The organism is Arthrobacter sp. 2762, from assembly GCF_040548745.1.
GTDB lineage: Bacteria > Actinomycetota > Actinomycetes > Actinomycetales > Micrococcaceae > Arthrobacter.
In genome coordinates this window covers 1-56077 of record NZ_JBEPSI010000011.1, presented here as the reverse complement: position 1 = coordinate 56077, position 56077 = coordinate 1, and the positions used below count along the sequence as shown (strand labels likewise).

The 56077-nt window shown below is 63.3% G+C and carries 54 protein-coding genes; 20 read left to right on the top strand and 34 right to left on the bottom strand.

Annotation, left to right across the window (positions count from 1 at the left end):
- Positions 1-96: 96 nt before the first annotated feature.
- The 4 genes from ABIE18_RS18845 (at position 97) to ABIE18_RS18830 (ending at position 4759) form a co-directional block, all read left to right on the top strand.
- Positions 97-1425, top strand: coding sequence for an NtaA/DmoA family FMN-dependent monooxygenase (locus ABIE18_RS18845; RefSeq protein ID WP_499724124.1), 1329 nt, complete (start codon positions 97-99; stop codon positions 1423-1425).
- On the top strand, positions 1425-3053 hold the full coding sequence (locus tag ABIE18_RS18840; protein WP_499724123.1) for an aromatic amino acid ammonia-lyase: 1629 nt from the start codon (positions 1425-1427) through the stop codon (positions 3051-3053). The genes ABIE18_RS18845 and ABIE18_RS18840 overlap by 1 nt, the downstream gene beginning before the upstream one ends.
- Positions 3050-4102, top strand: a complete 1053-nt coding sequence (locus ABIE18_RS18835) for a PLP-dependent cysteine synthase family protein (protein WP_499724122.1) — start codon at positions 3050-3052, stop codon at positions 4100-4102. The genes ABIE18_RS18840 and ABIE18_RS18835 overlap by 4 nt, the downstream gene beginning before the upstream one ends.
- Before the next feature lie 168 nt (positions 4103-4270).
- Positions 4271-4759 carry a carboxymuconolactone decarboxylase family protein gene (locus tag ABIE18_RS18830; RefSeq protein ID WP_499724121.1) on the top strand — a complete coding sequence of 163 codons (489 nt, stop codon included), beginning with the start codon at positions 4271-4273 and terminating at the stop codon, positions 4757-4759.
- Between the two features lie 117 nt (positions 4760-4876).
- On the opposite strand, the gene ABIE18_RS18825 is transcribed toward ABIE18_RS18830, so the two are convergent.
- Both ABIE18_RS18825 and ABIE18_RS18820 read right to left on the bottom strand, forming a co-directional pair.
- Positions 4877-6331, bottom strand: a complete 1455-nt coding sequence (locus ABIE18_RS18825) for an amino acid permease (RefSeq protein WP_499724120.1) — start codon at positions 6329-6331, stop codon at positions 4877-4879.
- A 251-nt stretch (positions 6332-6582) separates the two neighbouring features.
- On the bottom strand, positions 6583-7524 hold the full coding sequence (locus ABIE18_RS18820; protein WP_499724119.1) for an aminodeoxychorismate lyase: 942 nt from the start codon (positions 7522-7524) through the stop codon (positions 6583-6585).
- A gap of 84 nt (positions 7525-7608) precedes the next feature.
- Here ABIE18_RS18820 and cls point away from each other — a divergent pair, with 84 nt between their 5' ends.
- A complete protein-coding gene (cls, locus tag ABIE18_RS18815) occupies positions 7609-9081 on the top strand; it encodes a cardiolipin synthase (protein ID WP_499724118.1) in 1473 nt (490 codons plus the stop codon).
- 49 nt (positions 9082-9130) lie between these two features.
- Here the strand turns inward: cls and pabB are convergent, their stop codons facing one another.
- From pabB to ABIE18_RS18800, 3 genes are all read right to left on the bottom strand, one after another.
- Complete coding sequence (gene pabB / locus ABIE18_RS18810) at positions 9131-11164, bottom strand: aminodeoxychorismate synthase component I (protein WP_499724117.1); 2034 nt, start codon at positions 11162-11164, stop codon at positions 9131-9133.
- A complete protein-coding gene (locus ABIE18_RS18805; protein ID WP_499724116.1) occupies positions 11161-11742 on the bottom strand; it encodes a low molecular weight protein-tyrosine-phosphatase in 582 nt (193 codons plus the stop codon). Before ABIE18_RS18805 ends, pabB begins: the two co-directional genes overlap by 4 nt.
- Before the next feature lie 110 nt (positions 11743-11852).
- A complete protein-coding gene (locus tag ABIE18_RS18800) occupies positions 11853-12491 on the bottom strand; it encodes a TetR/AcrR family transcriptional regulator (protein WP_499724115.1) in 639 nt (212 codons plus the stop codon).
- A gap of 100 nt (positions 12492-12591) precedes the next feature.
- Between ABIE18_RS18800 and ABIE18_RS18795 the strand changes: the two genes are divergently transcribed.
- Complete coding sequence (locus ABIE18_RS18795) at positions 12592-12894, top strand: hypothetical protein (protein ID WP_499724114.1); 303 nt, start codon at positions 12592-12594, stop codon at positions 12892-12894.
- Between the two features lie 57 nt (positions 12895-12951).
- Here ABIE18_RS18795 and ABIE18_RS18790 read toward each other — a convergent pair whose 3' ends face one another.
- The 3 genes from ABIE18_RS18790 to uriH are packed head-to-tail and all read right to left on the bottom strand — an operon-like array spanning position 12952 to position 16384.
- Positions 12952-13923: a ribokinase gene (locus ABIE18_RS18790; RefSeq protein ID WP_499724113.1), complete on the bottom strand. Its 972-nt coding sequence runs from the start codon at positions 13921-13923 to the stop codon at positions 12952-12954.
- Positions 13920-15377: a uridine transporter UriT gene (gene uriT, locus ABIE18_RS18785; RefSeq protein ID WP_499724112.1), complete on the bottom strand. Its 1458-nt coding sequence runs from the start codon at positions 15375-15377 to the stop codon at positions 13920-13922. Before uriT ends, ABIE18_RS18790 begins: the two co-directional genes overlap by 4 nt.
- Positions 15377-16384, bottom strand: a complete 1008-nt coding sequence (gene uriH / locus ABIE18_RS18780; RefSeq protein WP_499724178.1) for a uridine-preferring nucleoside hydrolase UriH — start codon at positions 16382-16384, stop codon at positions 15377-15379. Before uriH ends, uriT begins: the two co-directional genes overlap by 1 nt.
- Before the next feature lie 189 nt (positions 16385-16573).
- Here uriH and ABIE18_RS18775 point away from each other — a divergent pair, with 189 nt between their 5' ends.
- On the top strand, positions 16574-17608 hold the full coding sequence (locus tag ABIE18_RS18775) for a LacI family DNA-binding transcriptional regulator (RefSeq protein WP_499724111.1): 1035 nt from the start codon (positions 16574-16576) through the stop codon (positions 17606-17608).
- Here the strand turns inward: ABIE18_RS18775 and ABIE18_RS18770 are convergent.
- On the bottom strand, positions 17592-17957 hold the full coding sequence (locus ABIE18_RS18770) for a hypothetical protein (protein WP_499724110.1): 366 nt from the start codon (positions 17955-17957) through the stop codon (positions 17592-17594). The two genes, ABIE18_RS18775 and ABIE18_RS18770, sit on opposite strands and share 17 nt — an antisense overlap.
- Positions 17958-17992: 35 nt before the next feature.
- Positions 17993-18616 (bottom strand): LysE family transporter, encoded by a 624-nt coding sequence (locus ABIE18_RS18765; RefSeq protein WP_499724109.1) that lies wholly within the window; start codon positions 18614-18616, stop codon positions 17993-17995.
- A gap of 157 nt (positions 18617-18773) precedes the next feature.
- Between ABIE18_RS18765 and ABIE18_RS18760 the strand changes: the two genes are divergently transcribed.
- Positions 18774-19847: a DNA polymerase IV gene (locus tag ABIE18_RS18760; RefSeq protein ID WP_499724108.1), complete on the top strand. Its 1074-nt coding sequence runs from the start codon at positions 18774-18776 to the stop codon at positions 19845-19847.
- Between the two features lie 23 nt (positions 19848-19870).
- Here ABIE18_RS18760 and ABIE18_RS18755 read toward each other — a convergent pair whose 3' ends face one another.
- The 5 genes from ABIE18_RS18755 to ABIE18_RS18735 form a co-directional block, all read right to left on the bottom strand.
- Positions 19871-20854: an aldo/keto reductase gene (locus ABIE18_RS18755; RefSeq protein ID WP_499724107.1), complete on the bottom strand. Its 984-nt coding sequence runs from the start codon at positions 20852-20854 to the stop codon at positions 19871-19873.
- Positions 20855-20872: 18 nt separating this feature from the next.
- Positions 20873-22093 (bottom strand): RNA polymerase sigma factor, encoded by a 1221-nt coding sequence (locus ABIE18_RS18750; RefSeq protein ID WP_499724106.1) that lies wholly within the window; start codon positions 22091-22093, stop codon positions 20873-20875.
- Between the two features lies 1 nt (position 22094).
- Positions 22095-22454 carry a YciI family protein gene (locus ABIE18_RS18745; protein WP_216926769.1) on the bottom strand — a complete coding sequence of 120 codons (360 nt, stop codon included), beginning with the start codon at positions 22452-22454 and terminating at the stop codon, positions 22095-22097.
- Between the two features lie 132 nt (positions 22455-22586).
- A complete protein-coding gene (locus ABIE18_RS18740) occupies positions 22587-23402 on the bottom strand; it encodes a methyltransferase domain-containing protein (RefSeq protein WP_431116851.1) in 816 nt (271 codons plus the stop codon).
- A gap of 44 nt (positions 23403-23446) precedes the next feature.
- Positions 23447-23956, bottom strand: coding sequence for a MarR family winged helix-turn-helix transcriptional regulator (locus tag ABIE18_RS18735; RefSeq protein ID WP_499724105.1), 510 nt, complete (start codon positions 23954-23956; stop codon positions 23447-23449).
- A gap of 164 nt (positions 23957-24120) precedes the next feature.
- Between ABIE18_RS18735 and ABIE18_RS18730 the strand changes: the two genes are divergently transcribed.
- Entirely contained in the window at positions 24121-26292 is a 2172-nt protein-coding gene (locus tag ABIE18_RS18730; RefSeq protein WP_499724104.1) for an MMPL family transporter, read from the top strand.
- Positions 26293-26296: 4 nt separating this feature from the next.
- Here ABIE18_RS18730 and ABIE18_RS18725 read toward each other — a convergent pair whose 3' ends face one another.
- The 3 genes from ABIE18_RS18725 to ABIE18_RS18715 form a co-directional block, all read right to left on the bottom strand.
- Entirely contained in the window at positions 26297-28537 is a 2241-nt protein-coding gene (locus ABIE18_RS18725) for a PEP/pyruvate-binding domain-containing protein (protein ID WP_499724103.1), read from the bottom strand.
- Between the two features lie 30 nt (positions 28538-28567).
- Positions 28568-29050: a GNAT family N-acetyltransferase gene (locus ABIE18_RS18720; RefSeq protein ID WP_499724102.1), complete on the bottom strand. Its 483-nt coding sequence runs from the start codon at positions 29048-29050 to the stop codon at positions 28568-28570.
- Positions 29051-29127: 77 nt separating this feature from the next.
- Positions 29128-29520 (bottom strand): ArsR/SmtB family transcription factor, encoded by a 393-nt coding sequence (locus ABIE18_RS18715; protein ID WP_499724101.1) that lies wholly within the window; start codon positions 29518-29520, stop codon positions 29128-29130.
- Positions 29521-29630: 110 nt separating this feature from the next.
- On the opposite strand from ABIE18_RS18715, the gene arsB reads away from it, so the two are divergent.
- The 4 genes from arsB to ABIE18_RS18695 are packed head-to-tail and all read left to right on the top strand — an operon-like array spanning position 29631 to position 33589.
- Positions 29631-30758 (top strand): ACR3 family arsenite efflux transporter, encoded by a 1128-nt coding sequence (gene arsB / locus ABIE18_RS18710; protein WP_499724100.1) that lies wholly within the window; start codon positions 29631-29633, stop codon positions 30756-30758.
- Positions 30748-31170 carry an arsenate reductase/protein-tyrosine-phosphatase family protein gene (locus ABIE18_RS18705; RefSeq protein WP_431116844.1) on the top strand — a complete coding sequence of 141 codons (423 nt, stop codon included), beginning with the start codon at positions 30748-30750 and terminating at the stop codon, positions 31168-31170. The genes arsB and ABIE18_RS18705 overlap by 11 nt, the downstream gene beginning before the upstream one ends.
- Positions 31171-31198: 28 nt before the next feature.
- Positions 31199-32188, top strand: coding sequence for a thioredoxin-disulfide reductase (gene trxB / locus ABIE18_RS18700; RefSeq protein WP_499724099.1), 990 nt, complete (start codon positions 31199-31201; stop codon positions 32186-32188).
- A gap of 27 nt (positions 32189-32215) precedes the next feature.
- Positions 32216-33589, top strand: a complete 1374-nt coding sequence (locus ABIE18_RS18695) for an FAD-dependent oxidoreductase (RefSeq protein WP_499724098.1) — start codon at positions 32216-32218, stop codon at positions 33587-33589.
- Between the two features lie 3 nt (positions 33590-33592).
- Here the strand turns inward: ABIE18_RS18695 and ABIE18_RS18690 are convergent, their stop codons facing one another.
- Together ABIE18_RS18690 and ABIE18_RS18685 are read right to left on the bottom strand one after the other, a co-directional pair.
- Entirely contained in the window at positions 33593-34450 is an 858-nt protein-coding gene (locus tag ABIE18_RS18690; protein WP_377653338.1) for a prephenate dehydratase, read from the bottom strand.
- 114 nt (positions 34451-34564) lie between these two features.
- Positions 34565-35977, bottom strand: coding sequence for an aldehyde dehydrogenase family protein (locus ABIE18_RS18685; protein WP_499724177.1), 1413 nt, complete (start codon positions 35975-35977; stop codon positions 34565-34567).
- A gap of 162 nt (positions 35978-36139) precedes the next feature.
- On the opposite strand from ABIE18_RS18685, the gene ABIE18_RS18680 reads away from it, so the two are divergent.
- On the top strand, positions 36140-36790 hold the full coding sequence (locus tag ABIE18_RS18680) for a LysE family translocator (protein ID WP_499724097.1): 651 nt from the start codon (positions 36140-36142) through the stop codon (positions 36788-36790).
- A gap of 12 nt (positions 36791-36802) precedes the next feature.
- On the opposite strand, the gene ABIE18_RS18675 is transcribed toward ABIE18_RS18680, so the two are convergent.
- Both ABIE18_RS18675 and ABIE18_RS18670 read right to left on the bottom strand, forming a co-directional pair.
- On the bottom strand, positions 36803-37393 hold the full coding sequence (locus ABIE18_RS18675) for a TetR/AcrR family transcriptional regulator (protein ID WP_499724096.1): 591 nt from the start codon (positions 37391-37393) through the stop codon (positions 36803-36805).
- A gap of 57 nt (positions 37394-37450) precedes the next feature.
- Positions 37451-38239 (bottom strand): GlxA family transcriptional regulator, encoded by a 789-nt coding sequence (locus tag ABIE18_RS18670; protein ID WP_499724095.1) that lies wholly within the window; start codon positions 38237-38239, stop codon positions 37451-37453.
- 87 nt (positions 38240-38326) lie between these two features.
- Between ABIE18_RS18670 and ABIE18_RS18665 the strand changes: the two genes are divergently transcribed.
- From ABIE18_RS18665 to ABIE18_RS18645, 5 genes are all read left to right on the top strand, one after another.
- On the top strand, positions 38327-38959 hold the full coding sequence (locus tag ABIE18_RS18665; RefSeq protein WP_499724094.1) for an isochorismatase family protein: 633 nt from the start codon (positions 38327-38329) through the stop codon (positions 38957-38959).
- Between the two features lie 107 nt (positions 38960-39066).
- On the top strand, positions 39067-41058 hold the full coding sequence (locus ABIE18_RS18660; protein ID WP_499724093.1) for a primary-amine oxidase: 1992 nt from the start codon (positions 39067-39069) through the stop codon (positions 41056-41058).
- A gap of 13 nt (positions 41059-41071) precedes the next feature.
- On the top strand, positions 41072-41515 hold the full coding sequence (locus ABIE18_RS18655) for a hypothetical protein (protein WP_499724092.1): 444 nt from the start codon (positions 41072-41074) through the stop codon (positions 41513-41515).
- A 173-nt stretch (positions 41516-41688) separates the two neighbouring features.
- Positions 41689-42993, top strand: coding sequence for an APC family permease (locus ABIE18_RS18650; protein ID WP_499724091.1), 1305 nt, complete (start codon positions 41689-41691; stop codon positions 42991-42993).
- Positions 42968-43780, top strand: coding sequence for a hypothetical protein (locus ABIE18_RS18645; RefSeq protein WP_477518564.1), 813 nt, complete (start codon positions 42968-42970; stop codon positions 43778-43780). Before ABIE18_RS18650 ends, ABIE18_RS18645 begins: the two co-directional genes overlap by 26 nt.
- A gap of 94 nt (positions 43781-43874) precedes the next feature.
- On the opposite strand, the gene ABIE18_RS18640 is transcribed toward ABIE18_RS18645, so the two are convergent.
- Together ABIE18_RS18640 and ABIE18_RS18635 are read right to left on the bottom strand one after the other, a co-directional pair.
- The gene (locus tag ABIE18_RS18640) at positions 43875-44768 is read right to left on the bottom strand and encodes a sigma-70 family RNA polymerase sigma factor (RefSeq protein WP_499724090.1); all 894 of its coding nucleotides are present in this window, start codon (positions 44766-44768) and stop codon (positions 43875-43877) included.
- Positions 44769-44785: 17 nt separating this feature from the next.
- Positions 44786-45244, bottom strand: a complete 459-nt coding sequence (locus ABIE18_RS18635) for a carboxymuconolactone decarboxylase family protein (RefSeq protein WP_499724089.1) — start codon at positions 45242-45244, stop codon at positions 44786-44788.
- Between the two features lie 92 nt (positions 45245-45336).
- Between ABIE18_RS18635 and ABIE18_RS18630 the strand changes: the two genes are divergently transcribed.
- Entirely contained in the window at positions 45337-46374 is a 1038-nt protein-coding gene (locus ABIE18_RS18630) for a zinc-dependent alcohol dehydrogenase family protein (RefSeq protein WP_499724088.1), read from the top strand.
- Between the two features lie 25 nt (positions 46375-46399).
- On the opposite strand, the gene ABIE18_RS18625 is transcribed toward ABIE18_RS18630, so the two are convergent.
- From ABIE18_RS18625 to ABIE18_RS18580, 10 genes are all read right to left on the bottom strand, one after another.
- Complete coding sequence (locus ABIE18_RS18625; protein WP_499724176.1) at positions 46400-47626, bottom strand: pyridoxal phosphate-dependent aminotransferase; 1227 nt, start codon at positions 47624-47626, stop codon at positions 46400-46402.
- A gap of 52 nt (positions 47627-47678) precedes the next feature.
- Entirely contained in the window at positions 47679-48608 is a 930-nt protein-coding gene (locus ABIE18_RS18620; RefSeq protein ID WP_499724087.1) for a PASTA domain-containing protein, read from the bottom strand.
- 54 nt (positions 48609-48662) lie between these two features.
- Positions 48663-49139: a hypothetical protein gene (locus ABIE18_RS18615; protein WP_499724086.1), complete on the bottom strand. Its 477-nt coding sequence runs from the start codon at positions 49137-49139 to the stop codon at positions 48663-48665.
- Between the two features lie 6 nt (positions 49140-49145).
- Complete coding sequence (locus ABIE18_RS18610) at positions 49146-49715, bottom strand: hypothetical protein (protein WP_499724085.1); 570 nt, start codon at positions 49713-49715, stop codon at positions 49146-49148.
- Positions 49708-52338 (bottom strand): baseplate J/gp47 family protein, encoded by a 2631-nt coding sequence (locus ABIE18_RS18605; RefSeq protein WP_499724084.1) that lies wholly within the window; start codon positions 52336-52338, stop codon positions 49708-49710. Before ABIE18_RS18605 ends, ABIE18_RS18610 begins: the two co-directional genes overlap by 8 nt.
- Complete coding sequence (locus ABIE18_RS18600) at positions 52335-52769, bottom strand: GPW/gp25 family protein (RefSeq protein ID WP_499724083.1); 435 nt, start codon at positions 52767-52769, stop codon at positions 52335-52337. Before ABIE18_RS18600 ends, ABIE18_RS18605 begins: the two co-directional genes overlap by 4 nt.
- A 13-nt stretch (positions 52770-52782) precedes the next feature.
- Positions 52783-53121 (bottom strand): hypothetical protein, encoded by a 339-nt coding sequence (locus tag ABIE18_RS18595; RefSeq protein WP_499724082.1) that lies wholly within the window; start codon positions 53119-53121, stop codon positions 52783-52785.
- A 3-nt stretch (positions 53122-53124) separates the two neighbouring features.
- A complete protein-coding gene (locus ABIE18_RS18590; protein ID WP_499724081.1) occupies positions 53125-54645 on the bottom strand; it encodes a phage baseplate assembly protein V in 1521 nt (506 codons plus the stop codon).
- Positions 54646-54658: 13 nt separating this feature from the next.
- A complete protein-coding gene (locus ABIE18_RS18585; protein WP_499724080.1) occupies positions 54659-55417 on the bottom strand; it encodes a CIS tube protein in 759 nt (252 codons plus the stop codon).
- A gap of 1 nt (position 55418) precedes the next feature.
- Positions 55419-56077: hypothetical protein (locus ABIE18_RS18580; protein ID WP_499724079.1), on the bottom strand; the 659-nt coding region annotated here is incomplete at its 5' end.

The following is a 56077-nucleotide window of genomic DNA, read 5'->3' as shown; positions in this document are numbered from 1 at the left end:
ACCGGCCGGCGCTGGGGTAGCAGCCCAAATGTGACGCCCCGGGAGCATAATTGACGCAGTACGACCCCCTGTAACTTCGCAAGAAATCAGGTCGCGGTGAACGGACAAGGCAGCTCTACACTCAAGCCCATGCTGCATTTTGGATGGTTCGTGGGGCACGGTTTTGGTGTCCAGGGGTGGGGAACTCCCGGTTACAGCCTGGGCTACGACTGGAAGAAACCTGCCCTGTATCAAGACGCCGTCCGCGCGTTTGAGCAATCCGGCCTTGACCTCTTCATCATCGAGGACTCCCTTACTGTTCCTGATACTTATGGCGGCACCGCCGAGGTTTCGCTGGCACACGCCTCCTTTGCGCCCAAGCATGATCCTTTGGCGCTGGTCCCGTACCTTCTGTCCGCCACCAAGCACCTTGGGATTGTGCCGACTGTCAGCGCTTCGTTCTATCCGCCCTTCACAGCCGCACGGCTCCTGGCCACGCTGCAGCACTTCTCCGAGGGCCAGCTCGGCTGGAACGTTGTCACCTCCGGCAGTGACCTGGCGGCACAGAATTACGGGTTGGACCAGCAGATTGAACACGACCTTCGGTATGAGAAGGCGGAGGAATTCGTCGACGTCGTCCGGCAGCTTTGGCGCAGCTGGGAACCCGGCGCTGTGCTTGAGGACGTTGAAGCCGGCGTGTTCGCCGACCACACCAAAGTGCACCCCATCAGCCATCAGGGTGACTTCTTCAAGGTCCGCGGTCCGCTGAACACCGCACCTCTGCCGGAGGAGCCCGTACTGGTGCAGGCCGGTGCTTCTCCTCGGGGCAAAGCGTTCGCGGGTGGGCATGCAGATGTGGCGATCGCCTTGGCGCGTGGCGTTGACGGCATGAAGGCCTACCGGGATTCCATCCGTGCCGAGGCTGCCAAGGCTGGCAGGAACCCCGACGACGTCAAGGTACTTTTCGTGCTCAAGCCCACCGTGGTTGGTTCATCAGCCGAGGCCGAGGAGTTGCGTGCGCAGCGCCGGGAGCTTACCCAGCGTGATATCGACAGCCAGCTCAACTCGATCTCCTACCTGTCCGTGATCGACTTCAAGCAGTTCGACCTCGATGCGCCGTTGCCTGAATTGAGCACCAACAGCAACCAAGGCACGTTGGAGCACTTCGCCAAGGCAGCCCCTCCGGGGTCTACCCTGCGCCAGATCCTGCAGGCACGCAGCGGTGGTGCCGGCGATTCGATCATCGGCACGGTTGGTGAAATCGCGGACTACCTCGAGGAGACCGGCGAGGCTGTGGGTGGCGACGGCTTCCTCTTCTCTGGCTTCGTGGACCCCGTCACCGTGCACGGAGTGCTGGACAAGCTCACTCCCGAACTGCGACGCCGTGGCCTGTTGAGGAAGAGTTACGGCGACGGCGGCTTCCGCCAGAATCTTCTGGACTTCTGATGTCCTCCGAGCCCATTTCCTCCGAGCCCGGAACCCTGCTGATCGGCACATCGCCGGTGGACCCTGAAAGCGTGGCGCAGGCTGCCTTGGATCCGGCGTTTCACGTGAAACTCAACCACGATGCGTTGTCTTTGATCGGCCGCTCACGCGAAGTGCTGGAGCGTGCGTCGACCTCAGGGCAGAAAATCTACGGCCTCAACACCCTCCTCGGGTCCGGACGCGATACGGCTGTGGAGGAGAGGTCGGTTCTCGCCTATCAAATCCAGGTAGTCAGATACCACAACAGTGGTGTGGGCGACCATCTGGACCGGCCCTCCGCTCGCGCCGTGATGCTCGCCCGGCTCATCGGATTCAGCCGCGGCGGCTCCGGTGTACGCCCGGAGACCGCCCAGTTCTATGCGGAACTACTAAACCGTGGAGTTCTTCCCGCCATTCCCCGCGAAGGCTCAGTCGGCTCATCGGACCTCACCCAGCTCGCCGCCGTCGCCGCCGTCGTCATCGGTGAAGGTGAAGCGATCGATGCGAACGGCACCTTGGTACCCGGGGCGAAAGCGCTCGCCGACGCAGGTCTTCAGCCGTTGCGACCAGCGCCCGGTGAGGCCCTGGCCCTGGTCAGCGCCAACGCTTACTCGGTAGGCGCCGGCACCCTCGCCTTGGTGCGCCTGCAACAGCTGGCGGAACTCGCCGACGTCGCGCTTTCCCTCTCGCTTGAGGCCATTGCAAGGTACGACGGCGGTGGAAACCTCAGCCCGTTTTCGCCGGCTATCCAAGCGGGCAAGGCGGTGGACGGGCAGAAGGTCTCGGCGGCCGCGGTACGTTACCTGTTGCGCGGCGGGTGGTTGGAGGACGTTCGCCCCGAAGTATCGGTGCAGGATGCTTTGTCATTCCGTTCTGCGCCCCAGACGCACGGCGCTTTTCGCTCCTTGGTTTCACAGCTCCGCGCTGCTCTGACGGTGGAGCTGAACGGACGTGGCGACAACCCGTTGGTTGATATCGAAACCGGGCACATGGTGTCCGGCGGGAACTTTCAACCGATGCAGCTGGCTCTTTCCTTTGAGGGCCTGCGGCTTGCCCTGGCCCACGTGGGGATTTCCAGCGAGCGACGCATCGCCAAGCTGTATCCGCCACAACGGGTGATCCGGGCCAGGCATTTGGAGGCTGCCGCCAGGCACCTGGAGGCTTCATCGTCGAATGCGGTTTCTGAATCCGGACCGGCCGCAGGCCTTGCGCAGGAGGAGTTGCCCGGGCTGCTCTGGTACTCAGCAGCGGGACTGCTGTCCGAACTGAAGTTCCTGGCAGCGCCGGCGACGCTCGGGGCACCCACCCTCTCGGCCGACGTCGAGGACCACTCCACCTTGGCGCCGTTGGCGTTGCAGCAACTCGAAAGGTCATTGGAGGCCTTGGAGAAATTGCTTGCTATTGAGGCTCTGACGGCGTCGTATCTGCTGCTCGAAGCGGGAGCCGCGCAGCCTCTTGGGAAGGGGACTGGCGCCGTCGCGGGCCGGCTGGCTGATGTGCTGGCGGATCGGCCGTCGGCAGCGGACCTGGTGGAGCGCGCGCGACGTGATTTGCGTGATGTGGTGGCGCAGGAATTGCCGCCTATGGCTCAAAGGGAGGGGACCACGTGAGTACCGCAATCCGCAAACAAGGCGCACACTCGGCGGCAGGGCTGCCGGACGGCCTGGATGCTTCCGTCCTGGACAAAGTTGGCAACACTCCGCTGGTGAAATTGGAGGCCTTGGGCCGTGGATTGCGCAGCACCATCCACATCAAGCTTGAGTCCGAGAACCCCGGCGGATCCATCAAGGACCGTACTGCGCTGAGCATGGTCCGGGCGGCCGAGCAATCAGGAGAGTTACAGCCGGGCGCAACCATTGTGGAGAGCACTTCCGGCAATACCGGGATCGGGCTGGCGCTCATCGGGCGGCTGACGGGGCATCCCGTGGTGGTGGTTACCGGCGACACCATCTCCCAGGAGAAACTTGCCGCGCTCCACAGCTACGGTGCCCGCGTGGTCCTGACGGACTGGAGCGCGCCCTCGGAATCCCCGGAGAACGCCCGCGCTGTGGCAGCGCGGATCACGGCCGAGACGCCTGGTGCTTGGCGGCCCATGCAATTCGACAACCCTGCCAATCCCGCGGCGCACTACCAAACCACCGGGCCGGAGATCTGGGAGCAGACCAACGGCCTGGTGACGCATTTCGTGGCTGGAATCGGAACCGGCGGGACCATCAGCGGCAATGGCAGGTTCCTGAAGGAGAAGGTTGCGGCATCGCGGCCAGGCGGGCACCTGGAAGTTGTGGGCGCCGACCCCTACGGCTCCGCCTACAGTGGTGGACACCCCGGCGAGATCCTGGTGGACGGTGTTGGTAACTCCTGGCCCCAGGCTGAATGGCCCAAGGCCTTTGACCGCTCCATTGTTGACCGCTTCCTGCGCATCCCCAACGACGAGGTCTACTCCACCGTGCATCGGCTCCTCGACGAAGAAGGGCTTGCGCTGGGTCCGTCATCCGGGCTCGCTGTGGCCGCTGCTCTGCGTGTGGCGCGGGCCGCACCCCACGGTTCGGTGGTGGTGGCCATAGCGCCCGACGCCGGAACGAACTACCTGAGCAAGGCCTTCAATCCCGTGTGGCTGGCAGAGAACGGAATCCACCTGGCCCGCGACGCCACCGAATAGGTTCCTCTCTCACTTCCAACGGCTTTCGGACGGATGTTCTCTCACGTCCAACGGCTTTCGGACGGATGTTCCTTCACTTGACGCCCCGCTGCGGGACGGCGGGGCAGCTCAGCGGGAGCATGTCTCTGTGCAGCCAGCACCCCGTGCCTGTTGCGCTAGGCTCCAAGCATGCCTGAACAGGAAACAAAAGCACGTCTCGCCGGCTATCTGGATAAGCAGCAGCCCGAGCTCTACGCAACACTGAGCCACTATGCCCAGCAGGTGATTGGGGAAGCCGACCGCACAGGTGTCCCGCGGCGGACCATCGAACTTCTGAACTACCTTGCGTCGCAGATCAACGGCTGCGCATTCTGCCTGGACCTGCACCATCGCCGGGCCTTGGGGTACGGCGAAACGGAACAGCGTCTGTCCTTGGTAGCTGTCTACAAGGAAGTGACGTTGTTTGAGCCGGCTGAGCGGGCGGCCATGGAAATCACTGAGCAGATCACCCGGATGAGCACGTCAAGGCCCAGCCCCGAACTCTTCGAGCGGGCCCGTGAACACTACAACGACGAGCAAATCAGTGTCCTCTGCATGGCAGCCATTGGGATCAACGCGTTCAACCGGCTGTCGATCCTGAGCGAGCACCCTGTGCGTGTGGTCAAGCCCAAGTCCTGAATTTGGCAGACCTTGTGGCGTCCTGACTTGCTTTCAAACAGCATCAGCCCCTGGGCAACCCGAAAAGGTTGCCGAGGGGCTGATCTGCAGGCAAAGAAGGTCAGGAAGCTACGGCGGTTAGACGCCGACAGCCTTCTTGAGCGACCGGCGTCGTCCGTACTTGAAGTAGAAGAACGCGTAGCATGCCCCCACGAACGGAACGCCGAAGAGCAGTGCCGCCACCTGGTTGGGGTCGAAGGCTATGCCGATCAAAGACACAACGCACAGCGCGAACGCCAGGATCGGAACCAGCGGGAAGAGCGGTGCCTTGTACGGGAGCGTGCTGAGATCGCCGCCGTTCTTGACAAACGTGCGCCTGTACACGAAGTGCGAGGCCACAATGGACATCCACACGCCCACGGTCGCAAAGCCGGCAATCGAGACAAGCACCAGGTACACGGTTGCCGGCGCAACAATGCTGCTGATCAGGGACGCCAGGCCGCCGAGCATGCTGACGCACAGGGCCATCATCGGGATCCCACGCTTGGTCAGCTTCCTGAACGCCTTGGGTGCGTGTCCTTCATCGGCCAGCGAGAAGAGCATGCGGGCGCAGGAGTAGAGTCCGCAGTTTCCAGCAGACAACAGGGCAGTGATGATCACGAAGTTCATGATGTCCCCAGCGAACGGAATGCCGAGCATGGAGAAGACGGTGACGAACGGGCTTTCGTCCACGCTGACCTTCTCGTAGGGGATGGTCGCCGCGATAACGGTAATCGCGCCGACAAAGAAGATCATGAGACGGATGACCGTGGTCCGCATGGCCTTGGGGATGTTGGCGCCGGGATTGGATGTTTCGCCGGCGGCCACACCGATCAGTTCGGAGCCTGAGAAGGCGTAGAACACTGCCAGGCAGGTGACGAAGACGCCCGTGAAGCCGTTGGGGAACAGCCCCTCGGGTGTGCTGAAGTTGCTGGTGAGCGACGGGTATTCGCCTGCGGCGAGCGGGTGGAAGCCCATCAAAGCGGCGCCGCCCAGGATAATCAGGCCGACGACGGCGGCAACCTTGATGAGCGCGAACCAGAACTCTGATTCACCGAAGACGCGCGATGAGATGGCATTCAGGGTGAACAGGACGGTGGCGAATATGAAGCACCAGATCCAGACGTCGACGCCGGGGAACCAGCGTTGCATGAGCAGGCCGGCGGCAGTGAATTCCGAACCCAGCGCCACGGCCCAGCAAAGCCAGTAGAGCCAGGCTGTGGCGAAGCCGGTGGCAGGTCCGATGGTTCTGGCGGCATAGATGTGGAAGGCACCTGAAACGGGGAACGCAACGGCGAGTTCCCCGAGGCATGCCATCACCAGGTAGACCACCACGGCTCCGATAAGGAACGCGAGAACGGCGCCCAAGGGGCCCGCGGTGGCAATGGTGTAACCCGAGCTGACGAACAGGCCTGAGCCGATGACGCCACCCATGGCAATCATCACCAGGTGCCGGGCCTCCATGGACCGGCGAAGTCCTGTCTGTGAGGCGCCAGTCTCCGACTGCGCCTCGGGTGCCGATGCCTCGGCTGTTGTGGGGGAGCTGTGTCCCATATTCCCTCCGGGAAGTTAGCCAGCAAAGTCTGAAATGGTGTCGGGAGGACGTGATCCAACTAACACGAGAACAAGATTCATCACATGACGGACACCCATTTCAAGGAGGATAAGGAACGCGATTGAACCCCTGTGAAGCTCAATGCTGAGGCCAAGAATTCCTTATCAATGAGTCATGCGAGCAATTACTCTACTTGTCATCTGCTAAGTTCCAAGCGGAGCAGAGTAGGCCTCAGTCTGGCCGGCCGGAATTATTCGATTCCGGCAAACAACTCATTCAGTTCCTCCGTGAGCTGCTTCCGGACAGCGGGAGTACCGATCTCGTGGCCGTTAATGTGGTTCACCGGCGCGATCAAGCGGATGCTCGAAATGAGCCAAACGGCGTCCGCGTCGAACAGGTCCTGCGGCACCAGCGGCCCGTAGCCGAGCTCCCACCCTGCAGCCTTCGCGGCGGCGAACAGCGCACCCTGCGATGTGCCGGGAAGGATCCCGCTATCGTGCTGCGGCGTGATGAGTCGTCGAACCGTCCTGACGGAACCGTCGCCGTCGTCCACTGTTTCCAGATGGGCGAGCAACACAGTGGACGTCGGCCCCTCAAGAACACGGCCATCTGTTGAGGTGAAGATGGCGTCATCGGCACCCTGCTTGTGCGCGTAGCGCAGCGCCGCCATGTTCACGGCATAAGACAGCGTCTTGGCTCCCAACAGCAGCCAAGGCGCGCGCTCGCCGGCCTCAGTATCAAAGCCGCGGTCCAGAAGTACGACGTCGATACCCGTCTCGCGCTGCCGGCGGCTTCCCGCGGGTGAAGGCGAAGCCTGTACCCAGCATGTGGGGCTCGCCGCACCTTCAATGCCACGGGTCACGATCAGCTTGACGACGACTTCGTCCTCTTCGGGCGTCGGCGCCGGGTAGACGGTGCGGAATTCGGTGATCGCCGTGTCAATCGCCCTTCGCCAGACGTCCTGCTCCGGGATCGCCAAGTCCAAAGCCGCTGCGGAAGTGCCTAACCGGTTCAGGTGTGCCTGCACTTTGCGCGCCCTGCCCTGGACGGCCAGAAGGGACTCGAACACGCCGTCGCCACGGGTAGCGCCGAGGTCAGTGGCCATGAGCTGGGGCTGGCTTGAATCGGCAATGCGGCCGTTTTCGAAGGCTGGGTCCAGGAAAACGAGGACCGTGGGGGCAGGAGAAGTCATGTTCCCAGCTTAGTGCGGCCCTCCAAAGGGGCGGGGCGGATAGGCTGTGGTCACCGTTAGTTCTTGGACCGTGGGGGTTGTGGAGTGCTTTTTCCTTTTCCGATTGGCTTGGAGTGGACCTGGCTTCTAGGTGCTTGGGCCATTGCGGAAGTCATCATGCGCATCGTGCTGCTGGGGATCATCCCCGGCAACCGTCGCCCCACAACAGCCATGGCCTGGCTTCTGGCTGTTTTCCTCGTCCCGACCGTTGGATTCGTGCTCTTCCTGCTTTTTGGCAATTTCCGCTTGTCCAAGCGGCGGCGTGAACAGCAGGAACAAGTTAATCATCGCGTTCGCGCCGTCACCTCTGACCTGTCCGATCCCGTGAGCACCTATTCCGGCCCGGAGTGGGTGAAGTCAGCGGGTGAGCTGAACCACCGCCTTGGCTCGCTGCCCATGGTGGACGGCAACAAGGTGGAGCTCATTCCTGGTTACAAGGAGTCCATCAAAGCGATGGCCGAGGCGGTCCGGGGCGCCACGGAGTATGTCAACGCGGAGTTCTACATCATGAGCAGCGACTCCGTGACGGACGAGTTACTCACCGAACTCGAGAAGGCTGCCGAGCGCGGAGTCACCGTCAGGTTGCTCTTCGACCACATCGGAACGCTGCGCATCAAGGGCTACCGCCGCCTGGTCCGCCGGCTTAAGGCAGGCCAGATTCAGTGGAAGCGAATGTTGCCGCTGTTGCCTATCCACGGCCAATGGCGCCGCCCGGATCTCAGGAACCACCGCAAGATCCTGGTCATCGACGGGACACTGGCGTTCACGGGCTCGCAGAACCTGATCGAGCCGTCCTACAACAACCCGAAGCATCGCCGTGCGGGCCGTCAATGGGTTGAGCTCATGGCCCGGCTCGAGGGTCCCATCGTGGCCACCCTGAACGTAGTTTTCGCCACGGACTGGCTCAGCGAAACCGACGAGTCACTCGAAAGCCAGCTTCGCCTGCCCTCCCAACCGTCCCCGGGGCACGTCACCGCCCAGGTGGTCCCGAGTGGTCCGGGGTTCGCCACGGAGAACAACCTGCGCTTGTTCAATACGCTGATCTACTCGGCGCAGCACAGGATCTCCATTTGCAGCCCCTACTTCGTGCCTGACGACTCCCTGCTCTATGCCATCACCACGGCGGCCCAGCGGGGCGTTGATGTGGAACTCTTCGTCTCCGAAAAGGGTGATCAATTCCTCGTCCACCACGCCCAACGCTCGTATTACGAAGCGCTCCTCGGAGCAGGCGTCCGCATCTACCTGTACCGCGCGCCGTATGTACTCCACGCCAAGCACTTCACGATCGACGACGAGGTTGCGGTTCTTGGTTCCAGCAACATGGACATGCGCTCCTTCTCCCTGAACATGGAGGTCTCGGTGATGCTCCTGGGCGCCGAAACCGTGAACCTCATGCGGGCCGTGGAGTCCACGTATCGCGAGGTATCCCGTGAGCTTACGTTGGACGACTGGATGGACAGACCCCCCTTGGCCAAGTATGTGGATAACGTCGCGAGATTGACCGCGACGCTCCAGTAATTTGAGTAACACGGCCCTTGAAGCGACGGCCGGCTAGCTGTACACAGACTCAGCCGGGGAAGTCGGCCCCGAGCGTCGACAACACGCCAAACGCCTTGGTCCGGATCTCTTCGTACTCGTCGTCGGCCACGGAGTCCGCGGTGATTGCCCCTCCGATACCCAGGCTGAGCGTGCGCCCGCCGTCGTCGTCGGGATTCACCACGAGGGTACGGATCACGACGGCGAGGTCCGTGGCCGCATTCAGCGAGAAGTAGCCGATTGCTCCCGAATAGATACCGCGGGGACCCGCCTCAAGCTGGTCAAGAATGTCCATGGTGCTGATCTTCGGCGCGCCGGTCATTGAACCGGCAGGGAAGGCCGCAGCCAGTGCCTCTGCCCGCGGAGCGCCCGGGCGAAGGTGCGCGTCCACGGTGCTGACCATTTGATGCACCGTGGCGTAGCTTTCGATCGCGCACAGCCGGCTGACCGTCACCGAGCCGGGAATGGCGAAATGGCTCAGATCATTGCGCAGCAAGTCCACGATCATGATGTTTTCCGCGCGGTCCTTCAGCGAGGTCTCCAGGTCGCGGCGCAGTTCGGCGTCCTCCGTGGGATCGGCGGAACGCCCACGCGTCCCCTTGATCGGCTCGGCCCGCATGCCGCCGTCGGAGAGAATCCGGAGGAAGCGCTCGGGCGAGGTGCTCGCGACGACCAGCTCGCCGAACCGGAGGTAACTGGCAAATGGTGCCGGATTGCGGCGTCGCAACGTCCGATAGCTCTGCCACGGGTCCAGTCCGCTGGCAGGTGCTTCAAGCATGGTGGTCAGACAGACCTCGTACGAGTTGCCTTCGCTGATTTCATGCTGGGCGTCGGCGATTTTGCGCTTATAGTCCGTGGCGCTGTCACGGCAAGTGAATTCCGGAGCCGCCTCGGAAACATGCTCGACGGCGGAAGCCGGGGCGGCTGAAGCAGCCCCGACGGCGGTTCGAGCCTCGCGCAGCCACTCATCGGCGTCGGGCGCGTCCAAGGCGAGCAGCCACACTGTCTGCTCGCGATGATCCAACACCACGGCGCGTCCAGCGAAGAGCAGGGCCGCGTCGGGGGTCCCCGCTTGGACGTCGTTGCCCCCGGTTTCCCGTTTGAGCTCGTAGCCCAGGTAGCCCAACCAGCCGAGCGTGAACTGCCCATCGTAGCCGCGGGGTGCCCGCACGGCCCGTCGTCCCCAGACGGAATCGAGCCAGCGGAAGAAGGGTCCGGAGGTTTTCACGGTGGCTGTTCCGGCGGTCACCTGAGTGGTTCCCTGGCGGTGTTGGACGGACTGGCCGAACGTGCCGCCATCGTCCGCCAGGATGCTGAAGCGGCTGCGGGCAGCGGCCTGGGACGTCCCTGAAACTGCGGACGCATTGGAGGAATCCAACCAGACAGCATTGGTCGAGGAACCGTAGAGGTTCTGAAAGAGCGCCTCGGCGTCCGGAACTGCGCTGATCTTTTCGGACCGGAGTTGCAAGCCTCGACGCGCACTGAGTTCCGGCGAGAGGATCGCTGACAACGACGGCAGGTACCGCATGGCCTGCAGGACATCATCCGGGGCGTTGCCATCCGCGAGGTTCTGCACACGGATGTCTGCTGCGCCGGAAACCGCGTCGGCTGCGAGCCAAACATCCTCCTGGGCAGCCCAGCTGTCCCAATAAGGTTCGTAGGTGTTTCCGTCACGGGCCAAAGCCCGACGACGGCGGTCGTCACCGGGGGATTCGACCCAGACGATGGCGTCCAGCAGGGGACGCGCGGCGTCCGCTGCGGCGCCGACGCCCTCCACGATCACGATTTCGGCTGGCAGCGTTACGTGCAGCGCGCCGTCGTAATGCCGTTCCCAATCCCAGCTGACCCACTCTGCTGCCTCGCCTTGGCTCAAAGGCGTCAGGACCGTTGCGATGTACCTTTCGATGCCTGTGGCAAGGCCGTTCCATCCGGGATAGATGTCTTCCAGATGGAAAAGGGAAACCTTGTGGTGCTCCCGAAGGCGGGCCGCCAACTCGACGGCCAGCGTGGTCTTGCCCGCGCCGGACCGCCCGTCGACGGCGATGATCACGGGTGCAGGGGTCATGACATAGAGGTTACCTGCTGGTGCTCGGTGGCTCCGTTTCGGACGTCGCTGGCGCTACTCCCGGAGTCTTCCGCAAGTGCATCGCTCACGTAGCGCACAATGCCTGGAACAGCGGCTTTGATAAGGGTCCAGGTGTTGTCGAAGTCGGTGTGACCGCCATACCAAGGATCCTCGATGCCCAAATCCAGTGAACTGCGTCCAACCATCATGGGATCGAAGCTGCGAAGCATACGGACTTTGGCCAGCGATTCGCGGTCCGGCGCGCCCTCCTGAAGCCAGCCGAAATGATCGACGTCCAGTGCCAGGATGAGGTCCCGCTCAGCGAACCACTCGCGCCTCCACTGGCGTGCGACGTGGTCCTCCGAAGCGATGTGGTGGGCGGTCAGTTTGCGGGCCGCCCGGGGATCGATCGGGTGCCCCACCTCGTACCCGGTGGTGCCCGCTGAGTCGACCACTGCCAACTTGCCGAGCCCTTCCGCTTCGAAGGCTTCGGTAAGCATGAGCGCTGCCATGGGCGAGCGGCAGATGTTTCCAGTGCAGACCGTGATGATGCGGTATGGGCTCGTCGTTGAGTACATGCAGCAAGCATGGTTGATGGCACCCCTTCTTGGCTAGGGGCCACTTCACAACGATGTCACTTTTCCAGTCAAAGCTGTCACAGGGTGTAGGGGGCGGGCGGTGAAGGTGGCTACTGGACCACTGGAGCGGGCGCAATTTCTGCGGTGGGGGACCCGGCAGACGCTGCTTCGGCAGCCAGCGCGGAGGCAGCCAAGTAGACGGTGCGTACGACGGCGGCGCGTCGCCTCTCGAGGCGGCCGGGGTCGTTCCCGGCCATGAGTCCATCGAGTGCGGGCAGCACGGGGGCCGTATCGCAAAGACTGACGATGGTGATGAGGAGATCACCGGCGTCTTCCTTTGAGATTCCGGGAAGGGCTGCAATGGTGCTGTTGACCTTGGACGCACAGTTGGCCATCCGTTTGGGCAGGCCCACAACTTCGGTGCCGCGTTCCAGGCCTTCCCAGAAGAGAAGGCGTGGCGCGGTGGCATCATCTTGATGATGATCGAACAGACGGCCCGCATAGTTCGCCATGGCCTCTGGGCCCTCGCCGTGGATGGGCACTTCATCCATGAGGGAGCTGAGAGCGGCTACGATGACCGCGTCAAAAAGGCCGTTCTTGTTGCCGAAGTACTGATAGATGCGTTCCTTGTTGACGCCGGCCTCTGCGGCGATGCGATCAATCCGGGCCCCGGCAAGTCCCCGCGTGCAGAACTCAGACGTCGCCGCCTCGAGGAGCAGTGACTTGGTGCGCTCTGTGTCCCATGCCATAAGTACCAGATTACCATTTTCCAACTAAGTAGTTGTAATTGGTGCCGAGTGCCGTTATGGTGGGACAAAGCTAATTGCAACTACCTGGTTGGAGAATGCCATGACCACTCAAGCTGCTACCGAAATCAAGGCTGCTGAAACCACCCCAACCCGTGCCCCGTCCGTGCACATGCGGGCCCTCATCACCTGGATCGCGATCTTCCCCTTGGTCTCCATCGGCATGCTGTTGCTCGGGCCGATCATGGAGCCGTGGCACCCAATTCTGCGGGCACTCGTGCTGACAGCCCTGGTGGTCCCGGCCGCCGTCTATTTTGTGGTCCCACGACTGTTTGCCGGCCATGGCGCACTTAGCCGCAAGGCCGCTGAGCGTTCGGCCCGGCGAGCGGCCCGCCAGTCCGCTTAACCCATGTAGGTCGCAGATCAGGCGGCGCTGCGACCTACATGGGTGGGAGTGCTGGGACTAAACGCCCCGCAGGCGCTCGACGTCCGCGATGCTGGGATAGGCGGCCTGGGTGCCCTTCTTCGTGGCGGCCAACGCGGCAGCCACTGATGCAAAGCTTGCAGCATCCGCGAGGGAATCGCCTGCAGCAAGGCGTGCAGCGACAGCTCCCGTGAATGCGTCACCCGCACCGGTGGTGTCTACGGCCGAAACGCGGGTAGGGGCAATGCGGGTGATCTGGTCCTGGGTCCCGCGGGCCAACGAATCCAGCACAACAGACCCGTGGGCGCCCAGCGTTACCAGCACGCGCTGCAAACCCCTGTCGGCAAACTGGCTCCGAACCGGCTCCCATGCTTCGGCCTCCGCGTCGGCGTCAGGAACGTCGGCTTCGCCACCCAGGAACAGGGAGGCCTCGTGCGCATTGACCAGCAGCACGTCGCTCAACCCGGCCAGAACCTCCGGTACCTCTGCGTAAGGCGAGAGATTCAACAAGACGGTAGCGTCGGCGTCGTGCCCTGCTTGTGCAGCGGCGATCACAGTATCGATCGCGACTTCAAGGCAGAGGCAGACCACCGCAGCACTGTTGATGGCGTCCGCTGCCGCGCGCACGTCTGCCGGGGTTAGAGTCCCGTTTGCCCCGGCCGAGATGATGATGCTGTTCTCGCCGCTGGCATCCACCGAGATGACCGCGACGCCCGTCGCGGCGTCCGAGCGTCGGACGCGGGTGACGTCCACTCCGGCGTTGGCGGCCGAGCCCAGGAGCATGCTTCCGTTGGCGTCATCGCCCACTGCGCCCACCAAGCTGACCTGGGCGCCGAGCTTGCTGGCCGCCACCGCCTGATTGGCGCTCTTGCCGCCGGGGTTTACGGCGAAACCATTGCCGTGGACCGTCTCGCCGGGCTTGGGAAGGCGGTCGCAGTAAATAGTCAGGTCGGCGTTCAGGGAGCCGACGACGACTATCCCCGCCGTGGGTGCGCCGGCTTCTGTGCTCATTTGCTTGCCTTGACTTCAGCCGCCTCTGCCTCTGCGACTTCTGCATCCAGTGGTTTCGGGATCAGCAGTGAGGCGGCGAAGGCGGCAAGCGTAATGGCGAGACCCACCACCACAACGGTGAGGTACGACGCCTTTGCGTCACCCAGTGCGGACGTCGCAACGAGGACCGCGGGCAGGACCAGGAAGCTTAGGCCGGCGCCGAGGTTGAAAGCGCCCGCATTCATTCCAGGGAGGAAGCCCGGGTTGCCTTGAGGCGAGAGGACGACGCCCAGTCCGTTCAGCATGATGTTGACGGTACCGGCGTACATGATGCCCAGCAAGGCCGTGCCCACGATCATCATCGGCAGGTTGTTCAGGCCGAAGAACGCGATGATCGCCAAGGCCACAAGGCTGCCCAGCAGTCCGATGCGAAGGACCTTCGTGTAGCCGAGGACCGGGGCGAGCCTGCCGCTGATCGGGCCGAAGAGCCAACCCAGCAGTGCGTACGGCGTAAGGATCATGAGCGACATCTCGGTGGGGCCCACGCCGAAGCCGGGTTCGGCCGCCTGAACGAACGCCGGGATGATCCCATTGACGACCGCGAAGATACCGGTCATGGTCAGTGTGGTGGTCAAAAGCGGCGCCCACGTGGAACGCTGCCGCAGGTGCACGGTTTCCACCATGGGCTGCTTGGCGCGCTTTTCAACAGTCCAGAACGCGAAGAACGCGACGGCGGCAACCAGGATCAGGCCAAAGGCCAACGTTAACGTCCCCGCATCAAAGGCCGTGGCCAGTTTGGAGCCTTCGTTCAAGGCTGTCAGGAGGGCGCCTACCGCGATCACGATGAAGAACACGCCCAGCCAGTCCATGGTGGTTCCGGCAGCAGGTTTGCTCTCTCCCGCCAGGACGGCGATAAGGACCGTTGCCACAAGGGCCAGGGCAACCATGAGCCAGAAAATGCTGCGGAATCCGAAGTTCTCGGCGAAGTAGCCGCCCACGAACGAGTCGACACCAGCCACGCCACCGTTCACTGCAGTGATGAGGCCCATGAGGGTGCCGTATTTGCGCGGGTTGCTCACTGCGGAGCGGAGCATGATGAGGCAGAGGGGGACAGTGGGACCGCTGACGCCCTGGATGATGCGGCCTACGAAGAGCCACGTGACATCCGGTGCGAGTGCCGCGATGACCGAACCAACAGCCATCAGGAGCATCATGCCCACAAGGATCTTCTTGCGGCCCACGATGTCGCTCAGGCGGGGCAGGAAGAGGGAGAACAGTGCTGCGGCGGTGAAGAACCAGGTCTGGGACAGGCCGATGGTGGCTTGGTCCGTCTGGAGCTCATTGCCCATGGTGACCAAGGCGGGGCTGAGCATGGAGGCGTTGAGCTGGAAGGCAACACAGGCTGCCAGAAGGGCCACCATGAGTGCAATGACGTTACCCCGGGCGGGCTTGGTTTCCGGTACGAGGACGGACATTACTTTGCCTCTCCGGCTGCGACGTTAACCGCGGCGGTGGCGTCAGCGCCGCCGTCGAGCGTTGGTTCACCGATCCGTTCGATCGCATCGGTGACAAGATCCCAGAACTTCCTGTGATCCAGATCCACGGCCACGGACGTATGGCAGTCCTCCGGGGCGGGCGCGCGGAAGTCCGCCACCGTCATGCCGAGGGTGAGCTTGCCCTGCAGTTCGATGTCCACCGGCACCTTGCGTGTGGTCATCACGGTGGGGTCGATGACGTAGGCAACTGCGCAGGGATCGTGGACCGGCGGGAAATCGAAGCCCTGGGCATCCTTGTAGGTCTTCTGGAAGAAGTCCATGAGTTCCATGACGAACTTGGCCGGCGTGGTGCCGATGGCCGCGATGCGGTCCACCACCTCGTCCGTGGCCAGCGCCTGGTGCGTGAGGTCCAAGCCGACCATCACCACGGGCCACTTTTCATTAAAGACAATGTGCGCGGCTTCGGGGTCGATGATGATGTTGAACTCCGCCACGGCACTCCAGTTGCCCACGTGGTAGCCGCCGCCCATGAGGACAACTTCCTTCACGCGCTCCACGATGCGCGGCTCCTTGCGGGCAGCCATGGCGATGTTCGTCAGGCCCGCGGTAGGCACCAGGGTGATGGTGCCCGGTTCGTGTGCCATGACGGTTTCAATGATGAGGTCGACGGCGTGGCGCGGGTCCAGTTCGATGGTGGGCTCGGGCTGTTCCGGACCATCCATGCCGGATTGGCCGTGGATGGTGGGGGCCGTCTCGATGGTTCGAACCAGGGGGCGGTCACAACCTGCGGCGAACGGAACGCCGGTGATGCCAGCGATGGTGGCTACCGAGAGGGCGTTGCGCGTGACTTTTTCAAGGGTCTGGTTGCCCACCACCGTTGTCACTGCAAGCAGCTCGATGTCCGGGTTGCCGTGGGCCAGCAGCAATGCCACTGCGTCGTCATGGCCGGGGTCGCAGTCAAGAATGATCCTCTTGCGTGCTGTCATGGGGTTGGGGTCCACGTTTGTCTCCACGTCATTGGGGCCTGCCAGGTTCTTGCCCGAAGCAGGGCGGTAAGCATTCATGGGAATTCTGGCACTGCTTTGGGGGTCGCGTCAAACGCTTAACGTAATTCGCGTTAAGCGCTTGATCCCTTGCGGCGACTGTAAGGTCTGCAACAACGCTACGATCGATGCATGGATACCTTGGATCGGCGGAACGCCCGCGCGCCCCGTGTGACGGCTGCGATGGTGGCCGCCCGGGCCGGGGTTTCCACTGCCACCGTCTCATTGGTGGCCAACGGTAAGACGCAAGGACGAGTATCCGAGGACAACATCTCACGCGTCCGATCAGCGATCGCCGAACTTGGCTATGTGGTTGACAGCATTGGGAGTTCGCTGGCTCGCGGAGTCAGCTCCATCGTCATCCTCGTGACGCCGGACGTGTCCAACCCGTTCTTCGCCAACGTCATCGCAGGCGTCCGGGAATCACTCGGCCCGGCTTACCAACTGCTGCTCTCGGTGACCGACGCAGGGGAGTCGCCGCAGGCCGAGGATGTCCGCAAATTGTTGGCACTCCGTCCGGCCGGCTTGCTCGTGGGCGCCCCCAGTGCCGAGTTCCTGGAGGACCTGTCCGCGGCAGGACCGCTTGTGCTCCTCGATGCGCCGGGGCTCGAGTCCTACGCGCCGTCCGTAAATCTTGACGTCGCCCAAGGCGCGCGTGAGTTGGCCCGGCACCTCGCAGCGTCCGGACATACCCGCGCCGCCTACGTGGACGGCATCACCGGCACCACCACTTTCCACCTCCGCAGGGAAGCTTTCCTTGAGGAGGCCGCCGCGTGCGGACTGTTGGTGGCCGGTGCGCATGTCATCAGTACCGCGATCGACGTCGGTGCTGCCGCCGCCGCGTTCGCCGACGCTTGGCCTGCCTGGCAGCGGGAGGGGGTGACCGCCGTCGTCTGCGGTACCGATACCCACGCCTATGGCGTGCTGCAGGAAGCGCGTGTGGCGGGCGTCCGGATTCCTGCCGAATTGGCAGTGGCGGGCTTCGACGATCTCCCGTATTCGGCCACCAGCAATCCCAGCCTCACGAGCGTGCACCTGCCGGCGACCCCGCTTGGACGAAGGGCGGGGGAGCAACTCCGCGGGCTCATGGAAGGCCTGGATTTGGAGGAGCCGCACGTGACGCTGGAGAGCTCACTGGTGGTTCGCGGTTCTACATCGCTGGGTTAGCCAATAGCGGGCGAAGCTGTGCCTCCGAGACGGGGTTCGACACCGTGAAATAGATCTGGGGCGCCGTCATATCGCCCCAATCTTCCTTCTTCACCCGTACAGCGTCAGGTGTTACTTCGGCGATCCGGACGCGCAGCCACGCGCCGTCGTCGAGTAACAATTCGTGGGGGTCGGCGAGGTAGCGCAGGCCGAGGGCATCGAGTGTTTCCTCGGCGGTGAACCAATCCACTTCGTCCGTGCGTGGGCGTCCCAGCATGTCGATTGCGACGAATCCGTCACCTGCGGGTTTCATCCACCCCACGTGCTCGCCATCGTCCGAACGTCGGTGCTCGATCCAGTCCGCTTCCATGCCTCGACGGTAGCACCGTGTCCCGGCCGCCGTGGCTAGTGGATGACCGCGAGCAGGATACCCACGAGGACAAACAGGCAGCCGAAGACGCGGTTGAGGACTTTCTGGCCGTGCTGGTCATGCGTGAACCGTTGGAATGACCGTGCGGCCAAGGCGAAGAAGAACCACATCACCATGATGTCGATGAACAACACCGTCGCTGTCAGCACCGCGTATTGCTGGAGCAGCGGCTGGTCCGGCCTGATGAACTGCGGCATGAAGGCCAGGAAGAAGACGATTGCTTTGGGGTTCAGCAGGTTCACCCAGACGCCGCGTTGGAACATCGAGAGGGCGGACTCGTTCTTCTTGTTCGCGACCTCTTCTTTGTCCAGGTCCGGCTTGTGCAGGAACTGCCGGATGCCGAGGTACACCAGGTAGGCCGCTCCGGCGTAGCGGATGACGTTGAAGATCACCGGCGAATTGGAGACCAGTACGCCGACGCCCAAAGCGACGATCACGATGTGGATGACCAAGGCCAACTGCTGGCCCAGGATGCCCCAGATGGAGCGTCGGAAGCCCGAATTGAGCGAGTTGCTCATGGTGAAAATGGCGCCGGCGCCGGGAGTGAAACTGATCAGGGTGCCGGCACCAACCAGGGCCAGCCAAAGTGAAAACTGCACATCTCAGCTTATGCCGGTGAGGAGGGTGCCCGGGACGCGTTGGGTCCTGACCTTGTTTGGCCGCCCAGACAGCCGATTGAAGCCTAAATGGGTTGATTTCCGGGCACCGTGAGCCCAAAGAGGGTCAGGAGGTCACGGCTTAGGGCAAACTGGTGCCGTGAGCGGAATCCCCTGGGTACTGCACGTTGACCTCGACCAGTTCATTGCGGCTGTCGAGGTCCTCCGGCGCCCCGAGCTCGCTGGCAAACCCATCATTGTGGGTGGCCGGGGAGATCCGACGGAACGTGCTGTGGTGTCCACGGCCTCATATGAAGCCAGGGCGTTCGGCGTCGGTTCTGGAATGCCACTGCGAATAGCGGCCCGGAAAGTGCCGGACGCCGTGATTCTTCCCGTCGACCAGGAGGCTTACCTGGCGGCCTCGGACGTGGTGATGTCCACCCTGCGGGAGCAACCCGGCGGTACCGTGCAGGTGCTGGGCTGGGATGAAGCCTTTGTGGGCATAGAAACCGAGGATCCAGAGGCTTACGCGCGGCGGGTGCAGGCCGCCGTCCTGGAACGAACGCGGTTGCATTGCAGCATCGGTATCGGCGACACGCTGGTACGCGCCAAAGTGGCCACGGGGTTCGGTAAGCCTGCCGGAATCTTCAGGCTCACCGCGGAGAACTGGCTCACGGTCATGGGCAGTCGGCCCACCAAGGAGCTATGGGGCGTTGGACCCAAGGTCTCGGCCCGGTTGGCCAAACTTGGGATCACCACAGTCGCCGAGCTTGCCGCGTCCGATCCTCAGCAATTGGTCCCGGAGTTCGGCCCCAAGATGGGCCCTTGGTATGCGCAGCTGGGACGAGGTGAAGGCGCCAATGAAGTGGACGACACCCCGTGGGTTGCCCGGGCACACGGCCGCGAGACCACGTTCCAGCAGGACCTCACGGAACCTTCCCAGATCAGCGACGCCATCAAGGAGCTGACGGCGCGCGTCCTCGAAGACGTGGCGGCCGAGGGGCGGCCGGTGGTGGGGCTGACCCTCAAAGTCCGGTACGCCCCGTTCTTCACCAAGACCTACGCAAGGAAGATTCCAGAGACCTTCGACCGGGACGAAGTCCTCGCGCAAGCCTTGGACGTCACGGCGCGGATCGAGCCCGACCGTCCCATCCGGCTTCTGGGGCTACGCGCCGAAATGTCGATGCCCGCCGACGCCCGAAAGGGGCACACCCCGACGCGCAGCGGATGGTGACATGCACGACGGCGGCAGGCCGGCTACCAGCGCGGGTGGATCGCTTCGCGGAAATAGCGGTCATAGATGTCCTGGACCCCAGCGGTGAGCCCCGAACCTACGGACTGCATCGCTCCCGCCTCAGCGTTTGCATGTGCCTGTGCTGAAGAACGGGCACCGGGGATGACCGTGCTGACGCCGTCCTGGGCGATCACCCAGGCGAGGGCGGCTTGCGCGGTGCTGACGCCGTCGGGCACTAATGCGCTGAACTCTTGGGCGGCCTTGACACCGGTGGCGAAATCGACGCCTGAGAAGGTCTCGCCGACGTCGAACGAGGAGCCGTCGCGGTTGTAGTTGCGGTGGTCGTTCTCCGCGAACTCGGTTTCCGGCGTGTACTTTCCGGACAGCAGCCCGGAGGCCAGCGGCACCCTGGCGATGATGCCGACTCCGGCCTGCTTCGCTGCCGGGAGAACTTCATCGAGCGGCTTCAGCCGGAAGGCGTTAAGGATGATCTGAACGGACGCCGTATTCCCGCGGTTGATGGCTTCAAGGGCTTCGTCAGTCCGCTCGACGCTGACGCCGTAGTTGCGGATAACGCCTTCGCTGACGAGGGTGTCCAGTGCGTCGTACACCTCATCCCGCGTGTAGACGGCCGTGGGCGGGCAATGCAATTGGACGAGGTCCAACGTGTCCTGCTGCAAGTTCCGGCGCGAACGGTCAGTCCATTCGCGGAAGTTGGCGAGGGTGTAGTTTTCGGGCACTTGGTCCACGCGCCGGCCCATCTTGGTGGCAACCATCAGGTCCAGACCGGGATTGGCGCGGAGGAAGCGTCCGATCAGCTGCTCGCTTCGGCCATCGCCGTAGACATCGGCGGTGTCGAAGAAAGTGACGCCGCCGTCAACCGAGGCCTCCAGGACGCTAAGTGCGTCTTCCTCTGTTACGTCGCCCCAGTCCGCTCCGAGTTGCCACGTGCCTAATCCAACAGTGGACACCCACCGGCCGGTCTTACCAAGTATGCGTTGTTCCATGGATTCGACTATATGGGGTCAATGCTCGTCCATTCGCGCCACTTTCCCCATCAGGTACCGCCGCTCCTGCAGGCTGCCCGTTTTCTTGGCGGCGGCGAGGTAGGCGGCGCGCGCGTCCACATAAGAGCCCGCCATTTCATGCAGGTGGCCCCGCACCGCATCCAGGCGGTGCGACCGACCGATGGCCGAATCCAGCCCGGTGAGCAGCTCAAGCCCGGCTGCTGGCCCACTCACCATGGCCACAGCCACAGCACGATTCAGGGTCACCACGGGACTGGGCGCTACGGCTTCAAGGACCGTGTACAAGGCGAGAATCTGCGGCCAGTCTGTTTCGGCATCAGACGGCGCCTCCGCATGTACGGCCGCGATCGCGGCTTGGAGTTGGTACGGCCCAGCTGCGCCGCGGCCGAGCACGGAAGACAGGAGTGCGATGCCTTCCTCTATCTGCCCGCGGTTCCATAAACTCCGGTCCTGTTCGGACAGTGGCACGGGCATTCCGTCAGCCAGGGTGCGCGCGGCACGACGGGAGTCCGTCAGCAGCATGAGCGCGAGCAAACCGGTAGCCTCGAACTCACCGGGCGCGGCGCTCACCAGCAGGCGCGTCAAGCGGATCGCTTCGGCGGTGAGGTCTTCACGTTGCAGTGAGTCGCCCGAGCTTGCGGCGTAGCCTTCGTTGAAGATCAGGTACAGGACGTGAAGTACGACGCCGAGCCTGGCTTTCCGCTCGGACTCCGGCGGCATGTCGAACCGGGCGCCTGCCCTCTGGATCCCTTGTTTCGCACGGCTGATGCGCTGGCCCATGGTCGCCTCGGGGACGAGGAAAGCAGAGGCGATTTCCGCCGTCGTGAGTCCTCCTACGGCCCGGAGCGTCAAGGCGAGTTGCGAGGGTGCACTGATGGAGGGGTGGCAACAAAGGAACATCAGGGTCAGGGTGTCGTCGGCTTCAGACGCGGTGGCGTCCTGGAAGCTGACTTCCATTGCGGCGACGCGTTCCTCCCGGGCGCGGCGCGCGCGTTCACTGCGCCACACATCAACCAGCCGGCGCGATGCGACAGCCAGCAGCCATCCCTTGGGATTTGTTGGCAGCCCGGTTGGCCACTGCAGTGCGGCCTCAATGAGTGCCTCTTGCACGGCATCCTCGCAGGCGTCGAACTGTCCGTGATTGCGTGCCAGCACGCCGAGGACCTGCGGCGCCAAGGTGCGCAGCAGGTCCTCGATGTCGCGTGGGGGAACGGCCAAACTAGACCTCCGGCGGGCCGTCCGGGATAGCGCGGAGCTCCACCACCTGGGAGTACTTGACGATGCTCGAGCAAATTTCCACGGCACGTTCCTCGCTGGCGACGTCCACCACCCAGTACCCGATCAGCGATTCCTTCGACTCGGCATACGGGCCGTCCGTGGTGATGACGCCATCCGGGGTCTGCTTCACGAGCTTCGCGGTGCTGCCATCAGCCAGCCCTGCGTTGAAGACGAGTTCACCGGAGTCGCGGAGGTCCTTGTCGATCTGGATCATGAACCCGATCATTTCCTTGACCCACTCCGGATCGGCCGTTTCCATCATGCCCTCGGCGGACCCGAACATCATGATCATGTATTTCATCTCAAACTCCTTATGAAGTGGCGCCCTGTTTGGGTGCTTTCACTCATGGGTCGGAACTGCGGGGCGCTTTTCTACATGGCTCGGCAAAGTTTTTGCGAAATTTCTTTCCTGACCTAGGAAGCCACGCGCAACCTAGGCCCGGGCGATCACCTCGCCGTTGGGAATGAGGAAGTAGCCATCGTCCGTGGCTCCCCAGCGGTGCCAGCCCGCAGCGATCCGGGCGAGGTCGGCCTCATTGGCGAACCCGTATTCGAGGGCTTGCTCGGCAAAAGCGGAGTGGAGGACACGTTCGCTCCACACACGGGACTGCCATGCCCGTTGTTGGGCTGTGGCATAGAGCCAATTGCTGCTGCTGGGTGCCACTTGGGCAAAGCCTGCCTGCTGCGCCCACGACACCAATCGACGGCCGGCATCCGGTTCGGCACCGTTGCGCCGTGCGATCTTCTGGTAGAGCTCCATCCAGTCATCGAGCTCGGGGACTTCCGGGTACCAGCTCATGCCGTGGAAATCGGCGTCGCGGACGGCCACGATCGCGCCCGGTTTTGCCACGCGGCGCATCTCACGCAGCGCGGCGACGGGATCGGTGAGGTGCTGGAGGACTTGATGGGCGTGGACGAGGTCGAAGGTCTCGTCCTCAAACTCGAGATCGTAGATGTTGCCGGTTCGGAACTCCACGTTGTCTACGCCACGATCCTTTGCCAGTTCCGTTGCCTGGGCGACGATGTCCGCCGAGCGATCCAAGCCGATGACCTGCGCGGGTGCAACCAGCCCCGCGAAATCGCACGTGATGCTGCCCGGTCCGCACCCGACGTCGAGGACCGACGTCCCCGGGGTGAGATGCGGAATGACAAACGCGGCCGAATTCTCGGCCGTCCGCGAGGCGTGGGCCCGGACAACCGACTCGTGGTGCCCGTGGGTGTAAACATCTTCAGGCTGCTGCGCGTTCATAGGGAAACGCTACAACTTCGCCGGTGGATTTAGGCGGAATGCGGTTAGTTGCCGTTCTCCGCGGTTTCCGTGCGGGCCGCTGCGGTGGCCTCGATCATGTCTGTCATGAAGCGTCGGACAACGTCCAGTTCGTCAGCACTGTAAGCGCCCATGGCTTTGCCCATTCGCAGAGCCAGCGGCATGAACATGGCACTTCCATCCCGGTAGGCCTTTGGTGTCATGATCAACTGGATCTGGCGCCGGTCCGTGCCGACACGTTCGCGCACCACGTGTCCCGAGGCGTGAAGCCGGTCCACCAACGCGGTAGTGGCGGGGGAACTCAGGCGTAGTTCGTTGCGCAGGACGCCAGGTGTAACAACCCGGCCCGCGGCAGAATGTCGCATGATCACTGCAAGGGCGTTGAGATCCGTCCGGTGCATATCGTTCCGGCCGCCGGCTGCGTCGACGTAGTGGTTGGCTTCCAGGGTGAAGTCCTGAAGGAGCCGCACCAAGTCCTGGGGTGCCGTTGTTTCCGGGCGTTCGCCACCGGGGTGCGGGCCTGAAACTTCAGCCATCCTGCCCTCCCACCTGCGTTCGACCGTGATTACTGCCCTGTCGGATATTACTCCCAGCCCAACAGGAATCCGGCATCAGTAAATGGTTCACTGTTGGAATAGTTCCATGGTAGAGATATTCTGTGGTGGAATAAAGACTTTCCCATGTCTCGGAAGAAGGACCCATGAACCCGAAGAAGGTACCTTTCTGGCTTCGATGGCTGGTGCCGGTGGTGCTTGTCATCATCTGGCTTGGCATCGCCGGCGTTGGCGGCCCAACGTTCGGGCGGTTGGACGAGGTCTCCTCCAATGACCAGGCTTCGTTCCTCCCGGCAGGCGCCGAAGCGACGGAAGCAGGCAACCGGCAGGCGAGGTTCCGGGACTCCAAGGAGATCCCTGCGGTGGTCATCGTTGAGAACGGGACCGCCTTCACCCCGGCCCAGCTTGGCGAAGCAGCCCAACTGAAAGCTGACATCGAGGCACTCAGGCTGGGTGACGCCGTCGTCGGGCCTCTTCCCTCGGAGGACGGGAAAGCGGTCCAGTTCATCGTGCCAATAGCATCTTCGGATGAGCTGCGTGACAAGATCCAGGAGCTCCGAGACGTTGTTCAACCGGGTGCCCCGGAGGGAATACGAGCGTTTGTCACGGGTCCCGCGGGCCTGACCGCTGATCTGGTGAACGCGTTCGGCGGTATCGACGGAATCCTCCTGCTCGTCGCGCTTGGCGCCGTGTTTGTCATTCTGCTGCTCGTGTACCGCTCGCTCGTGCTGCCTCTGGCGGTCCTCCTGACATCGGTTTTTGCGCTTTGCGCAGCCATTCTCCTGGTGTTCGCGATGGCCAAACTGGGGTGGATCCAGCTGAACGGCCAGAGCCAAGGCATCCTGTCCATCCTGGTGATTGGTGCGGCCACGGATTATGCGCTGCTGTATGTGGCCCGGTTCCGCGAGGCCCTGACCCACACAACCAACCGTACGAGGGCAGTGCTCACAGCATGGAAGGCCTCCTTCGAACCGATCCTCGCGTCCGGCGCGACAGTCATCATCGCCCTGCTTTGCCTGCTCTTCTCCGATCTGAACTCCAACAAGGCGCTGGGCCCTGTGGCAGCCGCCGGAATCCTTTGCTCGCTCTTCGCCGCGCTTACCCTCCTCCCGGCGCTCATGGCCCTGCTGGGCCGCGCCGCCTTCTGGCCTTTCCGTCCCAAGCTCCTGCCCGACGACGAAGGCGAACCTGAGCTGGTTACTGGACTTGAAGGGCAAAAGGGCCTGTGGCGCGCAACTGCTTCCTTGGTTTCCCGCCGGCCGCGCGCCGTATGGGTGGCTTCGGTCCTGCTGCTCCTGGTGGCCTCAGCAGGAGTCCTGCAATTGAAGGCCAACGGTGTCCCCCAAACGGACGTCATCCTCTCGGCCTCCGACGCCGTGGACGGCCAGGACGCGCTGGCGCGGCATTTCGACGCCGGCAGCGGCAGCCCCGTCGTCGTGGTCGCTTCCGAAGATGCCGCGCAGGAAGTGCTGGACAAGGTCAAAGGGGCCGACGGCGTGGGGGACGCCTATCTCCTGGCTGACGGAAATGTGCCCATCACCGGCGCCCCGGGCACTCCGACCGATCCTGCCGTCCGTGAGGGCAAGGTGCTGATCAATGCGACGCTCGACTCTGCCGCCGACTCGATTCAAGCTGAAGAAACAGTTAAGTCCTTGCGGGTGGCAGTCAAAGAGGCCGGCGCCGACGCCTTGGTCGGCGGGGTTACTGCCACTGCGCTGGACACCAATACCACCGCGCAGCGCGACTTGGTGGTCATCATCCCCATCGTCCTGGTGGTCATCCTCTTCATCCTGATGCTTCTGCTGCGCTCCGTTGTGGCGCCTGTGCTGCTGGTGTTGTCCGTGGTCCTGTCCTATGCGGCAGCAATGGGCGTCTCGGCCTGGGTCTTCAACGGCGTCTTCGGATTCTCAGGAGCCGATGCCACGGTTCCCCTCTTCGGGTTCGTCTTCCTGGTGGCATTGGGTGTGGACTACAACATCTTCCTGATGAGCAGGGTGCGTGAGGAATCGTTGAAGCACGGGACACGGCCTGGAATCCTGCGTGGGTTGGGCGTTACAGGTGGAGTGATTACGTCAGCCGGTGTTGTGTTGGCTGCTACCTTTGCCGCCCTCGGAGTCATTCCCATCATGTTCCTGGTGCAGTTGGCGTTCATCGTGGCCTTCGGGGTACTGCTGGATACCATTCTGGTCCGCTCACTGTTGGTGCCCGCACTCGCGTACGACATCGGACACCGGATTTGGTGGCCAGGGAAGCCCGGCCGCCAGGCTGATGCGGTGACGCGTCCCCGGGAGGAGGAGCGAACGGCGGTGGGGCGGTAGTTCGTTATTCGGCTGCGACGACGTAGCCCGCGCCTCCGTCCACGGTGACTCGTTGGCCCGTCCTGAGCAATCGGGTTGCGTTGCCGGTTCCCACGACTGCGGGTATGCCGTACTCCCGGGCAACCAGCGACGCGTGGGCGGCGAGGGTGCCGCCGTCGGTGACCACCGCGGCGGCCCGAGCGAAAAGGGGCGTCCAGGCGGGTGCGGTGGATCGCGCTACGAGTATCTCGCCGTCGAGGAAGCTGTCGAATTCCTCCAAGCCTGACATAACCCGCACTCTGCCCGTGGCGCGTCCAGTGCTGGCCGGGTGGCCGACAATCGCACCCGCAGGAACCTCGTGGGTTGTCCTGGCTGCCTCAACTGCGCTCGCCACGGGATCACCTCCGAATCTGCCCGGTTCCCCAATGATGAGTGGTGCGTCCAGACGCCGTTGCATCTGCCATATTGCACGGCGGTTTCCTACCAGCTCCCTTTGGTCCACCGACGCGTTCATCACCTCACTCAGGTGGAGGAAATGGATGTCCTGCGGGTCCTCGATGGCTCCTGCGGCAGCGAGGATTTCTCCCAGCCGTTTGGCGCAACGGCGCAGGACCGGCCATCCCAGGGTGAGGTAAAGGGACTGTTCTTCCCGAAGGGCGGCGTAGTACTGGGCCATCGTTAGGAGGGAATCAAAGCGGGTGAGGACCCTGGGACTATCAAGCAGCACTGCCCTGGCCGCCGCTTCGGCTGCGTTCCGCTGTGCGTCGAGCGCCTCCTTTCCTGCGGTGGTTGAATCCGTTTGAGGGCTTCGGATGCCGGCCTCGCCGTAGGTCGGGTGGTACCAGTCGAGAGAGTAGACGGCCGATCCCGATGGTGTCGCAGTGCTGCCGGTGAGGCCGCGGAGGAGTGCCTGATGGCCGAGCAGCCCTGCGGGTTTGTCGCTCAGGGAAGCGGCTAGGTGCTTTTGCCAGAACCTGGCCAGGGCCGCTTCGATTTTCCAAGCAGATCCACCCACCACGGCCAAGGACCAGAGGTAGGTTCCCGCCTGCCGGGCGATGGCATCCACAAGCTCGATGAGCCTTGCCGGGGAAGCTGTGTCCACCTCTTGCTCGGCACTGCGCACGAGTTCCCGATAGTCGGGCAGCAGCTGGTGTCGCCATTTCAACTCCAGCCCATGGAGAACAGCGCGGTGTGCCGCAGCCGGATTGCGGGAGACCCGGAGAAGGACGTTGAAAAGGAACCATGGCAGGCGACCACGGCTTCGAACTATCAAAGGTGCCACAATCCTTGGGGACGGAATTGGCGGGGCGTTGTAATACCAGCCGTTGACGGAGCCGTAACGAAACGGCACCCGCACCTGAATATCGTCCTCCATGCCGTCGAGATACCCGGCCTCGATCCGGGGCAGAAGCCAGTCCTCGAACAGCGGCGTCATGGGATCTGGAAGCCATTCACCGAGCCTGAAGTTCCGTGCCCATAGGCCTTCGCCCGGAGCCGTCCAAGCTACTGGCGTGGGAACCGCCGTCATCGGGCGGGCCTGAAGAAGGAACAAGGCACCGTCGTGGTCCAGCGCCCACTCGATGTCTTGCGGCACTCCCGCTCGTTCGTGGATCCGACGGGCCAGCGCCGCTACTTGCCGTGCTTGGTCCGAGGTGAGGATGCTGCCGTCCCTGTTGCACATGGTGGCGCTGGCGCGGACTGTCCATTGCTCTCCGACTGCTTCACCGGACACCAGCGACTCCCCAAGACCGGCGACGGCAGTGACAATGGTTTCGTCGAGGTCGCCGGTCAGTGGGTTGGCAGTAAAGGCAACGCCGGCGGCATGGGGCTGGACCATCTGTTGAACGAGTACCGCCATGGAAGGGCTTGCCGCATCGCTGCGGGCCGCCGCTCCGAGAGCCGTCTCATACACAGCAACACGTTGCTCCGCAGCGGAGGCAAAGCATTGCCCGACAGCCTTCTCGAGGTCATCCCGCTCAACGTTCAGCAAGGTTTCGTAGAGACCTGCATAGGAAGCGCCGGCGAGGTCCTCGGCGGCGGAAGAGGACCTGACAGCGTACGGCCCCGGCCCTATCCTGCCGGCAGCAACTTTCAAAGCGCCCGCGAGATTATTGCCGAGTTGCCCGACCACCTCCGACGTGACGACGAACCCCGCTGGCACCTTGAAACCCTCTGCCGTGAGCTCGGAAAGAGTGGCTGCTTTGCTACCCAACACCGTGCGGTCCGCGCTCGCAGAGCCAAGCTGCGGCAACTCACTGATAGCCATGGCTCTCCCTCTTCGCAGACACTTGCGGTTTCAGACAGTCGCGGAGCGTCTTTCGATCATTATGGTGTCGCGCCATTGCCCCGCCCATGGGCCAATGGGCATCCGGGCAATCCGATGCCGTCGGCCGACAACCGTGAAGCCCTCCGCAACATGCAGCCGGAGGCTCGCTTCATTCTCGGGAAAGACGCTGGCCTGGATCGTCCAGATTCCTGCTTCTTCCGTGGACGTGATCAGCGCGCGGAGAAGGACCTTGCCTACACCCAAACCACGGGCTTCCCCGCCCACGTAAATGGAATGCTCCACGACGCCCGCATACGCTGCACGCGAGGAGATGGCGGATACGGCTGCCCAACCGAGGATCCGGCCTCCTGCTTCCGCTACCAGCCGGTGATCTTTGAGCCTTGTAGCGTCGAATTGCTCCCACTCAGGAGCAGCGGGCTCAAACGTGGCGTTCCCGGACTCGATGCCTTCAGTGAAGATCTCCCGGACCACCGGCCAATCGGTACGGGTCATTTTGCGGATCCGGACCTCGCTGTTGACTAATGACGGTCTTGTCCATGTAGTCTCCCTTGGCCCTGCAGCCTCCCTTGTCACAGGGTCTCCAGCAGGCCGGAAGTGCGCTCAATGGCACCCGGGACCAAGGAGTAGTAAGCCCATGTGCCCCGCTTTTCGCGGTGCAGAAGACCGGCATCCACGAGGATCTTTAAGTGGTGTGAGACTGTCGGCTGGCCGAGGTCCAAGGGCTCGGTGAGATCGCAGACGCAAGCTTCGCCGCTGTGTGCGCTTTTGACGATGGACAACAGACGAAGGCGGTTGGGATCGGCCAGCGCCTTAAACACGGAGGCGCGGACCTGGGCCTCATAGGCATCGAGGGACGGCTGGGCTGAAGGCTCGCAGCAGGCTTCATCGCCAGCACTTGCCGGCCTATCCACAGCTGGGAGTTCGTCCGCGTGCAGCAGTTGAAGGGTTTGCGGGGAGTCCATATATCCATTATGCACATAGATTGACAATCATCGATATAGCTGCTGATACTTATATCGAACTTTATCAATCTAATGCCCTGGCTGTTGCCGGGCAGAATTCCAGGAGCCTGGTGAGCACGCCGACGCAGACCACAGCCCGTAAGCCTGAGGGCGGCGCCGCCGTCGTAGGACGGCTTTCGGCAGTGGACCGTTTGCTGCCGGTGTGGATCATCGCCGCCATGGCGCTGGGCCTGATTTTGGGAGGTCTCGTCCCGGGCCTCAATTCGTGGCTGGAAGCAGTGAAAGTTGGCGAGGTGTCCTTGCCAATTGCCGTCGGGCTATTGGTCATGATGTATCCGGTTCTTGCGAAAGTGCGATACGACCAAGCAGGCAGAGTGCTGACGGATCGCCGGCTGATGGTTACCTCCTTGGTTATCAACTGGCTTTTAGCTCCAGCGTTCATGTTCGGGTTGGCCTGGATTTTCCTTCCTGACCTGCCCGAATACCGCACAGGACTCATCATCGTCGGCTTGGCCCGCTGTATCGCCATGGTGATGATCTGGAACGACCTCGCTTGCGGTGATCGAGAATCGGCTGCCGTGCTGGTATTTGTTAATTCGGTATTCCAAGTGATCGCGTTCGGAGGGCTCGGCTGGTTCTACCTCCACTGGCTTCCGGCGCTCCTGGGCCTGCCCACCACCAGTGCGGACTTCTCTTTCTGGGCCATCACGGCATCGGTAGTGGTCTTCCTGGGCATTCCACTGCTGGCAGGCTTCCTCACCCGGAGGCTGGGTGAACTGGCGAAGGGCCGCGACTGGTACGAAGCCCGCTTGCTTCCAAGGATCGGGCCCTGGGCGCTGTACGGGTTGTTGTTCACCATCATGCTGCTTTTCGCCATGCAGGGTGGAACTATCATGGCCCGACCGTTGGATGTCCTCCGGATTGCGCTGCCACTGCTGGTCTACTTCCTCGTGGTATTCGGGGCGGGGATCGCGCTGGGCAAATGGCTGAACCTCGGTTACGCCAAAACCGTCACACTCGCCTTCACTGCGGCTGGCAACAACTTTGAATTGGCCATCGCCGTGGCCATTGGCACCTTCGGCGTCGCGTCCGGTCAGGCGCTTGCCGGCGTCGTTGGGCCCTTGATTGAAGTACCCGTACTTGTTGCACTTGTCTATGTGGCCCTCTGGGCACGCAAGCGCTATTTCACTCCCGCGATGATCGCTGCCCCACCCTTGGAGGAGAAGCATGACCACTGAAACCAACAAGAAGCCCTCCGTCCTGTTCGTCTGCGTCCACAATGCCGGCCGATCCCAGATGGCCGCCGCGTTCCTGACCACCCTCGCCAAGGGGGAGATCGAGGTCCGTTCCGCCGGTTCCCAGCCCGCCGACAAGGTCAACCCGGCCGCCGTCGAGGCCATGGCCGAACTGGGCATCGACATGTCCGCAGAAATCCCGAAGGTACTCACCACCGAAGCCGTCAAGGAATCCGACGTCGTCATCACCATGGGCTGCGGTGATGAATGCCCGTACTTCCCCGGCAAGCGGTATGAAGACTGGGTCCTGGAAGACCCAGCTGGCCAGGGTGTTGACGCAGTCCGGCCTATTCGGGATGAAATAAAGACCCGCATCGAGGGCCTGATCGACTCCCTCATCCCTGCCTCCAAGTAATCCGGCTTCCCGCATAGGAGAGATTCTCGTGAGTAATGACGTCAGCGCCGAACAACTGATTATCATCGGCTCGGGCCCGGCCGGCTACACCGCGGCCATCTATGCCGCCCGGGCAGGGCTCAAACCGCTCGTCCTTGCGGGCTCGGTCACTGCAGGTGGCGCTTTGATGAATACCACCGATGTCGAAAACTTCCCCGGATTCCCGGGCGGTATCCAGGGTCCCGAGTTGATGGACGGACTCCAGGAGCAGGCGGAGAAGTTCGGCGCCCGCATCGTGTTCGACGACGTCACAGAAGTCGATCTGAAAGCTCACCTCAAGCGGGTGGTCACCGGCGCGGGGGAGACGCACGAAGCGCCCGCTGTCATCCTCGCTACTGGCTCGGCCTACAAAGAACTAGGACTGCCGGAAGAGAAAAAGCTCAGCGGACACGGAGTGTCCTGGTGCGCCACCTGTGACGGCTTCTTCTTCCGGGAACAGGACATCATCGTGGTCGGAGGTGGCGACTCTGCCATGGAAGAAGCCACGTTCCTGACACGTTTCGGCAAGTCCGTCACTGTCGTGGTCCGTAAGGGTGAGCTCCGTGCCTCGCGCATCATGGCCCAGCGGGCCAAGGACAATCCCAAGATCAGCTTCGCCTGGAACTCCGCCGTCACCAAGATCCACGGCGACACCAAAGTCACAGGAGTGACTCTCACTGATACCCGCACTGGAGAAACCCGGGAACAGGCTGCCACAGGAATCTTCGTTGCCATCGGTCATTTGCCCCGCACCGAGCTTGTCGCCGGGCAGGTAGACCTCGACGCTGAGGGCTACATCAAGGTCGATTCGCCCACCACCTGCACCAATCTCTCCGGGGTCTTCGCATGCGGGGATGCAGTGGATCACCGGTACCGCCAGGCGATCACCGCCGCCGGAACAGGGTGTGCTGCAGCGCTGGATGCTGAACGATTTCTGGCGGCGCTTGAGGACGCAGACAGCATAGCTACGGCACTGGTGGAAGAACCCACCCACGCCTGAGCATCTTCAACGATGAAAGAGGACACCATGGAGTCAGCGAAGAACCTTCCCGTCGCGGTGATCGGTGCCGGCCCGGTCGGTTTGGCCGCAGCAGCGCACTTGCTCGAACATGGCCTCGAACCAGTCATCTTTGAAGCTGGACCCGCTGCAGGTGCCGCCATCGAACAATGGCGCCACATCCGGCTCTTCTCGCCTTGGCGTTTCAACATCGATGCCGCGGCCGTCCGCCTCCTGGAACAATCAGGCTGGGAATCACCGCGCCCCACTGCGCTGCCTCATGGCGGGGAACTCATCGACAACTACCTCACCCCGCTGGCAGCCATGCCGGTCATGGCGTCCCGGTTGCAGACGGGGGCCCGCGTTATCGCAGTTACCCGCCTGGGGCTGGACAAGACCCACGTCCGTGACCGGGACATCACTCCTTTCCTGGTCAGGGTGGAGCACGCAGGCGGCGAAACCCGTGATCATGTTGTGGCTGCCGTCATCGATGCCTCAGGAACGTGGTCAACCCGCAATCCACTGGGCACCTCAGGCCTGCCCGCCATTGGCGAAGAGACTGCGGCGGACCGCATATCCTCGCCCCTTCCTGACGTCACAGGGCGGGACCGGAGCAGCTTTGCCGGCCGTCGTGTCCTCGTGGTGGGCGCTGGACACTCGGCTGCGAACACCCTGATCAATTTGGCCGACCTCTCCAAGGACGAACCCAATACCCGGATCCTGTGGGCCGTGCGAGGCGGATCTGCAGATAAGGTCTACGGTGGCGGAGCCGCGGACGGATTGCCCGCCCGGGGTCAGCTCGGCGCCAGGCTTCGTCGGCTCGTCGAGGCCGGAAGCATCGAACTGCACACACGTTTCGGCATAGTTGGCCTGAAAACGCTCGATTCCGGAGTGAGCGTTGAATCTGTTGACGGACGCACGCTGGATGTCGATGTCATCGTTCCCTGCACCGGCTTCCGCCCGGACCTGGAGATCCTGCGCGAACTCCGTCTCAACCTCGATCCTGCCGTTGAGGCACCCACCGAGCTCGGCCCACTGATTGACCCCGAATTCCACTCCTGCGGCACTGTCCCTCCACACGGTGCCAAGGTGCTGGCACATCCAGAGAAAGACTTCTACATCGTGGGTATGAAGTCCTACGGCCGTGCCCCGACCTTCCTGCTGGCCACGGGCTATGAGCAGGTCCGTTCAGTCGCCGCCGCACTGGCTGGTGACCACCAAACGGCGGACACGGTGCATCTGGAATTGCCCGAAACCGGAGTCTGCTCTACCGACGCCGGGACCAGCTGCGATGTTCCCGCCACGGTCATCAACGAAGAAGCGGAGTCGGGCTGCTGTGCTTCACCCGAACCAGCTTTCGTCGGCTTCCCGACCGGACTCGCGCACGGCCGTTCCGGGAATTAGTCGCTAGGCGTTGACGGTGTTCCGTTCGCGATAGCCATCGGCGGCGTAGACGCCCAGAATCCGCACCTCCGTGGTGAAGAATTCCAGCTCCTCCAGCGCCCGGCGGAGACGAGCGTCCGCAGGGTGCCCTTCGACGTCGGAGATGAACATGGTGGCCGCGAACTCGTTGCCCACCATGTAGCTCTCAAGCCTGGTCATGTTCAGGCCGTTGGTCGCAAAACCACCCAGCGCTTTGTAGAGCGCTGAGGGGACGTTGCGCACACGGAACACGAAGCTCGTGATTGCGGGACCGGGGAGCTCCTCCTTGGTGGGGATTTCGCGTTCCCGCGCCAGAACTACAAAGCGAGTGGTGTTGGTGGGGTCATCCTCGACGCCGGAGGCCAGGACGTCCAGACCGTACAAGCCTGCAGCCAGTGGAGGAGCGAGGGAGAGCTTACGGGGATCGTTCCAGTCGCGCACTTCCCTTGCTGATCCCGCAGTGTCTCCGGCGATGACTGGCTTGAGGCCGGCTTCCCGGATGATCTTGCGGCATTGGCCCAAAGCATGGATATGGCTGTGAACCTCTGTTGCGCCTTCAATGGTGCTGCCTGGAATGCCCAAGAGGTCGAATCGGATCGGCAGGAAGTACTCGCCCACGATTTGCAGCTTGGACTGGGGGAGCAGTACGTGGATGTCAGCCACACGTCCGGCGATGGAATTCTCAATCGGGATCATCGCCAGCTCGACTTCGCCCGTGGAAACCAGTTCAAACGCGTCCTCGAAGCTGGCGCACGGCACGCTTTCGAGTTCGGGGAACATTTCCTTGCACGCGAGATCCGAATTGGCTCCCGGTTCACCTTGATACGCAATCTTCTGGGCCATGGTGCTCATGCTTTCACGCGGAGCACCGGGCAACCCAACTGAGTCGCAGCAGAGCACGTTCTGAAGGCTCAAAACGCGCTCTGCTGCGACTCAGTTGGGCCACGAAAGCGGAACCTAGCCGTTGATGATCTGTGGAACGCCGAGGGCCTTGAGGCCTTCCGCGCCGAACTCCAGGCCATAGCCGGACTGCTTTGCACCGCCGAAGGGGATGCGTGGATCCACTGCGCCGTGCTTGTTGATCCACACGGTTCCGGCTTGGATACGGGAGGCAACCTCGCGGGCGGCAGCCAGGTCGGAGGACCAGACTGAGGCGCCGAGTCCGACGTCGAGCGCGTTTGCTTTGGCGACGGCCTCGTCAACGGTGCTGTACCGGATGATCGGCAGGGCGGGGCCGAACTGTTCCTCTGCCACCAGCGGGTTGTCGTTGTCGATGTCGGCTACCAGCGTGGTGGGGTAGAAGTTGCCAGGCTGATCGTCGTCGGGGTTGCCACCGAGCAGGATGCGGGCACCGGATGCGCGGGCAGCCTCCACCAGACGGGCCACGATGTCGTATTGCTGCCGGTTCTGCAGCGGGCCCAGGACGTTGTTCTCGTCCAAGCCGTTGCCCATCGGCATAGCAGCAGCAACGGCGGCCAGTTCCGTACACACTGCCTCGTACAGCGAGTCGTGGACGTAGAGGCGCTTCAGCGCGGCACAGGTCTGGCCAGTGTTGATGAAGGCACCCCAGAACAGGCCCTCGGCGATGGCCTTGGGGTCGGCATCCGGGAGGACGATGCCGGCGTCGTTGCCGCCAAGTTCCAGCGTGAGGCGCTTGACCGTATCAGCCGACGAGCGGATGATCGCCTTGCCTGTGGCGGTGGAACCGGTGAACATGACCTTGCCGATTGCCTCGTGCGCTGCCAGGGCCTCGCCGACGTCGCGGCCACCGGACACCACCGAAAGCAGGCCCTCGGGCAGTTCCTGATTGATGATTGCGGCCAACGCCAGCACGGACAGCGGAGTGTATTCGGAGGGCTTGACCACCACGGCGTTGCCCATGCGCAGGGCCGGCGCGATCTGCCAGACGGTGATCATCATGGGCCAGTTCCAGGGGCCGATGGCACCCACGACGCCGATGGGCCGGTAGTGCAGTTCGGCGCGGGTTTCGCCGTCGTCCACCACGGTTTCAGGGTCCAGCGGCGTGGCGGCAGTTGCGCGGAGCCATGCGGCGCAAGCGCCGACTTCGAAGCGGGCGTTCGGGCCATTGAGCGGCTTGCCCTGCTCGCGAGAGAGCAATTGGGCGAGCTCTTCAGCAGAGCGTTCGACGGCGTCGGCGGCCTTCATGAGCGCAGCGGACCGCGCGTCGTGGCCCAAGGCAGCCCAGGCCGGCTGTGCAGCTGCGGCAGCTGCTACAGCGGCGTCAAGATCTTCAACGGTGTGTACGGGGGCTTCACCGACAGCCTCACCCGTTGCAGGGTCAAGAATCGTGCGGCTGTTCTGGCCGGTGGCCGGGGTGATCGAGGCCAGCAGGGCGTCGTAAGTCTCCATTGGTACTCCGCTCGGGTAGTAAGTCTTGGCGGCCGTTGAGGCGCGCGGCGATGATTCCAGTGTGGTTGGCGTCATGCTGAGTCGCCTTGTCTATGCACGAACAGCCCTTGACGGGAAGCGAACGCTTTCCCTCGGCCCCTTTCGTACCGGATAATTTGGCGGGTGACTCTTGCATCCCTCGCCGCCTTCGCCGGTCTCTGCCTGGTCCTCTCCGTAACCCCGGGCCCGGATACGTTCCTGGTCCTGCGTATTGCCCTGAACCGGCCCAGCGCCGGGATCGCTGCGGCGGCTGGATCCGCAGGTGCCGCGATTGTGTGGGCTGCCTTGGTGGGTATCGGATTGGCCGCGCTGTTGGAACAATCGGCGGAGCTCTTCCGGTGGCTGAAGATCGCGGGCGGCTTGTACTTGCTGTACCTCGGCGTTTCTTCGTTCATCAAGTCCCGTAAAGCAGCCAAGGCAGCCAAGGAATCCGTTGGGGGAGCAGGCTCGGAGGCACCCCTGCCGTACAGCCGGCTCGCGGCGCTGGGCGCAGGAGCGCTCTCCACCCTGCTCAACCCGAAGGTCGGCCTGTTCTACCTGGCCGTGGTCCCACAGTTCATCCCGCATGGCGGCGACACTATGGGCACGTCACTCATCCTGGGCATCGTGGTTGCCGTCATTGCCTTTGCCTACCTCTCGATGATCGCAGTGGTGGCCTTCAGGGCGATGCGGTGGCTCAAGCGCCCCAAGGTGAGTACCGCCGTCGAGCGTGTCAGCAGCGGGGTTATCGCGGGACTGGGCGTCGGCGTGGTGGCGTCGGGCGCCACCAGCTAGCCCGCCCAGCAGTTAGGCAGCCAGCAACCTCAGATAGTTGTCCAGTTGCCCTTCAAGGTCCTGGGCAAAGTGCTCTGCGGGGGACAGTGCTGCCACGATCTGGGCACCCAGCATCATGTTCAGCAGATGATCGGCGACGGCGGCGTCCCCGATGGGGGCGGCAATCTCGCAGGCCGCGCGGGCTGCTGCCGCATGTGCCGTGATGGTGTTGTGCCACTGGTTCATGGACTCGCTGTGCAGTGCCGCCATCTCGGCGTCGTTGAGTGCCTTCTGCCAAAACGGGATCACGATGCGGGCTTCGTTGACCCGTTCCTCGTCCAGCGGCAGGACTTCGGCGCAGAAGGCGCGCAGGGCGGCGATGCCGGTCAAACCCGAGGTCACGGCGGCTATGCGCTGGTTGGTGCGGTTGAAAACGTGCCCGAAAGCTGACGTCAGCAGCAGATCCTTGGTGGGAAAGTAGGGCTTGAGGGCGCCATTGGCAAAGCCGGCTTCTTCGGCAATTTCCCGCATGGTGGCGCCTTCAATGCCCAGCCTTGCAATGATCCGCCAGGTTGCGTCCACCAGTTCGAGGCGTCGTTGATCGTGGTCCACAATCTTTGGCACTTTACGGGGCTCCCGGAGAAATATATGGCAGACAGGTCTTGGGTCTCATCTTACGTTTCAGGCGGGCGCTGACTGAGCGTCAAAGGTGCGTCTGTATTCCGTGGGTGTGATGGCAAAGGCGGTTGCGAAGTTCTGCCGGAGCGTCACAGGGCTGCCAAATCCGCAGTCAGCCGCAATCTGATCTACGGACAAGTCTGTGGTTTCCAGTAATCGGCGGGCGGCATCGAGTCGTCGTGTGCGTATCCATGCCGAAGGTGTCGTCCCTGTTGAGGCACGGAAAGTGCGGACGAATGTTCGGCGGCTCATGTGTGCCTGGGCTGCGAGGCGATCGATGCTGAGGTCCTCGCTCAGCCGACCCATGGCCCACTCCAGCAGGCGCGCCATTGGTTCATCCGAGGAGCGTGGTGGAAGGGGATGCTCAATGTACTGCGCCTGTCCGCCCTCACGGTGTGGGGCGATGACCAGGCTGCGTGCGATGCGGTTCGCTGCCTCCGCTCCCAGACGGGCCCGAACCAGGTGCAGGCAAGCATCCAGTCCGGATGCTGTCCCCGCGGAAGTCAGCACGTCTCCGTGATCGATGTAGAGCACTCTTTGATCGAGGAATACATCGGGGTGCCGGTTGGCCAGAGCGTCGAAGGCCTGCCAATGTGTGACGGCAGAACGTCCGTTCAAGAGGCCGGCATCGGCGACGGGAATAGTGCCAAGGCAAAGCCCCAGGATAGTTACGCCGCGCCCGTGAGCCTGTTGAAGGATCTTGCGTAGAGTCTCGCTGGTTTCGCGTCCGTCCGCGAACCACGACGGCACCACCATAACGTCTGCCTGCTCTGTTCCATCGTAGATGGGCATTTGTGCCACTGGTGGTTACCGGCTGGGGCGCCAATGATGGAAGAGCCGTCAATTGGCGAGCAACCAGCCGCTATTTGGGAGAAAAGTATGAGCACACCCCGCCGGGCCCTTGTCCTTGTCGATGTCCAGCAGCAGTACTTCAGCGGACCCCTTGAGATCCAGTACCCGAAGCACCAGGAATCACTTCCGATGATCGTGAAGGCCATCGATGCAGCGGCCGCCGCAGGGATCGCCATCGCGGCGATACAGCACAGCGAAGGAGAAAGCGCGCCGGTCTTCGCACCTGGAACGCCTGAATTTGATCTCCATCCCGATGTCGAAGCGCGCAGGACTGCTTCATGGAAAGAGGTCATCAAGCAGTACGGCTCTGTTTACGCTGGCACGGACCTCGCTGGCTGGCTGCGCGAGCACGACGTCGATACCGTCACCTTGGTGGGTTACATGACCAACAACTGCATCCTTGCCTCGGCCGTTGAAGCGGAGTTCCTTGGCTTCACCACTGAAGTCCTCTCAGATGCCACTGGCGCCATCAACCTCTTCAATGAAGCAGGTGCGGCGGACGCCAGGACCGTGCACACCACGCTTATGGCGCTGTTGAACTCCAACTGGGCCGCTGTTGCCTCCACGGATGAATGGGCGGATGCACTCCAAGCCGGGCGGGCACTGGAAAAGAGTGATCTGGGCACTTCGGCAACGGCGGGGACCGCTGCAATTTCTTAGAAACAATATGTGGACCAGGCCTTGTGACTGAGCTAACATGTCAGTTATTCTCTACACCTATAGAAAATAAATCCTGACCCATCACAGGTCCCGGACAAGAGGCAGCCATGACGCCCACAGCAACCCAGACAGCAACTGACGCAGCCGCCGTTGAGGAAACCCAGTATCGACTGGCCACAGGCGCTGAAATCTCCGAGGTGCAGCGCCTCCTTCAGGCTGCCGGACATCTTGGCCACGAGCAGCGGATCGCCTACCTGGGCCTTGTGGATCCGTCCCGGGGGCAAGCAGAAGAGGACCGCCGCTTCCGTGTTTTCATCCACGACATCTCAGGCGGAGCTCCTACCGACGTCCTGGTGTCCGTGACCCAAGGCCAGATCCTGTCCGCAACAGAACTGGACACCAAAGTCTCCGGGGAACTTCCCGTGCTGGAGGAAGAGTTCGAGGTTGTTGAGACGCTGCTTGCCACGGATGAACGGTGGCTCGCCGCCCTGGCAGCGCGGGACCTGGAGGTGGCCAAGGTGCGGGTCGCTCCGCTGTCCGCCGGCGTGTTTGAGTACGACGACGAGAGGGGCCGCCGCATCCTCCGTGGCCTGGCATTCGTGCAGGATTTCCCTGAGGACAGCGCATGGGCGCACCCGGTGGATGGGCTGGTGGCGTATGTGGATGTGGTCAACAAGGAAGTCACCCAGGTGATTGATCTCGGTGTCATGCCGATTCCGGAAGAGCACGGAAACTACACCGATCCCCAACTCACAGGCCCGCTCCGGACCACCCAAAAGCCCATCAGCATTACCCAACCCGAAGGCCCGAGTTTCACCGTTACCGGCGGCAATCATGTGGAGTGGGAAAAGTGGAGCGTGGACGTCGGCTTTGATGTGCGCGAAGGAGTTGTCCTCCACAACCTTGCCTTCAAGGACGGAGACCGCCTTCGGCCCATCATCAATCGCGCCTCCATCGCCGAAATGGTTGTGCCCTACGGTGATCCCTCGCCTATCCGCTCTTGGCAGAACTACTTCGACACCGGCGAATACCTCGTGGGCCAGTACGCCAACTCCCTGGAACTCGGTTGCGATTGCCTTGGTGACATCACCTACCTCAGCCCTGTCATCAGCGACGCCTTCGGCAACCCCCGGGAAATCCGCAACGGCATCTGCATGCACGAGGAAGACTGGGGCATCCTCTCCAAGCACTCGGACCTCTGGACCGGGATCAACTACACCCGCCGCAACCGTCGCCTGGTGATCTCCTTCTTCACTACCATCGGCAACTACGATTACGGCTTCTACTGGTACCTCTACCTGGACGGAACCATCGAGTTTGAAGCCAAGGCCACCGGCATCGTGTTCACCAGCGCCTTCCCCGAGGGCGGCTCGGACAACATCTCGCAGTTGGCTCCAGGGCTCGGCGCGCCGTTCCACCAGCACCTCTTCAGCGCGCGCCTTGACATGGCTGTTGACGGTTTCACCAACCGCGTGGAGGAAGAGGACGTAGTCCGTCAAACCATGGGTGCAGGCAATGAGCGCGGCAACGCCTTCTCCCGCAAGCGGACGCTCCTTACCAAGGAGTCTGAAGCCGTCCGGGAAGCCGATGCGCGTGCAGGAAGGACCTGGATCATCTCCAACCCCGAGTCCCGGAACCGTTTGGGCGAGCCGGTTGGCTACAAGCTCCACGCAGAAAACCAGCCAACACTGCTGGCCGATCCAGGTTCCTCCATCGCCAGGCGTGCCGCATTCGCCACGAAGGACCTCTGGGTCACGCGTTACTCCGACGAGGAACGCTACCCCACCGGTGACTTCGTGAACCAGCACTCCGGCGGAGCAGGCTTGCCAGCCTACGTGGCCCAGGACCGCGACATCGACGGCCAGGACATCGTTCTCTGGCACACCTTCGGCCTCACACACTTCCCCCGCGTGGAGGACTGGCCCATCATGCCCGTGGACACGGTGGGCTTCAAGCTGCGCCCCGAGGGCTTCTTCGATCGCAGCCCTGTGCTGGATGTGCCCGCCAACTCAACGGGTTCGAGCTGCCACAGCTCCGCCACCGCCGCTGCGGATGAACACGGCGATGTGTCCGGCTCAGATCACGGGCATTGCCACTAAGCGGTACTTGGAAATGACCACGATGACGCGACGGGTCCGGTCAACCGGGCCCGTCCTCCATCCCCGGATCTGCGCAGTCCTCACGGCTGTTTCGTGCCTGGTCCACCTTTGGGTCGCGGCCTGGGGACAGCACGGAGCGTGGCTCGGCGTCCTCATGATTGCTGTGGCGGCAATCTGCGTCCCGTGCAGCTTTCACATCTGGCGCCACAGCCGCGTCGGGGCTCTTCACCAAGTGACGGTTTCCGCTGTGGCAATGATTGCCCTTCATTCCGTCTTGCTGCTGGGAGCGGGAGGTGCCGGACACGCGCATGGTGGGGGGCCGGCGTCGAGGGTTGCAGATACCACCGGCGCTGCCGGGCTGTTGCTGGTGATCGGACTGGAAATCACGACGGCGCTACTCGCCGCTACCTTGGTGGCACGGCTGCGGCGTCGGGTACACATGGCCGCTGTTTCCTGAGCCTGTTTGGCGTCAGCCAAGCGGATAATCAGCCCTTTTGGGTTGCACAGCGCCCGGCCAAAATCCAAAGAAGGTCAGGAAGCACGAGCCCAACAAGAATTCGGCAGGATATTGCCTCGAGCAGGCAGTTTTCCCGCTTGTTGCCACGGTCCCGAACACTGTTCAGTAGAGGGGTGAGTAGAGCTGTCAGTAATTCGGGTAATTCAGGCCTTGGATTGTTCAGGGCCACGGGAATTTATGTAGGTGCGATTCTGGGCTCAGGTGTGCTGGTTCTGCCGGCCATCGCCGCCCAAGTTGCTGGACCGGCGTCGTTATTAGCGTGGGCGTTGCTGTTGGTCTTCTGCACCCCGGTGGCGTTCAGTTTTGCTGAAATGTCCAGGCAGCAGCCCGACGCCGGCGGGATCGCCACGTTCGTGACCCGCGCTTTCGGGCAGCGGGCGTCAATCGTGGCCGGCTACCTCTTCTACTTCGCCATCCCATTCGGGGCGCCCGCCACCGCGGTGATCGGCGGGGAGTACATCGCGCATGCCATGGGCGGTGGGCGGGAGACGGCCCTGATAGCAGCGGCACTGATCCTGGCGGCAGGTTTCCTGAGCAACGCGGTAGGGATCCGCGTCTCGAGCAAACTCCAACTCCTCCTCATGGTCCTACTCGTGGCGTTGCTTGCGCTCGCCGTAGCCGTTGCGGGGCCCTACGCCAAGGCAGAAAACTTCGTGCCCTTCGCGCCGAACGGCTACTGGGCAGTGGGCGGTGCAGCGAGCCTCCTCTTCTTCTGTTTCGCCGGCTGGGAGGCAGTGACGCATCTGGCCGGCGAGTTCCGGCACCCCGAACGCGACCTGAAGCGGGCCACCTGGCTGACGCTCGTCGTCGTCGGTGTTGTCTACATCGGTTTGGTGGCGGCGTGCGTCGCCGTCCTCGGTCCCGGACTCGCAGGCAGCAGCGTCCCGGTGGCCGAACTGCTGGCGAAAGGACTGGGACCGGCGGCGGCTCCCGTGACGGCTGTGGCGGCAGCCGTGTTGACGTTCGGGCCACTGACTACGTTCGTGGCCGGGGCCAGCAAGCTGGGTGCCAGGTTGGCGTCCGACGGCGTGCTGCCGCGGCCCTTGGCACGTGGCGTGGGTGCAGGGGAGGTGCCTTCCGTGAGCCTGGCGGCACTCGCTGTCATGACGTCGCTTTCCTTTGCCCTCGCAGCTGTGGGGTTCCTCAGCATGGAATTCCAGATCGGCGCCGCCTCGGCATGCTTCACGGCTGTGACCGCCTTTGGATTGGCGGCGGGCGTACTCCTGTTGCACCGGGGAACCGCGGCCTGGTACGGCGTGATCGTGGCCGCCGTCGTGATGCTTGTGGTCCTGCTCTTCAGCGGCTGGGCGCTGCTGGTGCCGGCCGTGCTGGGTGCTGCGGCATTGTTGGTGGGGCGCTTGTATTTGAAACCCCCGGTGCCACAATTGAGCCATGGCCGCAGCGTGGTCAATTCGTGAGGGGTTCCGCAGCGGGCCTGACCCGGATGCCCTGCGCCGTCCCTTCTTCATCGCGGCCGTCGTTGTCTTTGCCCTGGTAGTCCTGGCCGAGGTGGGTATGTCGCTCCTGCTGGGGCAGACCGCAGTCGACCCCGTCTCCGCAAGCGATGCCAACAACCTGGGCGTACCACTGGATGTCTTCCTCAAGACCCAGCGGGCCGACGCCGAACCGCCAGGCGCGGGCATTGGATTCCTCGCGTTCCTGGACGGCTTGCTGCTGTTCACGGTGGTGATGCTGGGGCTCAGCCTGATCATCGATCTTCGAACATATGGCCGGATCCAGGGCCTCACGACGTTCATCGTGACGCTGCTGTGGGTTATCGCGGCGTTCCTGACGGCAATGTTGGCTTTGGCGAAGCTGTTCCTGATGATCGGGTTGTTCGTGGCCACCCCGTTTGGAACTATTGCGTACCTGGCGCTGTGGGGGAGCTTTCCGAAAGGGCAGGCAGCGGCAATCCTGGGTTTGCTGCTGGTGCTGAAAATCGTGTTCGCGGTGTTGCTGATTCTCAGCCAGCCCAAGTTCCTCAAAGTCACGGGGCTGGTGGTGCTGCTGGTGGTGTCCGTGCTGCTTCAGGTGATCCTGGGGCTGATCCACGGGTTTCTGCCCGGACCGCTGGTGTCCATTGGCGATCAGTTCTGGGCGTTGATCACTGTGGTGGTGGCGCTCGTGTGGGCGCTGATCATGCTGATTGCCTCGATTCCCGCCATCATCAACGCCCTTCGCGTGAGCGGTTCGGCGGGGGACTAGCCTTGCCACCAGTCCGGTGACTTCGCGGGAATCCTGCCAATTCGCATGGAAGTTTCCCCGCGAACGAGCAGCTTTCCCGCTACTTCGAGCCAACTCACAGCGAAACCCGCGTCAGCTTGTCCGGATTCGAGATCTGCCGCAACCCGCGGATGGTGCCGTCAGGGTCACCGTCGAGCACCAAGACGTCGGCGCGGCCCGAGTGCCGGAGTACCAGCGCTGATTCCCCGTTCACAGCGATGAGCTCGGCAGTGACGGGCTGTACGGGATCGAAAACCAGCGCTTTGCCGAGGATGCCCGCGAAGAACCGCCCGATCCGCTCCGCCCCGAACACCGGGTTCATGGCGCTCTTGACCTTGCCGCCGCCGTCGGCCCACAGCACTGCGTCCCGATCGAGCATCGCCACTACCGTGTCAATGTCGCCGTGCTCGATGGCGCGTACCAGCTTCTCCAAGGCCGCGCGATCCTTGGTCCTGGGAGCGGGAGCGTCGGGGTCGATGTCCAAGCGGCGCTCGGCTCTGGAGATCATTTGGCGTACGGCAGTGGGGGTCTTTTCCAGGATGTCCGCGATTTCCGGCGCGGACATCCCAAAAGCGCGGTGGAGCACCAGTGCGGCCCGCGCCTCCGGAGCCAGTTGCTCAGCCAGGTGAAGCAAGGTCAAGGACAGGAGCTCGCGGTTGGCCACGGTTTCCTCCGGAAGCCTGGAGGTGTCTACCGGCTCAGGCAGCCAAGGGCCGGTGTAGTCCTCGCGCACAGCGGCGAGTTGGCGCACCCGGTCAACCGAGCGCCGCACGCACACTGTGGTTAGCCACGCGGGCCAGGATTCCACGCTGTGGCCATCGGCCTTGCGTTCCTGCCGGACGGCATCGATGGCAACCTCGGAGACGACGTCCTCGGCATGGCCGAAATCTCCCAACATCCGGTAGGCGATTCCCAGCAAACGATTCCGTTCGCTCTGCCACGCGGCTGTGGCCGATACCGCAAGACTCATGCCCTCCACGCTACCCCTCAGACGATCGGGTTTTTCTCATCCACCGGCGGCTCCATCTGCGTGCTCACGGCAATCCTGTTCCACACGTTGATCGTGGAGATGGCCAGGACCAGGCCTCCCATTTGGCTGTCGTCGAAATGGGTGGCGGCCGCATTCCAGATCTCGTCAGTAACGGTGTCCGGCCCCAGCTGGGTTATGGCATCAGTCAAGGCCAGCACAGCCTGCTCGCGGGCATCGAAGAACACCTTGGAGTGCTGCCAGGCTGCCACCGCGTGCAGTTTCCGCTCCGGGATGCCGCGCTTCCTGCCGTCCGTGGCATGCATGTCCACGCAGAAGCCGCAGCCGTTCAAGATGGAGGCGCGGAGCTTGATGAGTTCGTACAAGTCGGGATCAACCGACTTGCGGGCGTAGCCTTCCAGCCCGATGACAGCGGCGTAGCCGAGCTTGTTGCTGTGGCCGATATTGATGCGGGTCATGCTGTTTCCCTTCAAAGATGGTTCGTTACATGAGGAATGTCGGAAGCGGCGCCGGAAGTGTGACAGGGGCGGCTAATTGTTAGAGTCAGTCGATGCGCGCAGTAGTTTTTGATGAGGTCCGGACCCAGCCCGACGTTCGGGAGGTCACCAAACCCGAGGCTCCTGCTGGGGGTGTGGTGGTGAAGGTTCTGGCCACCGGCATGTGCCGCAGCGACTGGCACGCCTGGGCCGGCCACGATGACATAGCGATGCCCCACGTTCCAGGCCACGAGCTCGCCGGTGTCATCGACTCTGTCGGGGAAGGTGTCCAGCGCTGGAAGGTCGGCGACCGCGTCACCGTCCCCTTCGTTTGTGGGTGCGGTAAGTGCGAATGGTGCCTTGCCGGGGACGCGCAGGTGTGCCCCGACCAGGAGCAGCCCGGCTTCACCCACTGGGGATCGTTCGCCGAATACGTAGCCCTGCACGCTGCCGACAGCAACCTGGTTGCCATACCGGAAAGCATTGAATTTACGACGGCGGCAAGCCTCGGCTGCCGCTTCGCCACGGCATACCGGGCCCTGGCAGCCCGTGCCCAGGTGAAGGCCGGCGAATGGGTGACAGTTGTGGGCGCGGGAGGGGTGGGCCTCAGCGCTGTGATGATTGCCAAGGCCATGGGAGCCAAGGTCATTGCCGTGGATCGGAACCCGGAGGCCTTGGCCGTGGCTGCACGTTTGGGCGCCGACCACACCGTGCTTGCTGACGGTGCGGACATCCCCGCCGCGGTCAACGTCCTCTCCGGCGGAGGCAGCCACGTTGCGGTAGACGCCGTCGGAAGTGAACAAACCTGCGCAGACGCAATCCTCAGCCTTCGCAGGCGGGGCCGGCACGTCCAGATCGGCCTGTTGCCCTCCATTGACGGCAACCCGCAGGTGCCGATGGCCCGCGTGATCGGCTGGGAACTGGATGTCCTGGGCAGCCACGGCATGGCCGCGATGGACTATCCCGGAATGATGGCGCTCATCGAACAAGGCTTGCTGCAGCCACAGCTGCTGATTGAACGCACCATCGGCCTGGAAGAAGCAGCGTTATTGTTGCCCGGATTCGACAAGGCAGCCCCTGCAGGCATGACGATGATAGACCCGAACCGCTAGGCGCACCTGTTTAGTCCACGGGACACTAGTCCACCGGGCGGTTCCGGTACGCGGCGAGGAAGTGTTCGATCCGGCGCACGGCTTCCTCGATGTCCTCCACGGTCGGCAGGATCACGAAGCGGAAGTGGTCCGGGGTGGGCCAGTTGAAGGCCGTTCCGTGCGACACAAGGATCTTCTGTTCCTGCAGGAGCTGGAGGACGAACTTCTCGTCGCTCTCGATGGGGTAGATCTCAGGGTCCAACCGAGGGAACAGGTACATGGCGCCAGCTGCGGGGACGCACGAAACGCCAGGGATCGCCGTCAACAGCTTCCACGCCAGATCCCGTTGCTCACGAAGGCGCCCGCCGGGACGAATGAGTGCCTCGATGCTCTGGTATCCACCCAGGCAGGTCTGGATGGCGTGCTGGGCGGGAACGTTGGAGCACAACCGCAACGAGGCCAGCAGTTCCAAGGATTCCCGATAGGCAGCCGTTGCTGTCAATGGTCCAGTCACGGCAACCCAGCCTGCACGGTAGCCGGGCATGCGGTAAGCCTTGGAAAGCCCGCTGAACGTCAACACCGGGATGTCGTCCGCTACTGCGGCGGTATGAATGTGCGGGGCGTCGACGTAGCGGATCTTCTCGTAGATCTCATCGGAAAACAGAACGAGATCGTGCTTCCGCGCCAACGCCGCGAATTGCTCAAGGATGTGCCGGGGGTAGACGGCGCCCGTGGGATTGTTCGGGTTGATGATCACGATCCCCCGTGTGCGCGGCGTGATCTTCGCTTCGACGTCGGCCATGTCCGGCCACCAGTTCTCATCCTCGTCACAGAGGTAGTGCACGGCTTTGCCACCCGTGAGGGTCACAGCCGCGGTCCAGAGCGGGTAGTCGGGTGCCGGAATGAGGATCTCGTCACCGTTTTCCATGAACGCCTGCAGGGTCATGGAAATGAGTTCGCTGACGCCGTTGCCAATGAAGACATCCTCGACGCCGATCGTCATCAGTCCGCGCGTCTGGTAGTACTGCGAGATCGCGGTCCGGGCGGAGAAGATGCCCTTGGAATCGCTGTAGCCCTGGGCCCCGCGGATGTGGTGGATCATGTCCACCACCACTGACTCCGGCGCTTCCAGCCCGAACGGTGCCGTGTCCCCGAGGTTCATCTTGAGGATGCGGTGTCCCTCGGCTTCCATGGCCTTGGCAGCCTGGAGGATGGGACCACGGAGTTCGTAGCGGACATTCTGGAGTTTGCTGGAGTGCTGCATGGGACGCATGGTTGATCTTTTCATGGCAGCTGCCCAGGCAGGCAAACGTGTCCGAAAATAATCACGGGTTGAGCCGCACCTCGCAGAGTTGGGGGTTGCTCAGGCAGATGTTCACCGGATCAAGGATGATGCTGGACCTCAACTCAGTCCGAACCAAAACGAGTGCGTTGACGTTAACTTTGGTGCCGACGTCGGGATTGACGCCCACCACTACGCACCTCATCAGGGAGAGGGGAGGCGAGCTTTGGCAGGCGGAACCCTGGGTGAAGTCCAATTGCAGTTGTGCGGTCTGGAAGGCGTTGCGGGCCGTTTCAATCCGTGATCCCAGGACACTGGGAACGGTGGCCTTCACGGGCACTGCGATTTCCAGGTTGACCGTGCTGCCGCGCCCTACTTTCTCGCCGCCGGCGGGACTCTGGTTGACTACGGTTCCTTCGGGCGAGGCGCTTTCGATTTCCGTTGTGGCCGCTTTGAAACCGGCGTCCGTCACGATCTTGACCGCTTCAGCCTGCGGTTTGGTTTTCACGTCCGGAACGTTGGCGTCCTTGAACATGAAGTACAGGATCACGCCGATAACCGCCAGCAGCACCACGCCCCCGATGATCACCCACAACCATGGGAATCCCGGCTTGGGCTTCGGCTTTTCGGCCGCCCGAACAGTCAGTGTGACCACATGCGCCTGGTCCGCGTAGTCCTCGGGTGCGTCGTCGGCGGAGTAGGCGATCAACTTCACCGGGTAGCTGCCCGCGGAAGCCCCGTCGGTGTCGAAATTGACCACGTACTGTTCGGTCGTCCCGGCAGCGATGGTCCGCAACGGGTTGGGGATGGTGGTGTAAGTCTTCGACGGCGGATTGGTCACCTGCCCGGGGAACGCGCCGAGCACTACGCGCTCCGAAGTGGCGGAGCCGTTGGTGACGGACGCTGTCAGCGATCCCTTCCCTTCTTTAAGGACCACGTCCGGGGAGCTCAACGTCATGGTGATGGCAGTCATGGCACAACAACTCCTGGGATCGCGGTTTGTAGTTTCGGCGCACAGCAGCACATCTCAGCCTCCGGCTTCCTGAATCAGCAACACACAGGTCCCCAGGCCGGGACAGACGATTCCCAGCTGTCCGCCCGAGGTCCCGAAGGTCAGGTCCACGGTTTTCCCCGGGCCTGAATTCTGCTCAGCCCGCGTGCCCTGCACCAACAGCGAGACGGTGACCGCCTGCTGCGGTGCGAGCCTTGCCCGCTTGGTGGGAGGTCCGAAATAGAACAAACCCCCGCCGAATTCCTTCACATCGAACACGCACGCACCCGTAACCACCAGCTGGGTATCCGACGCCGAACACGAACCGCCCCGGGCAGACAGGTCTGCTGCAGTGAGTTTCGCGCCCGCGGCTGCGCCGGAGAATCCGCCCTGCCAGTCCCGTGCCGCATCGTTGTTCCCGTTGCCGCAACTGACGCCGAACACCAGCACTAACAGCGCGATCACCCCACAGGCAATCACCAAAAGAATGGGCGTTCGGTTCTCCTTGTTCATGCTTGATCACCGTTCATTTGCCTGCACCGTAACCTCATCCGTCACGTGCGCGGGCTTCATGCCTTTGACGATCCGGCGGATCAATTCCAGCTGCCCACCCGCCTCCGCAGGAACCAGCACCTTGATATGGAAGGCGCCGGGGACGGATTCGACGTCGAACCCGGGCACCCCCGTGGCCAGGTGCAGGAAGCGGGTGAGCCCGTCCACAGTGCCGCGGCGTGCAGAGAGCTGAGCCGCGGCTGAGATGAGGTCCCGTTGCCGCGATATGGGAATGGCGCCGGTCGCGGGAATACTGCCGGATCCTGTACCACCGTATTGAGCGCCGCCCTCCAGACCGGGAAGCGTCAACCAGTCCAGATCCACCCAGCGCGAGAGAAAAGGAATCAACGACGACGGCGCGCGGCCGGGATCGGGAACGGTATGGATGCGGTCCAAGAGCTGCCTGACGGGCCCATGCATATCCTCGGCCACAGCAAGAAGGGCCTGCAGGGGAGAGCTGGTATCGGCGGCCACCTGGAACACTTCCGGCAGGACCCTCAGCAGCTTGGACTCGGACGGCCCTGTGAACTCAGCCATTGCCATGGACCACCTCGATCCTGTGGTCGCCCGAGCAGAACAGCCAGGTATCGGGCAGCGTTACGACATCGTCCACGACGCGCCGGGTACAGCTTTCCCATTGAACGGCGTTGTCTGTGCTGCGATAAACGCCTTTGGGGCCGGCAGCCAGGACCAGGGGCTTGCCGTCAAGGATCGCGCCGGACACCGAACGGACAGGCTCGAACCGGGTGCGGTCCCTCAACGGCAGATTGCAGTTAACGTCCGGGACGCTCCACTGCGCAGACGCCTGGCCCAGCTGCAGCCGTAACACCCCGCCGCTCTGAGTAGCGGCGTAGGCAGCGTCACCCATCACGTGGACACTCCAGCAACTGCCCCCGGTCCAGCCAGTGCTGAACTCCTCCCAGGAATTCATGAAGGTTTCATCAAAATCCGTGCGGCCCAACTCGTCGATCTTCAGCCGCAGGCATCCCGTCCCAGTCCCTTCCGGCACTGCCCGGCCGAGCCACACATAGCTCGCACCGCCGTCGTACTGGATGGTCATGCAACGGATGTCCTCGCCGGAGGCCTTGACCTGCTTGAAGCTGTCGGCGGTACCGGCGTCGGGGGAGAGCCAGACGCCGGCCGAGGCCTCGGCGGCCACCACAACACCTGTCCTCCCGCGGACGTCCACCAAGGCGTCCACGGCGTAAAAACCACGATCCGGCTGAGACGTATCCACCACATTCTGTACGGGAATGGCACCTTGGCTCATCGGAAGTTCGTAGAGGCCACGCTCGCCTGCCAGCAACAACAACGGCTCACCCTGGCGGTCCACCCAACACAAATCGGCGACGACGAACCCCAGTTCGGCTGCTTTGCGCCACGATTCGCCGAGGTCCTCGCTGATATAAATACGGGAACCCGTGTCCGTCACCGTGCTCACGGCCACCATGCCCGGGTGGCGCTCCGGACCCACCCGGCCAGGTGCGGGGGAACGGAACGGGGCGATGGCGCGGACGGTTTCTGCCGCCTGGTTGCCGTCGGAAATATCTCCAAAATCCGCACAGGCTTCCCAGCCGTCGGCGGCGTTGGTGGTGCGGAACAGGGTGCCGCCCTGGGCCACGAACCATGTTTTGTCCTGACCTTCAGCCTGGACCAAGGACACGGCATCACTGTCCGGAACTTTGTCCACTTCCAGCCTGACCCGGTCCACATACTGAACGCCAGGCTCGGCCTCCTCCATGGCGCGATACAGATTGGAGACACGCAGTGGCTTCCCAAACCCGGATCCGTAACTGGACGAATCCGGGCTCAGCGGACTGACCGTTTCAGACAGGCGGCCCATGATCCTGGATTTCACGGCCTCGGCATCCTCATCGGGACGAACAACGATCCGCGCATCCACCAGCACCTGTTTGTAGAGGCCCCAGCGCACTACAGGCTCGGCGCCAACCGTGGACCGCCTGCGGAGATATTGTTCCACTTCAATCCGCACTTCGTCGCGTGCGTGTGACGTAAGGTCCCCTGCGCGTAATGGTTTGGCCGCGCCTGCCCTGCCGCCGGGAACGAACGGCACCAGCACAATTTCCACTTCCCCCGGCCGGGCAAACGCCCACAGATCCTTGCGGGTGAAAGCCCTCGCACGGCCCACACCGCCGTGCCGACGCGCCAGGACCTCGTAGTCCCGGACAGTAACTGCGCGGTCGCGGGCTTGAAAATCCTGGGGCGCCCGCCTGAGGGCGTTCTCCAAGGACTCGCCATCCCGGCCCCCGGTTGCCGGCTCCGGATTAGTGACCTTGGCTCCCGGAACAGGGGAACGCAGCACCGTGAGGTGACCCGCGCCGACGTTACCGCCCGAACCACCACCGCTGCGGTACCAGGCACGGACTTCGGCACCTGCGCCTGGTACCAATGACCCTTGCCCGGTTTCAGTCCGCGTCCTGGACTCTTCGTCCCACCACGCGAACATCGCGACGCCGGCACTTCGGTCGATCCGCACCGGCATCTCACCCGGCCTTGCATCGGCGAACGCCTCCACTTCCTTGCAGTACCGGAAAGGTTTTCCGTCTACCAGCACTGCCTCGCCACTGCTTAGCCGCGTCCCGGCCGGAACTTCGACGGCGATCGCCAGCCCTGCGCCCGAGACGATCGGCGCGTTCGGGATCACGAAGCTCTGGCCTGGTCTTCCGGTCCCGGTACCAATCGGTACGGCGTCGTACATGGTCACATCGGCTGCGGGGACCAGGACGCTGCTCATCCCGGGAGCCAAAGTGGCTGCCGCCGTCGTCGTAAATACCGGCTGGGGTGAACCGGGAACGCCCGGTGGGCAGCTGACCTGGGTGCCGCGGGGGATGCGGATCTCCTGGTCTGTTGTGCCTGTGGCGGATGTGCGGCTGAATTCCAGCATCGTTTCGGCGGTGCTCGGCGGGTACAGCGACGTGCCCAGAAGGTTCAAGTAGACGGCATAGAGCTTGTCCGGCACGCGGTTGAGCCGGTACATGAGCGTGTCCGTGAGGTAGGCGAAGGCCTCCACGATGGTGATGCCGGGATCGTGGACCGAGAGGTCCGTCCACTCAGGGGCGATTTGTTGGATGCGTTCGCGGGCGCTGGCCACGAGGTCCGCGAAGCTGCGATCGTCCAGATTGGGCACGGGGATACTCATACTGCACCTCCGGACTCCACGGGCAGGGCGATGGCGATCTCATCCTCAAGCTGGGTGGTGCGGACACGGTATTTCAGCCGGACCTCGAGAACTTCAGGATCCTCCGGCGAACGTGACGCATCCAGGGAAAGGACCGTGATGCGTCGTTCCCACTGTTCCACCGCGCGGGCCACATAGTGGATGGCGAGCCCGGCGGTGGTGTCGTCAGCCGGAGCGAAAGCCAAGCGGAACAAGTGGCAGCCGTACGTCGGGCGGTTGACGCGCTCGCCGGGCCTGGTGCTCAGCAGGAGGAGGAGGGCCTGACGGATGGAGGCCGCGTCCGTAACAGTCGCCAACCTGCCCGCCGGGGTGATGCGTAGACCGGGGACGCCCGCTGCGGCGTCGAAATCCGGATGGATGAAAGCAATCGATGTGTAGCGTGGCGCGCTCATGGGTGTCCCCTTTTCATGAACCCGACCCCACCAACGTTTGCCCGGGCCGCCGCACGTTGTACTTCACGGCGCCCGGGGGTGTGCCGTCGGTGAAACCCTCCACACTGTCCAGGCAGACGGCCTTGCCCCCGATTCTGACGAAAGTTGAATAGCCTTTGGTGACCGGCAACGTCTTATTGCACGGCTTGATGTTGACGCCGATGTTCGGGCACATGCTGATATCCCTGCCTTGGGGATCGTTGTCCACCAACACCGGCGACCCCTTGACACGGACCCACTCCTGCGAGGGGACGTTCTCCACTTTGCCGTCATGCCCACACCGCAGGATGGCCTCCTTGACCAGGATCCTCATGGCTTAGGCCTCCTCGAAGTCGACGGATTTCGCACGGATTTTCATGGCTTTGCCCGGGGCTTCCAGCACCAGGTCCGTGGCAGCGGTGATGCGGAGCTTGTCCGGCCCCAGCTCCACCGACGAGCCGTGACCGTCCGTGAAACTCACGGTGCGGGCACCGCCGTCGAGCACTATTTGTTGGCCGCCCGCACTGCGGAAGGTGTAACGGCTGTCCCGGGGAGTGTTGACGCGGTTGTCGGGCGTCTGTTCGCTGCCGTACAGGCCACCGAGGATGATGGCCTGGGCCGGATCCGTGGCGGGCAGAAGCACCAGGACGTGGTCGCCGGGAGCCGGCGGGGTGACCATCCCCTTGCCAGGACCTGCGGCTGCCGTGAGCACGGGAGCCCACGCGGTCTGGAGATCCGGATAGGCCGGTAGTTGCACACGGGCACGCCCCCGGGCCTCGGGGTCATCCACGTCCGTGATGATCCCGAGCGTGAAGACGTCCGGGCGTCGTTCCGGGACCGGGCTCGGTGGGCGGGTGGTAAGCGTGGTTTCGTAACCCGTGCCGTCCAAACGGTGAGAGGCGCTCGCGATCACGTACGTCCCTTCGATGGAGGGCGCCACCCCCTTGATCCGCACACGCCCACCCGCCCTGAGCCGAGGATTGCCCTCAGCCACAAACACCGCCGTGACCTGCCCGGCCATCCTGACGTCCAGCTCGGACTGCGCCAATCCATTCGCCTCCTGGGTGGACTCGAGCGCTTCGTTATCTCGCCGGAGTTCGCCGCCTGCACCCACGCTGGCCAATGCTGGGTCGGCTGTGACGTGGGCTTTGGCGTCGCTGCTGCTCGTTTCGGCCTGGTGGACTGAAGCGTCCTCCGCACGCCAGCCGTTGATGGTTGCGGACGCGTACGCCGGTTCCTGGCTGACCTCGATCTCTGCCGCATGAAGGGATGCCCCGAGGGTGAGCTCCAACGGTTCGCCTTCGCCGTCGAGTCGTGTGAGCCTGAGGGCTCCGTCATGGACCACGGGGTAGGCGCCCACGCGGGCACTCTGTTCAACCAGGAGGCTCAAGTCCGTGCGGGCGCACTGATAAACCAGCCCCAACTTCTCGCCGCCGCCCACAACGTCCAGCCCGGTGCCCTCGCAGAGTTTCCTTGCCAACGCAGCGAGATCGACGTCCTCGTGCAGCCTGGTGAATTGGCGCTTCCTCAGCCGGTGCAGGGCATCGTAGGCCCTGATGCGGATTTCCTGACCGAGGTTGGCTCCGTAGCTGTACTCAACCACAGTGACCTCACCCACGAAGAGCGGGGTCCGGTGGCCGCCGAGCTCAACCCTCAGGGCATCACCGGGCACGGGATCCACTCCACCCCTCGCCGCAGCAGTCCTGCCCGGACCGGGTCGCCAGCTGATCAGGCACTGGGCTGGCCTCGCGAGTGAAGTGAGGACCTGAACGGACACTATCGCCGCCGTTTCAGCCGTGCTTAGTCTGCGCCGCCCCAGCGTGACGATGAGTTCGGGGAGGCCTTGGACTTGCCTCATGGTCCTTCACGCCTCATGGTGCTTCACCAACTGGCGGGACCGCGAGTGGTCCGCGGAAGTGCGCGGGGTCGTCGATGTCGTTGTATTCCAGGAGCAGCTTCCAGAGCAGGGGTGTCCCGAAGGCTTGAACGGAAAGCCGCGCCAACTCAGCTGGCGGCACATCAGGAAGGAGCTCGCCGCCGTCGGGCATTGCTGCGTCCCTGTCCGTGCTGCCATCGCCCGTGACCGCCAGCGTGTCCACGGGTGGGGCCGTCAGATCCACGGCAGGGAGTCGCTGGGCGAGCTCGTAGTTCTCGCCGCCTTCCTCGTCGGCAGACTGGCCCACGCGAACAAAGACCATCCGCATCCAGGACCTGAGCGGTGAACCGTCCGGGGCGAAGCGGTCGAAACGCTCCGCCACCTCGGTCACGATTCCCGGCACATTCCACGCACGGCCCCACACAAACCGGACCGACGGCGGCCTCCGCTGACGCTCCACCTCCGCACTGTTCTCGGCGAGCGCCCAGATAGGCCGGGTCATTTGCCGCACATCCTGCACATGAAGCGACGCCGGCGCGAGGTCGACGTCGAAGAGCAGGTCCAGCCTCAGCTCGGTGTGGCCGCCTCCCGTGAAGAGCAGGGGGTCGTCCGCCAGTCCGCTGCCGCTGAGTTTGCCGCCGGCACTTCTCCGGGGCTCCACACCGGCCGAGCGCTGCATCACCACCGTTTCCGGGTTGAGCAGGCAGCCAAGGTGTTCCCCGGTGTCCTCGATCAGGAAGGCGACACGTTCCATGTCAGACCGCCAAGTGTTCGTCGGTGAGGCGGGCTTGGCGGGCGATAGCTTCGGTTAGCGGGGTGGTTGCTGAGCTTGCTTCGTTGGCGGTGGGGGTGGGCCGCGGAGCGAGCTCCGGCCAGTCTCCCTTGAGCGCTGGCGCGGGGGTATGCGTGTGTTGTGGGGCCTGCTCTGCGTCCCATTTTCGTCCGGAAGCACGCACATCGGGCCTCGCAACGAGGGGTGATTCAGGTGGATCCGTGCGAAGGCGCAGCATGGGGATGTGTTGTGGGGCCCGCTCTGCGTCCCATTTTCGTCCGGAAGCACGCACATCGGGCCTCGCAACGAGGGGTGTGGTGTGTTGTGGGGCCTGCTCTGCGTCCCATTTTGGCCCCGAAGCAGGCACATCGGGCCCCGCAACGAGGGGTGATTCAGGTCGATCCGTGCGGAGGCGCAGCAGGGGGGTGTGTCGTGGGGCCTGCTCTGCGTCCCATTTTGGTCCGGAATCGCGCACATCGGGCCTCGCAACGAGGGGCGTGTGTTGTGGGGTCTGCTCTGCGCCCCATGTTGGTGCGGAACCGCGCACATCGGGCCCCGCAACGTGGGTGGGGGTGTGTTGTGGGGCCTGCTTTGCGCCCCATTTTGGTCCGGAACCGCGCACATCGGGCCCCGCAACGAGGG

Bases quoted from the DNA above. Each gene is read 5' to 3' on its own strand.
- ABIE18_RS18840 (WP_499724123.1), top strand. From the start codon at position 1,425: ATGTCCTCCGAGCCCATTTCCTCCGAGCCCGGAACCCTGCTGATCGGC.
- ABIE18_RS18830 (WP_499724121.1), top strand. From the start codon at position 4,271: ATGCCTGAACAGGAAACAAAAGCACGTCTCGCCGGCTATCTGGATAAG.
- ABIE18_RS18825 (WP_499724120.1), bottom strand. From the start codon at position 6,331: ATGGGACACAGCTCCCCCACAACAGCCGAGGCATCGGCACCCGAGGCG.
- ABIE18_RS18820 (WP_499724119.1), bottom strand. From the start codon at position 7,524: ATGACTTCTCCTGCCCCCACGGTCCTCGTTTTCCTGGACCCAGCCTTC.
- pabB (WP_499724117.1), bottom strand. From the start codon at position 11,164: ATGACCCCTGCACCCGTGATCATCGCCGTCGACGGGCGGTCCGGCGCG.
- ABIE18_RS18805 (WP_499724116.1), bottom strand. From the start codon at position 11,742: ATGTACTCAACGACGAGCCCATACCGCATCATCACGGTCTGCACTGGA.
- ABIE18_RS18800 (WP_499724115.1), bottom strand. From the start codon at position 12,491: ATGGCATGGGACACAGAGCGCACCAAGTCACTGCTCCTCGAGGCGGCG.
- ABIE18_RS18795 (WP_499724114.1), top strand. From the start codon at position 12,592: ATGACCACTCAAGCTGCTACCGAAATCAAGGCTGCTGAAACCACCCCA.
- ABIE18_RS18790 (WP_499724113.1), bottom strand. From the start codon at position 13,923: ATGAGCACAGAAGCCGGCGCACCCACGGCGGGGATAGTCGTCGTCGGC.
- uriT (WP_499724112.1), bottom strand. From the start codon at position 15,377: ATGTCCGTCCTCGTACCGGAAACCAAGCCCGCCCGGGGTAACGTCATT.
- uriH (WP_499724178.1), bottom strand. From the start codon at position 16,384: ATGACAGCACGCAAGAGGATCATTCTTGACTGCGACCCCGGCCATGAC.
- ABIE18_RS18775 (WP_499724111.1), top strand. From the start codon at position 16,574: ATGGATACCTTGGATCGGCGGAACGCCCGCGCGCCCCGTGTGACGGCT.
- ABIE18_RS18770 (WP_499724110.1), bottom strand. From the start codon at position 17,957: ATGGAAGCGGACTGGATCGAGCACCGACGTTCGGACGATGGCGAGCAC.
- ABIE18_RS18755 (WP_499724107.1), bottom strand. From the start codon at position 20,854: ATGGAACAACGCATACTTGGTAAGACCGGCCGGTGGGTGTCCACTGTT.
- ABIE18_RS18745 (WP_216926769.1), bottom strand. From the start codon at position 22,454: ATGAAATACATGATCATGATGTTCGGGTCCGCCGAGGGCATGATGGAA.
- ABIE18_RS18740 (WP_431116851.1), bottom strand. From the start codon at position 23,402: ATGAACGCGCAGCAGCCTGAAGATGTTTACACCCACGGGCACCACGAG.
- ABIE18_RS18735 (WP_499724105.1), bottom strand. From the start codon at position 23,956: ATGGCTGAAGTTTCAGGCCCGCACCCCGGTGGCGAACGCCCGGAAACA.
- ABIE18_RS18730 (WP_499724104.1), top strand. From the start codon at position 24,121: ATGAACCCGAAGAAGGTACCTTTCTGGCTTCGATGGCTGGTGCCGGTG.
- ABIE18_RS18725 (WP_499724103.1), bottom strand. From the start codon at position 28,537: ATGGCTATCAGTGAGTTGCCGCAGCTTGGCTCTGCGAGCGCGGACCGC.
- ABIE18_RS18720 (WP_499724102.1), bottom strand. From the start codon at position 29,050: ATGACCCGTACCGATTGGCCGGTGGTCCGGGAGATCTTCACTGAAGGC.
- ABIE18_RS18715 (WP_499724101.1), bottom strand. From the start codon at position 29,520: ATGGACTCCCCGCAAACCCTTCAACTGCTGCACGCGGACGAACTCCCA.
- ABIE18_RS18705 (WP_431116844.1), top strand. From the start codon at position 30,748: ATGACCACTGAAACCAACAAGAAGCCCTCCGTCCTGTTCGTCTGCGTC.
- ABIE18_RS18695 (WP_499724098.1), top strand. From the start codon at position 32,216: ATGGAGTCAGCGAAGAACCTTCCCGTCGCGGTGATCGGTGCCGGCCCG.
- ABIE18_RS18690 (WP_377653338.1), bottom strand. From the start codon at position 34,450: ATGGCCCAGAAGATTGCGTATCAAGGTGAACCGGGAGCCAATTCGGAT.
- ABIE18_RS18685 (WP_499724177.1), bottom strand. From the start codon at position 35,977: ATGGAGACTTACGACGCCCTGCTGGCCTCGATCACCCCGGCCACCGGC.
- ABIE18_RS18670 (WP_499724095.1), bottom strand. From the start codon at position 38,239: ATGCCCATCTACGATGGAACAGAGCAGGCAGACGTTATGGTGGTGCCG.
- ABIE18_RS18665 (WP_499724094.1), top strand. From the start codon at position 38,327: ATGAGCACACCCCGCCGGGCCCTTGTCCTTGTCGATGTCCAGCAGCAG.
- ABIE18_RS18660 (WP_499724093.1), top strand. From the start codon at position 39,067: ATGACGCCCACAGCAACCCAGACAGCAACTGACGCAGCCGCCGTTGAG.
- ABIE18_RS18655 (WP_499724092.1), top strand. From the start codon at position 41,072: ATGACCACGATGACGCGACGGGTCCGGTCAACCGGGCCCGTCCTCCAT.
- ABIE18_RS18645 (WP_477518564.1), top strand. From the start codon at position 42,968: ATGGCCGCAGCGTGGTCAATTCGTGAGGGGTTCCGCAGCGGGCCTGAC.
- ABIE18_RS18640 (WP_499724090.1), bottom strand. From the start codon at position 44,768: ATGAGTCTTGCGGTATCGGCCACAGCCGCGTGGCAGAGCGAACGGAAT.
- ABIE18_RS18635 (WP_499724089.1), bottom strand. From the start codon at position 45,244: ATGACCCGCATCAATATCGGCCACAGCAACAAGCTCGGCTACGCCGCT.
- ABIE18_RS18630 (WP_499724088.1), top strand. From the start codon at position 45,337: ATGCGCGCAGTAGTTTTTGATGAGGTCCGGACCCAGCCCGACGTTCGG.
- ABIE18_RS18625 (WP_499724176.1), bottom strand. From the start codon at position 47,626: ATGCGTCCCATGCAGCACTCCAGCAAACTCCAGAATGTCCGCTACGAA.
- ABIE18_RS18620 (WP_499724087.1), bottom strand. From the start codon at position 48,608: ATGACTGCCATCACCATGACGTTGAGCTCCCCGGACGTGGTCCTTAAA.
- ABIE18_RS18615 (WP_499724086.1), bottom strand. From the start codon at position 49,139: ATGAACAAGGAGAACCGAACGCCCATTCTTTTGGTGATTGCCTGTGGG.
- ABIE18_RS18610 (WP_499724085.1), bottom strand. From the start codon at position 49,715: ATGGCTGAGTTCACAGGGCCGTCCGAGTCCAAGCTGCTGAGGGTCCTG.
- ABIE18_RS18605 (WP_499724084.1), bottom strand. From the start codon at position 52,338: ATGAGTATCCCCGTGCCCAATCTGGACGATCGCAGCTTCGCGGACCTC.
- ABIE18_RS18600 (WP_499724083.1), bottom strand. From the start codon at position 52,769: ATGAGCGCGCCACGCTACACATCGATTGCTTTCATCCATCCGGATTTC.
- ABIE18_RS18595 (WP_499724082.1), bottom strand. From the start codon at position 53,121: ATGAGGATCCTGGTCAAGGAGGCCATCCTGCGGTGTGGGCATGACGGC.
- ABIE18_RS18590 (WP_499724081.1), bottom strand. From the start codon at position 54,645: ATGAGGCAAGTCCAAGGCCTCCCCGAACTCATCGTCACGCTGGGGCGG.
- ABIE18_RS18585 (WP_499724080.1), bottom strand. From the start codon at position 55,417: ATGGAACGTGTCGCCTTCCTGATCGAGGACACCGGGGAACACCTTGGC.